This window comes from Compostibacillus humi, assembly GCF_014637175.1.
Lineage (GTDB): Bacteria > Bacillota > Bacilli > Bacillales > Amphibacillaceae > Oceanobacillus > Oceanobacillus humi.
The window spans coordinates 1-57,671 of sequence record NZ_BMEV01000006.1 but is presented as its reverse complement, the minus strand read 5'-3'; the positions used below and the strand labels follow the sequence as shown (position 1 = coordinate 57,671).

Below are 57,671 nucleotides of genomic sequence, written 5' to 3'. Positions count from 1 at the left end.
ACCAAACGAAAACCATGGAACGTATGAATTCTTCTACGAAAACATCTTAGAAGAACAAGATTTAGTAGGTGATATTAACCTGCAGCAAGAATATTCCACTTTAGTTACATTAGTTTCTGAGGATGTAAATGCGATCGGCTTCTTCGGATTTGGATACTACGACAGCAACAAAGATAAAGTAAAAGCAGTAGGAATCGACTTTGGCGAAGGCCCGGTTGAACCATCCTTAGATACGATTGGCGAAGAAGGACCATATGCAAACTATACTCGTCCGGTATTCACTTACTTGAACGTTAACAATGCAAAAGAAAAAGCTCAAGTTTATGACTATGCATTGTACATTGCTGAAAGTGCCAATGACTTTGCTGGGGAAACTGGATTTGCGCCAATCCCTGATGAAGAAGCTCAAGCACAAGTTGAAGCAATCGAAGCATTACAATAAGAAATTGGCTTAAACTGAGGGTCAATAAAGATGAGGGCAGCAGTGCTCTCATCTTATTGACTTCTTGCACCTGGAAGGAGAGCGCCAAGAAATGGCTTTAAAAAAGGAAATGCAGACGGGGAATCGTCTTCGTATAAACGAAATGATTGCTGAAAACAAAAATAAAAAATCGATGGCGAATATAATGGAAAAAATCATTCCAGCCATATTGTTTATTTTAGCATCCATCACCATTTTGACGACGCTGGGAATTTTATATACGCTGCTGACGGAAGCAATTGAATTCTTTAAAAGAGTTCCGATTTGGGAATTTTTTACAACGACCGAACTGAAGCCGTTAAGTCAAAACCCAAAGTTTGGAGTATTGCCATTAATAAACGGAACAATTATTTCCACCATTATTGCCATGCTGATTGCCGGCCCGATCGGCTTAATGTCGGCTATTTATTTAAGTGAGTATGCCTCTGACAAAGTAAGGAGAGTTTTAAAGCCGTTATTGGAAGTTCTTGCCGGAATCCCGACCATCGTGTACGGATTTTTCGCTTTTACCTTTGTGACGCCGCTTATTCGTTCTGTTTGGCCGGAAGTGGAAGCAACGAATATTTTGAGTCCGGGAATTGTCATGGGGGTTATGATTATTCCGATGATCGCTTCCCTTTCGGAAGATGCGATGAACTCCGTGCCGAATGCGATGCGGGAAGGATCGTTAGCGATGGGTGCAACAAAACTGGAGACGACTTTTAAAGTTGTCATTCCAGCCGCTTTTTCCGGGATTATTGCCTCCTTTGTTCTTGGAATCTCCCGGGCAATTGGCGAAACGATGATCGTTACTATCGCCAGCGGCAGCTCGAAAAATTTTACCTTTGACATTACCCAATCGATGCAAACGATGACCGCCTATATCGTGGAAGTTTCCGGTGGAGAGGCAGCTGCCGGTTCCACCATTTATTACAGCTTATATGCAGTGGCTTTGACCTTGTTTGTCTTTACATTGCTGATGAATCTGCTTGCCCGCTACGTCTCTCGCAAATTTAGGGAGGAATACTAATGTTATCAAAGCTTGACCAGCAACAATACACAAAAAGAATGAACAACCGAATTCGGAAAAATTCTGTCCTTCAATCCGTCTTTTTCCTGTCGGCACTATTTGGTTTATTTGTCCTCGCCATCTTAATTATACGTGTCGTAACCCAAGGATTTGGCTGGATTGACATGGATTTTCTCACCGGCAGATTATCGACAGATCCGGAACGGGCGGGAATTATGGGTGCAATACTAGGTACGTTATGGGTCATGATTGTCGTAATTCCGGTCACGATGATTGTCGGTGTCGGAACGGCTATATATCTGGAGTTGTATGCTAAAAAAGGGAAGTTTCAAGCCTCTATTCAAACGAATATATCCAATTTGGCAGGTGTCCCTTCCATCGTATACGGTTTGTTAGGTCTTACCGTTTTCGTCCGCTTAATGGATTTGGGGAATGTTGTTTTAGCCGGGGGACTCACCTTATCCCTTCTTGTATTGCCGATTTTGATCGTTGCGGCCCAGGAAGCGATTCGGGCGGTCCCGAGCCATTTGGCGGAAGCATCTTACGGAATGGGAGCAACAAAATGGCAGACGATTCAGCGGGTTATTTTGCCGGCGGCATTGCCAAGTATTTTAACCGGGTCGATTTTATCGCTATCCCGGGCCATTGGGGAAACAGCTCCGCTCACGGTGCTTGGAATCCCCGCATTGCTGATTCCTTTTCCAAATGGGTTCTTTGATACGTTTACAGCACTCCCAATGCAAATTTACTATTGGACGCTCGATTCATCCCTCGTTGCCGAATATGCCAACTTGGCAGCAGCAACGATTATCGTCTTGCTCGTGCTGCTTTTCGTATTGAATTCAGTAGCAATTTTCATTCGGAATAAATTCCAGCACCGTTATTAAGGCATGCTGGAAAACTTGAAGAGGAGTGGGAAAATGTCAGTTGTAATGATGGAAAACAAAATGACGGTGCAATTGAATCAAGAGAAGGAACAAAGCGCCGGTACAGCGATAGAGGAAAAAGATGTTGTCTTTAATACGAAGGAATTGAATTTATGGTATTCGGAAACCCACGCTTTAAAAAATATTAATCTATCCATTAATGAAAAGGAAGTTACGGCCATTATCGGGCCATCCGGATGCGGAAAATCTACCTATATAAAGACGTTAAACCGCATGGTGGAACTTGTTCCGGGAGTACGGACAACCGGGGAAATAACGTACAAAGGGAAAAATATTCTCGACCGGTCTTTCCGGGTGGAAGATTTGCGCACCCAAGTAGGGATGGTTTTCCAAAAGCCAAACCCGTTTCCGAAATCCATTTATGAAAACATCGTCTACGGTCCAAAAATTCATGGCATCCGCAATAAAAAAATATTGGATGAAATCGTCGAACAAAGTTTGAAAGGCGCCTATATATGGGATGAAGTGAAAGACCGTTTGCACGAAAATGCTTATGGCTTATCCGGCGGCCAGCAGCAGCGGCTCTGCATTGCCCGCTGTTTAGCCGTGCAGCCCGATGTTATTTTAATGGACGAACCAACTTCTGCACTGGATCCGAAATCGACGCTAAAAATAGAAGAACTGATTCAGCAATTGAAAAAAGATTACTCCATTATTATCGTAACTCACAATATGCAGCAGGCTGCCCGAATTTCGGATAAAACGGCTTTCTTCCTTAATGGGGAAGTCATCGAGTTTGGCGACACAAATACAATTTTCACCAACCCTTCGGACAGCCGGACGGAAGACTATATTTCCGGAAGATTTGGGTAAAATGGTAATCATGCTTATTTAGGGTATTCCAACATGTTGGGATACTTTTTTTATTGGAGAAAATGAATTTCCTTTTCACTAGCTTGCAACTAATGCTGCTGCGGAAAACAAAAAAATCCCCGTATGAGACGGGGGAGAAATTTTGCGATTATCAAACGGTTTTTGCTGTATTGTTTTTATCCGGAAACATCAGGCTAAAGACAATCCCGAAGAAGGCGGCAATAAAGAACGTTGTGAAACGGGAAGTAATAATGGAATCGAGGGGTGTGCTAATCCATAATACAGTAAAAACAAATCCAGACAAAATCGTTGCAATTACGCCAGCACCGGAATACCGTTTCCAGAAAAAGGTCATTAAAATGGCAGGGGATAACGTACAGCCGACACCAGCCCATGCCCAGCTGACGATAAGATAAACTAATGATTCGGAAGTAAGGGCAATGATCACCCCGAGGATGCCGGAAGCGAGAACGGTGATTCTGGAAACGAATAGCAGCTGTTTATCCGAAAGCTTCATCCCTAATGCTTTATGAATGATATCCTCACTGATGGAACTCGTTACAACAAGCAGCTGGGAGTTTGCTGTCGTAATAATGGCTGCCATAATCCCTGCAAGGAGGATGCCGGCAAACCAGGATGGCAAAAGGTCAATAATCATGACCGGCAAAATCGTTTCCACATCGGCAAAGGTCCCTTGGCTGTACATGGCAATGGCGGCAAGCCCAATGGAAAATGCCCCGGTATAAGCGAGAATCGTCCAGATAATGGCTACGATTGTAGCCTGTTTCGCCTCTTTTTCGTTTTTTAATGCCATAAACCGGGAGCTTAATTGAGGCTGTCCCCCTAAATAGCCAAAGAACCAGGAAAAATTATTAAAAAACAGTACACCGATGGCAAAACCAGCCGCACCGCCAAACCAGGAAGGGAAGGCATCGCCTGCCGCTACAAGAGATTGACTGACGGACAGGTCGTTGGCAGCAACATAGACAAAAGCGATAATGGGAAGAACGACAAGTGTAAGGAGCATCATCATACTTTGAATCATATCCGTCCAGACAACGGAAATAAATCCGCCAAAAAAGGCAATAGCAACAACGATAATGGCCGTAATGATGATTCCGAGCGTATGGTTCATCCCGAAAGACGTAACAAACATTTTTCCGGCCCCGGCAAATTGGGCTCCTACATAGAACATAAAGAAGCTGGCAATTAATATCGTCGCAATCCACCGGATGATATTTGCCTTTTCCTGGAAACGAACAGCCAAATAATCTGGCAATGTAAGTACTTTATATTTGTCCGTTTCCTGCATAAATCGTTTGGCGAGAAAAAGCCAAGCAAAAATAATTCCAATGGCAATCCCGACGGCTACCCATATTCCGGAAAGTCCGGTCATAAAAACGAAGCCGGTATAGCCAAGCAAGAGCCAGGCAGATTCTCCTGTTGCCCTCTCTGAGAAGGCAAGTGCCCAGCCGGGCAGTTTTTTCCCTCCTAAAATAAAATCGGCATGTTTTAATTCCCCGCGGCTTGTCATATATCCAATGGCGATAATGAGGACAAAGTATAATATAAATACCGTAATAATCGTCGCATCCATATATTTTTTCCCTCCTTAGCTTTGGATTAATAGGATAGATGCTCCTTTTCTCTCGTTCTACTAAAATATGTATGTCCAAACAAGAAAAACATGCGAACCGATTATGCAGCTTCATTAAATGTAAGGCTGCAAATCGATTCGAATGAGCATTTTCGTTGCAGCCGTAGCGTAATTTTTGGAAAAATAAAGAAAAAGGAGGAATGTGTCGTGAAAGTTATCGTTATCGGTGCCAATGGTCAGGTGGGAAAGCATATCGTCCGATTGTTAGAAGCGGATAGCAATTATTCGGTAACAGCAATGATCCGTAAAGAAGAGCAGAAAAAGGCGTATGAAGAAAATGGGGTGAAGGCGGTTCTCGGCAATTTGGAAGATGGCGTTGATGAATTAACAAAGGTTATCGAAGGGCATGATGCGGTCATCTTTACCGCCGGGTCCGGAAGCAAAACCGGTCCGGATAAAACATTGCTCGTCGACTTAGATGGAGCGGTAAAATCGATGGAAGCAGCGGAAAAGGCGGGAGCGAACCGGTTTATTATGGTAAGCGCCATCCAGGCCCATAACCGGGAAAGCTGGAAGAACAGTCCAATCAGACCGTATTTCACGGCAAAACATTATGCGGACCGGGAACTAATGAGGAGTAATTTAAACTATACGATTGTCCGGCCTGGAGGATTGACGAATGATCCGGGTACCGGGATGGTGGAAGCAAAGGAAAACTTGGAACGCTCGACGATTCCGCGGGAAGATGTGGCAAGAACAGTCGTTGCCGCACTAAAGGAGGAAAATACCTATCGCCGTTCTTTTGATCTAGTCTCGGGGAATACGCCAGTAGAAGCAGCATTAAAAAATTTATAACGAAAATTTGGGCTCTCGATATACGAGAGCCCTTTTTTAATAGCCGAATCCGCCTTTTAACTAGGTAGTGACCGCCTGTAGTTTGCAACATTCCATTTTCCGCGGAAATATTTATAAAAAAAACTATTGAATTATTATACAAAATAATGCATAATAATTCATTAATAACACATTGGAGAGGGGACCTGTACGATGAAAGAAAAAATTGTGTTGGCCTATTCAGGAGGATTGGATACTTCGGTCGCTATTAAGTGGCTGCAAGAGAAATATAATTATGATGTCATTGCTGTTGCGCTGGATGTCGGAGAAGGCAAAGATTTGGAATTTGTGAAAAAGAAGGCGATTGATGTCGGTGCATTGAAATCATATGTTGTTGATGCGAAGGAACTGTTTGCCGAGGAATACGTGCTGCCTGCGCTACAGGCCAATTTATTATATGAAGGGAAGTATCCGCTCATTTCTGCTTTATCCCGTCCGCTCATCACAAAAATTTTGACGGATATTGCGGAAGAAGAGGGAGCGGTGGCGGTCGCCCACGGCTGTACCGGCAAGGGGAATGACCAGGTCCGATTTGATGTATCCTTTACTGCATTAAATCCGGACTTGAAAGTAGTGGCACCGGTAAGAGAGTGGGCCATGTCGAGGGAAGAGGAAATCGCCTATGCGAAGGAACATGGAATTCCGATTCCGATTGATTTAGATAATCCTTTCAGCATCGACCAAAATTTATGGGGACGGAGCAATGAATGCGGTATTTTAGAAGATCCGTGGATTGAAGCGCCAAAGGAAGCGTATGAACTGACAGCAGACCCGGTGGATGCGCCGGATGAGCCGCAGTACGTAGAGATTGCCTTTCATAAAGGAAAACCCGTTTCCATTGACGGAAAAGCATTGCCTTTACATGAATTAATTTTAGAATTAAATAAAATTGCCGGCAAACACGGGGTGGGACGGATCGACCATGTGGAAAACCGCCTCGTCGGGATTAAATCCAGGGAAATTTATGAAGCTCCGGCAGCGATGACGTTAATTGGAGCTCATCAAGAGCTTGAAGCTCTTACATTGCCAAGAGAAGTGGCAGAATTTAAGCCGGCAGTTGAGCAGAAAATGGCCCAGGCGGTGTATTACGGCTTATGGTATTCGCCGCTGACGGAAGCTTTGCAGGCCTTTGTGGAAAAAACACAAGAGTACGTTAATGGTACAGTAAAAGTAAAACTGTATAAAGGGCATGCCCAAGTTGTCGGCAGAGAATCGGCCAATTCTTTATATGATTTTGACCTGGCAACGTATAACAAAGACGATGCCTTTGATCACGAAGCGGCTCTCGGCTTTATCAAACTTTGGGGACTTCCGACACAAGTGCATGCTTCGGTGAACAAAGCGAATAAAAAGAATAGTTCATTTGAAAAAGTAAAAATGGATGTAAAGGAAGCGGTGAAACCGTGAAATTATGGGGCGGACGGTTTACAAAACCGACAGACAAACTTGTAGATGAATATACGGCTTCGATTCATTTCGACCATAAATTAGCAGCATACGATATTCAGGGCAGCTTAGCCCATGTGGCCATGCTGAAAAAGTGCGGAATTATCCCGGCGGAAGATGCGGATCAAATTGCTGCAGGTTTACGCACGGTGGCGGAAAAAATCGCCAAAGGTGAGGCGGAACTGTCCGTGGAAAACGAAGATATACACATGAATGTGGAAAAACTGTTAATAGAAGAAATCGGCCCGGCAGGAGGAAAACTCCATACCGGCCGGAGCCGCAACGACCAGGTCGCCCTTGATATGCGTCTGTACTTGCGGGATGCTATTATCGAACTTTTCGGCTTGCTCGTACAGGTGCAAAAGGCATTAGTTCAGCAGGCAAAGGAAAATTTAAATACGGTCATGCCGGGATATACCCACCTCCAGCGGGCCCAGCCGGTTCTTTTTGCCCATCACTTGCTTGCCTATGTGTTTATGTTTCAGCGGGATGCGGAAAGACTGGCGGACAGCTACAAGCGGGTCAATCGGTCTCCCCTCGGCGCCGGGGCGCTGGCAGGGACAACCTTCCCGATTGACCGGGAATTTTCGGCGGAAACATTAGGTTTTGACGGGATAATGGAAAACAGTTTGGATGCGGTAAGCGACCGGGATTTTGTCGTCGAGTTTCTCGCCAATGCTTCCCTCATTTCCATGCATTTGTCCCGGCTTTGTGAAGAGTTGGTCCAATGGTCAAGTGCCGAGTTTGATTTTATTGAATTGGACGATGCGTACACTACAGGAAGCAGCATGATGCCGCAAAAGAAAAATCCGGACGTGGCTGAACTTGTCCGCGGCAAGACCGGGCGGGTATACGGCCATTTAATCGGAATGCTGACAACGCTGAAAGGTCTTCCCCTTGCCTATAACAAAGATATGCAGGAGGACAAGGAAGGCATGTTCGACACCGTCGAGACGTTACGGGGGGCATTGATGCTCTTTGCACCGATGATTGAAACAATGAAGGTGAAAAAGGAAAAGATGTATAATGCGGTCCGGAATGATTTTTCCAACGCGACGGATCTTGCCGACTATTTAGTGGAAAAGGGCATGGCTTTTCGTGAATCCCACGCTGTTGTCGGCCAGCTCGTACTCTATTGTATTAACAACAATAAATATTTGCTCGATCTATCGTTGGAAGAGTTTCAGTCTTTTTCCACGTTAATCGAAGCGGATATTTATGAAAAACTGACGCCGGAAGCAGTCGTCAATGCCCGGAACGTGGCGGGTGGAACGGCAAAAAATCGGGTGGAAGAACAGCTGGAAAAAACCGAAAAGCTTTTAGAAGGAAACGAAAATTGGCTGCAAGAGAAAGCGGCGTTATTGGAAAAATTTTAAACAAAACGGCTCCTTTCCATAAAAAAGGGCATAGCAGAATAATCTCTGCTAGCCCTATTTTTAATGCCGTTTGCTGAGCCAGAGCACTCCGGATTTTACGATACGCGGCAAAAAGCCGGTAACCGGAAACTGCAGCATATTGCCGAACCCGTCGGATTTCCCCAAGGACCCAAGGGTTCCCCTTAATCTAATTTCTTTCGGTTTAACTGGCTTTTTGCCGTGCAGCACTCGCAATAAAATGTCTGCGATTTGTTCTCCTTGCTGACCTGCCAATTGCCCGCTCGGAGAATGGACAGAAGCAACACAGTCCCCCAGCACATAAATATTTTCTTTATTTGGCACTTGATAGAAATCATTCGTAATAATTTTCTCGTGCTGATCCTTTGCAAAGGGCAGTTCCCGAACGAGGTAATTCGGCTGGACGCCTGCCGTCCAAATGGTGACATCGTTTAAGTAGCATACGCCGTTATTGCAAACGCCATCCTTCTCCACGTATTCCACATTGGAATGGTGGATGACATCGACGTCGTTTTCGACAAACCATTTTTCCACATGGGCTTGGATTTTCGGATCAAAAGCCTTTAGTACGGTAGGACCCCGGTCAAGCAGCCGGATGTTCAAGTCAGGCCGGCTTTCCCGAATCTCGGAAGCTACTTCAATGCCGCTTAATCCGGCACCGACAATGGATACTTTGCCATAGGCTTTCAAATCGCAAACTGCTTTTCCCGTTTTTCGCGCCTTTGAAAAGGTTTGAACGCTTTCGGTATATTCCTCTGCCCCAGGAATACCGTGGTAATTGTCTTCACAGCCAAGTCCGATGACTAAATAGTCAAAGGCAATCGGGTCTCCGTCTTCCACGTGGACAAGGTCATTCTCTGGATCAATTTTCGTAATCTCTTTAAATACGTATTTGACCCGGTCGTCTTTAGGAAATTCGACCCGGACGTCCGTCTCTGCCGCTGTCCCTGCTGCGATCGTGTAAAACTCTGTTTTTAGCGAGCGGAACGGATTCCGGTCTACAAGAATGATTTCCAGATCATCGGGTAATTGGTGCTGCAACAGTCCGGTTAACACTTTAATGTTGCCGTATCCCCCGCCTAAAAGGACTAGTTTTCTCATGAAACTTCTCCCCCCTCCCTTGTTGTAACCCAGATACTGCTACCCAACTAATAGATTAGCAAAGTTTCCCAATACTGTCACGGCGAGTTCAAAAAATTCTATTTTCTAGATTGTCCGGTTCATGCTATACTATCGTTGGAAAAGGGGGGACGAGTATGGAACAAATCAAACATGCCATTCAGGACGAATATGGCGATGATTATGCCTGGTGTTACGGCTGCGGAAGAAACAACGACAAAGGGCTGCACTTTCGCACCGGCTGGCTCGGGAATAAAACAATCACCGTGTTTACGCCGCGAGAGGAGCACATGGCCATTCCGGGGTATGTGTATGGCGGCATCATTGCTTCTTTGATCGATTGTCACGGTACCGGTTCTGCCGCGTTAGCCTTGCATCGGAAAAACGGATACGAGCCTGGGGACGGAAAAGAGCCGCCGCGTTTTGTAACCGCTTCCTTATCCGTCGATTTTGTCAAGCCGACCCGGAGCGGGGAAGCCCTAAAGGCGATCGGCACCGTGGAAGAAATCCATCCGAAGCGGTGGAGAGTCAAGACGGACGTATTTTGCGGAAAGGAAGTTTGTGCCAAAGGAACGGTGGAAGCGGTTGTGATGCCGGATACGTTCATGAAAAGGAAGAAGGACTAAATTCAGGGAGTGACAGGCAGCAGTGAAAAAATTGTTGGATGTAATTGGCGAACTTTTTTCCGATGAAATTTCCATCGCCGTGGCCGATACGAACAAATATATATATTATCGCCCGAGCAAGCGGATTGATTTGAAAATCCGGCCGGGAGACCCGATTAAGAAAGGTACGATTGCTTATAAGGCAATCCAGTCCGAGCAAAAAATATCCGAGTTTATTGACCGCAATGTTTTTGGGGTGCCTTATCACGGGATGGCGGTTCCTTTCTATGAAGGGAATCGGCTGAAAGGCTGTGTTCTCGCCATTTATCCTTCATATACCGAAGGAAAAAGCGTTGTAACGGTAAAAACGGGGGACGGCTGGAAACCGATTCCCTATCATGACGTAAGGTATATTGAGGCCCGGGACCGGAAAACCCATGTATATACCGCCGATTATATGGGAAGTCATGCCAACACGCTGCAGGAATTTGAGTACATATTGCCGAAAGACCGTTTTATCCGCTGCCACCGCTCGTTTATTGTCAATGTCCATTATATTAAAGAAATATATCCCGATACCCACTCTACTTTCCATTTACAGATGGATAACGGGGCGAGAATTCCGGTGAGCCAGTCCTACTCCAGCTATTTCCGCAAACTGTTAGGTTTTTAGTAGATAAAGGGCAGGGCGGAAATGGCATTAACCGGAAAATAAAAAGGACTCAGTCAAAAAAATGCTGCTTTATTCCTTCCTTTTAGAGATTTATTCCAATATTTTGTTTTTTAAACGGAATTTTCCGATAATTATCTCTATTAAGTTATAATGGAGAAAGATGAAACTCTAAAAGGGGGGAGCAGGATGGGAGATAAATTAGAACGTATTCAAGCTCCAGCGCTGCGTGACCGTGTCGTCACTGCAGAAGCAGCTGCATCTTGGATTAAAGACGGGATGACCCTCGGCTTAAGCGGGTTTACCCGGGCGGGGGATGCAAAGGCTGTACCAACCGCTCTCGTCAAAAGGGCAGAAAAGGGCGAGAAGTTGAAGGTAAATGTCTATACAGGCGCATCACTCGGGTCCAACATTGACAAAATGTTTGCGGAAGCAGGAATCGTTCATAAGCGGGTTCCGTTTCAGGCCGAGCCGGCGATGCGGAAGAAGATCAATGCGGGGGAACATCTTTTTGTCGATCAGCATCTTTCCCACACTTCGGAATTGCTCAGGGCAGGAGCGATTGATACGATCGATTACGCGATTTTGGAAGCGATTTCTATTACGGAAGACGGCATGCTGATACCGACCACGTCGGTTGGAAATTCCCTTGCTTTTGCCGAATTCGCCAAAAATATTATTATCGAAATAAATACGGCACAGCCGGTGGAGCTGGAAGGGGTACATGATCTGTACAGTCCGAAGCATCAGGGGGAACGGGATGTCATTCCGCTGACGGAACCATATCAGCGGATTGGGACGAAAGGAATTCCACTCGATATAGGCAAAGTAAAAGGAATCGTCTTTACCCATCAGCACGATTCTCCGTCGGCCATCGTTCCGCCGGATGAAGAAACGCAAATGATTGCAAATCATCTGCTGGACTTTTTCCGGTCCGAAATAAAAGCGGGCAGATTGACGGAAAACTTAATGCCGCTTCAATCGGGAATTGGTTCGGTTGCTAATGCGGTATTGCACGGAATGCTCGATTCGGAATTTGAAAATTTAGTCGTCTATTCCGAAGTGCTGCAGGATGCGGTTTTTGACCTGATTGACGCAGGGAAGGTAAATTTCGCTTCGGCATGTTCATTGACATTGTCTGAAGAGAAGATGAATGAAGTATTCGGGAATTTCGAGAAATATCGCGATAAATTGATTTTGCGTCCGCAGGAAATTTCCAATCATCCGGAAATCATCCGCCGCCTCGGGCTCATTGCCATGAATACGGCGCTGGAATTTGATATTTATGGTAATGTCAACTCTACCCATGTGAGCGGAACGAATATGATGAACGGGATTGGCGGCTCTGGGGATTTTGCCCGAAACTCCCGTTTAGCCATATTCGTTACAAAATCCGTTGCGAAGAATGGAGACATCTCCAGTGTCGTTCCATTCGTATCCCACGTCGACCATACGGAGCACGATGTGGACGTCGTCGTGACGGAACAGGGGTATGCGGATTTGCGCGGTCTTGCACCGCGGGAACGGGCACCGCTCATTATCGAAAATTGTGCCCATCCGATGTATCGGGAACAGCTTTGGGCATATTATAAGGAAGCACTGGAGCGTGGCGGGCAGACGCCCCATGTGCTCGAAAAAGCCTTTTCCTGGCATATTCACTACAAACAGCACGGCACGATGAGCCAGCTAACCACGGTGCCGGAAACTTGCAATTAAAAGGGGTATTTTTATAGCCGATTTTCCTTTGGGGGGAGGAAAATCGGCTTTCTGATTTCGGATCGCAATGGCATTTTCATCATTTATCGTCATGCCCGGTTTCAGCAGTTAAAGTTGACCGCAAGCAAAAATTGCGGGATAAATAGTAATGTAAGAGGGAATGATAACGAAATAAGGGAGTTTACAATGACAGACAAATTGCCATTTACGATATCCAGAGAAGAAAACTTTTTTCAGCGATTAAGTGAATATATCGGAGACGTGTTTTACGACATATTGCCGGAAAAAGGCTTCGAACTTCGGGATGAACAAATCTATATGGCCTTTCAGCTGGAAAAGGCATTTAAACAGCGGTCGGTTATGTTTGCGGAGGCCGGAGTCGGCACTGGAAAAACGATCGTCTATTTGTTATACGCCATTTGCTATGCCCGGTATAAAGGAAAACCGGCGATTATTTCCTGTGCAGATGAAACGTTGATTGAGCAATTGGTGAAAAAAGACGGAGATTTGGAAAAAATTGAGCGCGCCCTCGGAATTACCGTCGACGTCAGGCTGGCAAAAGCGAGGGAGCAGTATGTCTGTGTACGGAAACTCGATAAAATTATTGAGGAGACGGATGATCCAGACATCATTAAAGTGTATGACGAGCTTCCGTCCTTCGTCTTTGAATCCGGCAGTTCCATGCAAGCATTTCACCGGTATGGCGACCGGAAGGACTACCCGTGGGTAAACAACAAGAAATGGGATACAATTGCCTGGGACCCATTGCAGCAATGTTCCACCTGTGAATTCCGCCATCGCAGCGCCCAGACTCTCCAGCGGGAATATTACCGGTATGCGAAAGACCTGATTATCTGCTCCCACGATTTTTTCATGGAGCATATTTGGACGAAGGAATCAAGGAAGCGGGAAGGCCAGCTTCCGCTTTTGCCGGAAGCAAGTGCTGTCATTTTTGATGAAGGCCATTTATTGGAATTTGCTGCGCAAAAAGGGCTAACGTACCGTTACAATCTCGAAATGTTAAACAGCGTCCTTTCGGGTTTTTCCAGCCAGGACGTCCGGGAACAGTCGCTAATATTGGCAGATGAAATTTTGTTCGCCAATGAGCGCTTTTTTGCCATGCTGGAAAAGCATGCGGAAAAAGTCGAAGGTTCCCACCGGAAAGAAATTACCAGGACAAAGGAGTTAATGGACGCAGCCCGAACATTGGAAAAGTATGTCCAGCAGCTGCTGGAAGAACTGGTGTTTGACGGCGAAATGTACACGATGGACGAATATCAGCTGAAAGTGACGGAAGAGTATTTGGAGTTCTTTTCCTATGGCTTGTCTATTTTCCTGAAGGAAGAGGAAGGGATTTACTGGCTGGAAGAGGACGGCGAAAACACGAGCTTTGTCATGATGCCCCAATTAGTGGAAGACGTGCTTAGAGAAAAAGTGTTTTCCCTCGATATTCCTTTTATTTTTTCATCTGCCACCTTATCGGAAAACAAAGATTTCTCCTATTTGGCAGCAAGCCTTGGAATTGAAAAGTTTGATGCATTTTCCGTCGACTCCCCCTTTGATTACGATACCCAAATGGAACTGTTCGGCCATACGACCGGCAGCAAGCTGGAGAAGTGGGAAAAGACGGAAGAAGCGCTGCTCAATAACGGCGGCAGTTCGCTAGTGCTGTTTTCCTCGATGGAAGAAATGGAAGCATTTCGCCAATGGGCGTTAGAGAAGGACTGGCCATTTCCGGTGCTTTATGAAGGGGACCGGGAAATTAGCGGTCTGATTCGCACCTTCCAGCAGGATTCTTCCGCTGTTCTGTGCGCCTGTCATTTATGGGAAGGACTGGACGTTCCGGGAGAGGCGCTAACCCAAGTGATTATTGTTTCCTTGCCGTTCCCGCCGGATGATCCTGTGTTTAAAGCGAAACGGAAAAACGCAAACAATCCGGAACTGGAAATTGACGTTCCCTATATGCTGCTCCGGCTGCGCCAAGGAGTCGGCCGCCTTATTCGCACGAAGGGGGATAAAGGCGAAGTGCATCTCCTGTTTGCGGAAAAAGAACGGGAACGATATGGGGAAAAAATTGCAAATGTTCTTCCTAAAGCCATTAAATGGAAATAAGGTGAAGGATTTCTCCTTCACCTTATTTATTATCCTGATTCTCCTTGATTTCCTGCAAAAAGTAAGTGAGAATTTTTGCTGTTAACCCCCAAATCACTTTATCTTCGTACGGATAAAAAAGTTCATCAATGCTTCGTTTTCCCCACTGGTAATCCTTTCCGCCGTGAATCCAATGGTAAGGAAAGTCTTTTTCCGGAAGAACTTGCAAATGAACTTTATACATTTTCGGTTCGGTATTCAGGAGGTACTGTAAAGGGACGGTGAAAGTCTCGGCAACCTCGGCTTCATTCGGTTTAATTTTTTCCGGATGAACGATTCTGCCGATGTATGGGAAAATCATCCGCCCGCTGTCCGATACGATATAGTCAAAAGGAATCACATCGGCAATGGATGATGGAGGAATTCCCAGTTCTTCCGAGGTTTCCCGAATGGCGCAATCTTCCGGTCCGCCGTCTGTTTTTTCGATTCTTCCGCCCGGAAAACAAATATCCCCCGGCTGGCTATGGAGATGTAATGACCGCACTTGAAACAAAATATGAATTTCTCCATCTTTCTCCAATAATGGGATTAATACGGCCGACTTCCGGTAGTTTTCTGTCCCCATTATTTTCCGTTTCCGCGCTTGAAATGTGCGCAATAGTTTGGCAATATCCATTTCCTCCACCTCCAAATAGTTTGATTCCGAGAAAGTTCTTCAAATTACACTCTTTTCCTTTTCCGCTGGATAAGCCAGGCTTCCAGCCCGCCGGAACCTAGCAGTACTCCGGAGACGATGAACAAAAGCCCAAACAGGTGGGCAGGGAGAAAGGTTTCCTGTAAAAACAGAACGGCACCGACGAGGGAAAAGAACGTGTTTAAATTTAGAAAAATCGACGTCTCGCTCGGTCCAATTTTTCCGATAGAATAATTATATATTATATGGCCGAATCCGGTAGCGATGATAGCGGAAAACAGCAATATTCCCAACAGGGGAAGATTTATGTTTGCCAGCGAGCCAAATCCTCCCGGTTCCTTCCATAAACTTAGGGCAGCCAAAATGAATGCGCCGAAGGTGGTCATATATCCGGTGAGCAGCCGAGTATCCATCGATTGGGCTGCCTTCTTAATTAAAATAAAACTGAAAGCCTGTGACAGAATCGCGGACAGTACGAACAAATCACCGCGCCAGTTTCCTCCAACGCCGGAAGTGCCGGCCAGCACGGTAATGCTGACACCAATCAGTCCGATGATAAACCCGAATAGCCGAAAAAAGGATGGCCGCTGTTTTAATAGAATCATAGATAAAACGACTGTGATTAAAGGGCCTAATCCTAAAATCAGTCCCGCATTCGCAGCAGAAGTCCTTATTAATCCTTCCGCAATGAAAAAATGGTGACAGACGACATTAAAAATCGTACCGCCCAAAATATAGCCCCATTCCTTTTTTTTCGGCAGGCGGACGACACCGATCAGACTGAGGTATACAAATGCCGTAATTCCGGCAATCAGCACCCTTATGGAAGTGACGGCAATGGGCGTAAACTGCTCTACAAGGATTTTAATGGCAGAAACGTTAAAGCCCCAAATCATCATTAAAATGGTAAGGATGAGATATGTATGTTTATTAGCCAATGGCAACATCTCCAATTATTCGTTTCTTTGTTCGATGATTAGTGCATTCGTAAAGACGTCATCTTGCATCAAAGGCTGCTCTTTTTGCCGAAATAGCCCTATGGAAAAAGCCACCCTGTTTAATAGAGTGACTTTTTAAGTGACGTATCATGGATGTAATTCTATGAAAAACGGGGTGATTATCGTTATTCCATTAATTCGGCAAGGATTTCCAGGGAACGCAGCCGGTCTTCCAAATGGTAAATTTGTGAACCGACAATTAATTCGTCAGCCCCGGTCATTTCGATAATTTTTTCTAAACCTTGCCGTACCGTTTCTTTGCTGCCGACAATCGTTGTTAACGGATTAAGGGATTTTTTCACCTGTTCCCTTTCCATCGGTGTCCAAATGTTGTCCATCGAATCTGTCGGCGGCAGCAATTTGCTTTCGACGCCCCGGATTAAATTTAAAAATTGCTGGTACAGGGAGGTGGCAATTTTTTCTGCCTTTTCATCTGTATCGGCAGCGATGACATTCACGGCAACCATCGCATACGGCTTATCCAGTGCGGCAGACGGCTGGAATCCTTCCCGGTACAGCTGCAATGCCGGAAGCAAATACGCCGGCGCAAAATGGCTGGCAAAGGAAAAAGGCAATCCTTTTTGAGCGGCAAGTCTTGCACTATAGTCGCTGGAACCTAATAGCCAAATCGGAACTTCCAATCCTTGGCCGGGAATCGCTCGCACCCTTGATACTGGCTCCTTCGAGAAATAGTCTTGAAGTTCGTTCACCAGCATTGGGAAATCTTCCGGACCGACATGTAATGTTCGTCTTAAGGCAAAGGCGGTCGCCTGATCTGTCCCTGGAGCCCGCCCTAACCCTAAATCAATGCGGTTCGGAAAAAGTGTTTCCAAGGTGCCGAATTGTTCGGCAACAATGTAAGGGGCATGGTTAGGCAGCATAACCCCTCCTGCCCCGACCCGAATCGCTTTCGTATGGGCAGCAATATGACCGATAAGTATGGACGTGGCGGAACTGGCAACCCCGGGCATATTATGATGCTCGGCAAACCAATAACGATGGAATCCCCATTTTTCCGCCTGCTGGGCGAGCTGAACACTTTCCTTAAAGGATTCCCCTGCATCACTGCCTTCTTTTACCGGCGCCAAGTCTAAAATTGAAATCGGAATTTGCTGGAACTTGCGAACTTGATAGGAAGTCAACCTATTCTCTCCTTTAACAATAGAAATATTCACGTTTACCTTTATAAGTAATCATAAAGTTTTTTCCCTGCATCGTCCAATTTTTGATTTCTAGTTTCTTTTTCCAAGTTTGTTCGTTATAATGAATTATAGTACTATATATAGAACGATATGTTCTTTAAAATAGAAACAATCATAACATCTCATAAAAAAGAATAGCTATTAGGAAGTACAAGATTTTCATTGTGCAGGAAATGATGAGGATAAAGGGGAGAATAATATAGTGGAAGATTTTGCGGGAATCGTTCATTTTCACGAAGAGAGAATACCTGGCGATTACGGATACCGGCTAATGAAAGCATTGCAGCAGTCACCGCTGGAACAAGGCATGTTGTGGCAGCGGCACAATGCCTTTTTAGGCTACCAGAAACAATGGACGGCAAATGATGAGGAGGTTATGCCGATTGAAGATCGGGAAAACGGTCTTGTCATAACCGGAAAAATCCGTCTCGCCAACAGAAAAATGCTTTTGCGCAAACTGCGCATAACTGATTCCGTTCAAGATGGGGAAATACTTCTTCGTCTGTATGAGAAATTTGGTGTTGACGCTGCACGCTTAGCAGAAGGCAGTTTTTCCTTCGTCATTTATGATGAGAAAGAACAGAAAATTTTTGCCGTCCGGAACAAAGCAGAAAAAAACAGTCTCTACTTTTATCATGATTCCCGGCGTTTTGCCTGCAGTTCCCGGATTGAACCATTGTTTACATTGCCTTACATTGAAAAAAGAGCAAATAAGCATTATCAAGTGATTGCCAGCGCTGGTATGGATGAAACCCATTTTCTGACCCCTTACATGTATATTTATCAGCTTCCCCCATCCCACGTCTGTGTGATTTCCCGGCAGTCAATCACTATAAAGGAAATCGGGGTCCGCCTTCGCGAGGAAAGGAAAAGTATCATGTCGCTTTTGGGATAAAATCCCCAAAGGCGATTTTTTGTGCAATAATTGGCCTTTGTGATTTATATCACTAATTATTACACAATTACAAGTGAAATACTTCACAATATAAAGGTTAGTGAAAGCGCTTTCTATATATAACATTTCCACTATAAATAGAGTAAAAACCGTATTTTTGCTATTAATATTCCTTGTCACACTTTGTTCAGAAATTAACATGATTTAAGTGATAGAAATCACACTTGCTTACTTCTTCACAAAGTAAACTGTAAGTGAAGATAAGATAATACTAAAAAAATAAAAAACTATCTTATCTTTACCAAATTGCAGAAAAATATCTCTTTATATGAAACAGAAACGCAGCACTCATAATTTTCTTAAAAAATGATTAAGGAGTGAAGGCAGGATGAACAAAGTGTTGAAAATGGCGGTTGTTGGAGCGTTGAGTATTTCCGTATTGTTGGCTGGATGTGGAACGGCTGATCCTGAGGCAGAACAAAAAGAGGCAGAAGATAATGTTGTTGCTGCCGAAGAAAAGAAGGAACCAGAGGTGATTAAACCGCATCAAGGCTTAAATCAAGAACCGACACCGATCAAAATTGAACGAGTCGGAGAAAACGAAGTAAACGTAGAAATGACGGCACAAATTACGGACATTGAAATCGCGCCAGGGGAGTTTTATAAAGCGTGGACATTTAACGGCGAAGTGCCTGGACCGCTCGTAGTCGTTGAAGAAGGAGACGTCATTAATTTCACATTGAAAAACATGGACCCGGCCATTCCGCACAGTATGGACTTCCACGCGGTACACACAGCTCCATCGAAAGGCTTTGCAAACGTAGAACCGGATGAAACAGGTACATTTACTTATCCGGCAAATAATCCGGGAGTGTTCATGTATCACTGTGGTACAAACCCGACATTATCCCACATTGCGAACGGAATGCACGGCACGATTATCGTCAAACCGAAAGATGGCTATCCGACCGATGATCTCGTAGACAGAGAATATGTTCTGATTCAAAACGAATGGTATGACTACAATGATTTAGAAGATTTCACCTATGGCGAGCCGAACTACGTCGTATTCTCGACAAAAGCTTTAAAAGATGGCGACCGTAATACGAATGGCGATACGTTTACCTTAAAAGACGAACCATTGTTAGCTAAAGTCGGTGAAAGAGTCCGCATCTATGTCAATAACGTTGGACCGAACGAAGTAAGCTCCTTCCACGTCGTTGGTACCGTATTTGAAGATGTGTACATCGACGGAAACCCGTATAACCATATGAAGGGAATGCAGACAGTACAGCTTCCTGCCAGCGGCGGTGCAGTAGTAGAATTTGTTGTAACGGAAGTGGGAAGCTATCCATTCGTTACTCACCAATTTGAACACGCGCAAATGGGCGCATCGGGAATCCTTAAAGTTACGGAAACAGGAGAAGATGACGGCAAGGCTACGATGAGCCACTAATAAGGGACATGCTTGGAACGATGCTTTTGGGCTGGCAGTTTAAGAACTCCGGTTCAAAAGCATCATCCGCATATCGGGGAGTACGAACTTAGAGGTGAGTACATGAAATACAGAAAAATCTTTTTGCTGATGATCATCACCTTTTTTTTCGCCGGGGAAGCTGCAGCAAAAGAGATCACCGTTCAGGAAGGGATGAACCTTCAGAAAGTGCTGGACGAAGCGGAAAAAGGAGATACCGTCGTATTGGAAGCTGGGGTCTACGAAGGGAATTTTTCTATCGATAAAACGATTGCCCTGATTGGCGAGACGGGGGCAAAAGTGATAGGCCCGCCGGAAGGAAATGTCATTACGGTCAACGCCGATGATGTCGTCATCGAAAATTTGGAAATTGAAGGCGGCGGGACGCAAAATGCGGGGATTTATATCCGTTCCAACCGGAATAAAGTAACCGGAAACCGGATATACGATGTGTTCCATGGCGTGATGGTAAAAGACGGTTATGGCAATGAAATTACAAACAATATGATGTCCAGCTTTCGGGGAAATGTTCATAAAGGATTTGGCGTTTATTTAATCGAAGCGCCTTCTGCCATCGTCTCCGAAAACATTATGTACGACACGAATGACGGGGTCTATATTTCCTTTTCCGACCTTTGTGCCATTACGAACAATTATATTCGCAAAGCGCGATACGGAGTTCATACGATGGACTCGGAAGATATCGTCATCAGCCAAAACGATATTTCCGAAAGCCGGAACGGGCTGATGATCATGCAAAGCTACTACGTGCGAATAAAGGACAATTACTTGCATGACAACCGGACCGTAAACGGAGCGGGAATGTTCATCTTTGATACCTTTTACTCGACCATTTCACAAAATGTCATGGAAAGGAATAATAAAGGAATTTATTTGGAAAACGCTCAAAATAACAATATCGTCTCCAACATCATCAGGAAAAATGATACAGGTTTAGAAATGGCAGAAGCATCTATCAATAATTTAATTAGTTTAAATCAATTTATCGGCAATAATCAGCAAGTCATATCTGACAAGGAAAATGAAAACTCCTTTACGTGGGATGATTTCGGAAATTATTGGGATAACTTGCGCGCCATTGATTTGGACCAGGACAAAGTGAATGACTTTGCATACAAAAGCGGGGACGTATTTTATCACATGACGAAGAAGGAGCCCCATTTGCAAATTTTCACTGGAAGTCCGGCTATTCAGCTTTGGAATACAATCGAAAAATATGTTCCGATTCCTTCTGAACAGTTTATCGTTGATGAACATCCGTTAGTAAACCCGTCGAACATTGAAGTGGACTTTTTAAAGACCGGAAAAAAGGATGAATCAGCTTTTGCCGTCAATTGGAGCGGCATTTACGGATATGCAAGTTTCGTTCTCTTTGGAATATTTGCTATGGGCTTAGCGAGGAGGAAAAAAGATGAGGACTAAATTAGGGATTTTGCTTATGATTGTCATTGGACTTATTACCGGGTGTTCTTCTGATGTATCAATGGAACCGGTCGATATTGATGCAGGTACCGACAGCTGTGATATGTGCCATATGGGAATTGAAGATTTGGCATCAGCAAGCCAAGTGATTATGGAAGACGGAACACCGAAAAAATTTGATGATATTGGCTGTATGCTTCTCTATTATCAGGAACATAAAGACGACGTCGGTGTCGCTTACGTCCCAGATTGGGAAACAGGAGAATGGCTGAAGATGGAAGATGCGGTATTCGTACAGGAATCATCGATTGAAACACCAATGAGCTACGGCATTATTGCCTTTTCGTCGGAGGAGAAAGCCCAAGCCTTTCAGGAAGAAAGGGGAGGAGAACTTTATAACGGAACAGAAATTACCCAGCTGGACGTGAAAGCATTAAAAGCGGATGGGCATGGAGAACATAGTGCGGGAGACGAATCCCATGAATAAACTGAAAATCCTTGGCGGGATGGTCGTCCATGAAATAAAACTGCTGCTCCGCAGTAAATGGCTGCTCAATTTTACCCTTCTCTTCTTGGCGATGGCAGCACTGTTTTATTTCTACGGGCTGCAATCGGTGGAAAACGACCCGAAAGAAGTAGTTTATGGATTGGAATCGATGGGAACGGAAATCGATACCGGCACAGTAGACCCTTCCTACTTTGGCTTAGACGTAATCGAAGTGGAAGAAAATAAAGAGACGGCGGAGAGTGCCGGTTATTCCCGGGCGATTGCCATGCTGATGAATTTATCCCTTTGGCTTATCCCTGTCATTTGCTTAATTCTTGGCTCAAACTCGATTATTACCGATAAAGAGGGAGGCGGCTTATCCCTTTACCGGACGTATCATATGCCCTTTACGTACTACGTGCTCAGCAAATTTATCGCATTATGTGTTTCCTTGCTCGCCAGTCTAGGCGTCTCTTACGGTGTTTTTGGAATTATTGTTTCCCTTACCGGCCAAGGAGCCCAAGGTACGTATTTTCAAACCTTTTTATGGCTAAACGTCTTTCTCGTCATCGTATTTTCCGCCTTGTCCCTATTTATCGGCTCCATCAGCACAACAAGGATGCAAGGGCTGTCCTTTGCTTTAATCGCCTGGAGTTTTCTCGTCTTCGTCTACGAATTTATCGTGTTTTCCGTCGTCGATTTTGTTTCTTACGGTCAAAAATTAACGGGCATGCTGCTATTCATATTGATGAACCCGATTGAATCCCTCCGGGTATGGTCCATCGAAAAATTAAATGCTGAATATATTTTTGGTCCGGAATACCTCCTGATTCACGAATGGGGCCAAAGCGGCATGTTAACGAATTATTTGATCGTATCCATCATCGCGATGATAGTGATGGCATTATCCGTATCCACCGTTGTCATGAAAAAAAGAGGGTGAAAAACTTGATAAACGATAAAGTGCTGTCGATAACGAATTTGTCCAAGACGTATGGGAAAAAACAAGTGCTCGCCCCGGTAAATTTAACCGTTCATCGCGGTGAATGTGTTGTGCTATGCGGGGGGAACGGTGCCGGAAAAAGCACGCTAATAAAATTAATTACCGGGATTGAAAAGCCGACTGCCGGAGCATTTCAATTCCGTGTGCAAGGGAGGAAAACTTTCGGATTTATGCCCGACGATATGAAGTTCCCGAAAGACTTAACCCCCCTGGAAGTTCTAAATTATTACCGTCAATTTTTGAATGTTTCAGAAGAGCGGATGCACCACCTTCTCCAGCGGGTCGGTTTATGGGATTTTCGCCGGCAAAAAGTTGGCTCCTTTTCCAAAGGGATGTCCCAGCGGGTAAATCTTGCTCAAGCTTTGCTGGCTGACGTGGATGTATATATTTTTGATGAACCGACGAACGGGCTCGACCCTTATTGGGTCATTGAATTTAAGCGAATCATTCACGACTTGAAACGGGAAGGAAAAACGGTCATTTTAAGCAGCCATATTATGCGGGATGTGGCAGAAATATCCGACCGGGTTGTCATCCTGTTTGAAGGAGTAATGAAGGAAAACGGAACACTGCAGGAAATTTATGCAAGGCATCGTTGTGATAATTTGGAGGAAGTGTTTTTGCGGCTGCAATCCAATTCGACGGAACCGGAACTAGAAGCAGAAGTAGGATAAAGAAAACGGTCTGGCTATATGCCGGGCCGTTTTTTCATCGTTTTTCCCCTGGAAAATGTTGTAAAACTCCTATGATAGACGTATATTAGGTAGCAAGAAGGCGGATAGGGGGTATATTATTGAGGAATTCGATCAAACTTGCCATCATTATCATCATCGCACTGGTCATCGCAGTTTCCTTTTCATCCTGTCAAGCAGCGAAGCGGGTAAAGGGGTCAGAACAATTTTCCGGAACGATTTCAGCGGTTGAAGTTTCCAGTGATGTGGCGGAAATTACTATTCTTCCCTCGGATTCGGGCAAGGCAGCGGTAGAGTGGGACGGCAAAATAAGCAGAAACAGAGATTTCAACGTGGAAGAGAAGGACGGCACATTATCGGTGCTGCTTACGGAAAAAAAGAGGATGTTCAGTTGGCTTCCTTTCTCCTTTTTCTTTCAAACGGATAAGGGAATGGACATTCGCATTTTCCTCCCTGAAGAGAATCTGGATGAAGTAACCGTCCATAATGAGGTCGGGGACATCGAAATAACGGGGGTGAAGATGAAGGATTTGCAAGTTGATACAGATGTTGCTGAAGTAATTATCGATGGAGCGGCAGCCGATACGATCGAGGCGAAGTCGGATGTAGGAGATGTGACAGTGAAAAACTCGAGCGGCAAATTGTCGGTAACGACGGACGTCGGAGAGGTTAATGTGGAACTTGAGGAAATTGAGCATGATCATTTTTTCCAGACGAATGTTGGAGATGTAACATTAACGTTAAGCGCGGTTCCTGATAATGTTACCTTTCAGGCTACAACCGATGTCGGTTCGGTACATATGTTTGGCAAGAAAGGAAGCTATGCTGTAAAACAGGCAGATTATTTAGTGGAAATTATTACCGATGTGGGAGATATAACGGTCAGCGCAAAATAACCCCCATGGCGAAAACTCTCCCATATGAAGGGGCTGTCCGAAAAGTAGTATTTAATCCCGAAATCTAAAAAAAGCAAACCCAAAGAATGCTGTAAAATCAACATTCTTTGGGTTTTAATTTTGGCGGATTTTCAACTAAAATGGACTTTTTAGACAGCCCCTTCGTTTTTTATAGGTACAGCAAAAAAATAATATAATTCTAAAAAACTACTGTTTAAAGTGGAAATAGTATGATATAATCACGATTAAATACTTTAGCACTGTTACGCTTTTATCTTTTAATACGATAAAGAACGGAGGAAAAGAAATGAAAAAATTATGGTTACTCGTTGTGATGATGGCCTTCGCAATGCTTGTCGCATGCGGCTCGGGCGATGACGGAGGGGATGATGCATCATCGGATACAGCGGATTCAGCAGAAAGCACAGAAGAAGGAAATGGAGAAACTGATGGGGAGACCTTTGTTATTGGTGCAACTCAGATTGTTGAGCATCCTTCTTTAGACCGGGCTTATGAAGGTTTCCAAAAAGCTTTGGAAGATGCAGGGCTAAACGTGGAATACAATTTTGAAAGTGCCCAAAATGACCAAAATAACGTGAAAACGATTTCTGACAAATTTGTTGCCGATGGGGTAGATCTTATTTTTGCCAATTCGACACCTAGCGCGTTAGGTGCGCTGCAGGCAACAAGCGATATTCCGATTCTGTTCACTTCCGTTACCGACGCGGTGGATGCCGGGTTAGTTCCGTCGATGGAAGAAGCAGGAGAAAACATTACGGGAGTTGTTGACTTGCATCCGGATGCGATTCAGGAGACGGTCAACTTTATCGATACGTACTTCCCTGATTCTACCGTAGGCATGGTATATAACGCTGGAGAACAAAACTCCGTTGCCCAAGTCGATGCGGTAAAAGAAGCAGCTGAAGGAACGAGTTTAACGATTGCAGAACGGACGGTAGCCAACTCTGCAGAAGTGCAGCAGGCGGCAACGACCCTCGTTGGCGAGGCGGACGTCTTCTATATTATTACCGATAATACGGTTGTCTCCGCTTTGGAAAGTGTCGTAGGCGTAGCCAATGACCAAAGCATTCCGTTAATTGTCGGAGAGCCGGATTCCTTGCAAAAGGGCGGCTTTGCCACCTTTGGCATAGACTACTATACAATCGGATACCGTACGGGTGAAATGGCAGTACAAATTTTAACCGGGGAAAAAGCCCCTAGCGAAATTCCGCCAGAATTCCCGCCGGAAATCCAGCTGTTCATCAATAAAGATGCTGCAGAAAAACAAGGGGTCGAGTGGAACAGTGATTGGGACGACATGGCTCAATTCGTTGAGGCAGAATAATAGAGTATAAGATGAGCCAGTGTCATACTGGCTCTTTTTCCCCTTACACTTCGAGGAGATTTTTGCGAGAGGAAGGAAATTATGTTTATTTCATTGTTTGGTGCAGTCGAATCAGGGTTTATATATGCCATCATGGCTTTAGGAGTATATTTAACCTTCCGAGTCTTGGATTTTCCCGATTTAACGGTGGAAGGAAGTTTTGTTACGGGAGCGTCCGTTGCGGCATTCTCCATCGTGCAGGGCATCCCGCCGATTGTTGCCACAGTTCTGGCGCTTTTTGCCGGATTTATCGCTGGATGTATAACCGGCTTACTGCATACGAAGGGAAAGATCAACTCCCTCTTGTCAGGGATATTAATGATGACTGCCCTGTATTCCATTAATTTGCGGATTATGGATCAGCCGACGCTATCGTTGCTTAATGAAACGACAATTTTTGACCAATTAAAAGCAGCCTGGGCAAATACGGGAATAGACGCTGCATTGAACGGACTGCTCGGAGCTGTCGGCTTGGAAAAATTTCCAGCTACCTGGTCGATTTTAATTGTTATGGTAATTGTGGCCTTTATTATTAAATTTTTAACAGATTATTATTTGAAGACCGAGGTGGGATTGGCGACCCGGGCAATCGGGGACAATAAAAAAATGATCCGCAGCCTTTCTGCCAATACGGACAACTTAATTATCGTCGGTGTTGGCATTTCCAACTCCTTTGTTGCTTTAGCCGGTGCACTGATTGCCCAGCTTGGCGGCTTTTCCGATGTAAATATGGGGCTTGGTCTTATCGTTATCGGACTTGCTTCGATTATTATCGGGGAAGCGTTATTTGGAACGAAAACAGTTGTGCGGGCAACTTTGGCCGTAATTCTCGGTGCAGTTATTTACCGGATTATCGTTACGTTAGCATTGCGGGTTGACTTTTTGGAGACAGGGGACATGAAATTAATTACGGCTGTCATCGTTGTTATCGCCCTTGTAACTCCGAAAATTGTTCAAGGAAGAAGAGAAAAAATGCGGCGGGCACAAAAACGTCAGCAGTTAAAGGCAGGTGGAGAGGGCCGTGCTTAAGCTAAAGCATATATCGGTTACCTTTAACGAAGGAACCCCTGATGAGAAGAAGGCATTGAAAGACATTCACTTGGAACTGGAAAAAGGGGATTTCGTTACTGTCATCGGCAGTAATGGAGCAGGAAAATCGACGTTAATGAACGTCATCTCCGGGGCTTTGTATCCGGATGTAGGAGACGTGTTGATTAACGGCAAGCAAGTAGTGGATCTTCCGGAATATAAGCGTTCCAAATATATCGGCCGGGTATTCCAAGATCCGATGGCAGGCACCGCTCCTTCCATGACCATCGAAGAGAATTTAGCGATGGCCTACTCGCGCAATAAGAAAAGAAGGCTGACTCCTGGAGTGACAAAACAGCGCCGGGAATGGTTTCGGGAACAGTTAAAAACATTGAATCTCGGCTTGGAAGACCGGCTGAATGCAAAAGTCGGACTGCTGTCCGGAGGGGAAAGGCAAGCTCTGTCCCTCTTAATGTCCACCTTTACGACACCGGACATTTTATTGCTCGATGAACATACAGCAGCCCTCGACCCGTCCCGGGCGGAGTTAATTACGAATTTAACGAAAAAGGTCGTAGAAGAATCGGAGTTAACGACGCTAATGGTTACCCATAATATGCAGCAGGCCCTCGATTTAGGGAACCGGCTAATTATGATGGATAAAGGGCAAATTATTTTTGAAGCCCATGGGGAAGATAAACAAAAGTTAACGATTCAAGATTTAATGAATGAATTCCAGCGGATTCGGGGAACCCAATTTGGAGATGACCGGGCCGTATTAATGTAACGAAAAGCTTGAGGTGCAGTACGTGCACTTCAAGCTTATTTTATTGAAACCGCATTGATACCTTCGTCGTATAATCAAAAGGACGGCATTTATAACGCAAATGAAGGGAATGAAATGGTTGAAACAGCGGGTAACATTAATTGACAGCTTGAGAGGCTTTAGTTTGTTTGGGATTCTGATTGCTAATTTGCTCATATTCCAATATGGCATGTTCGGCAAAGAAAATATGGAATTTTTCGATGTGTCTCCTCTTGACCGCTGGGCATATATTGGAACAAAAATTTTCGTGGAATCCAGTTTTCTTCCGATATTTATGTTTCTATTCGGCTATTCACTTATTTTGTTAAAGGAAAAACTGGAGAATCGGGATAAAAAGGTGAAGAGACATCTTGTAAGAAGATTTCTCCTGTTAGTTCTATTTGGACTGCTCCACTCATTTTTCGTCTGGGAAGGGGACATTCTATTAGCCTATGGATTATTCGGTTTCATCATGCTTCTTTTCCTCAATCGGAAAAAGAAGACGGTGCTTTATTGGGGGATATTCTTCTTCGTTGCGACATCATTGTTATCATTCGGGCAGATCGAGGAAACGGAAGAAGAGCTGATGCATCAGCATGCATACGTTGAAAAAGAGATGGAAGCATATTCGAAAGGGTCATACATTGAAGTGTTCCAATTCCGCATGAGTGACGAAGATCCTTATGGCTACGACGGATGGGTGTATCTGTTTATCATTATTCTTGCTCCATTCATCACGATTCCGATGTTTTTATTTGGGGTTTATGCAGCAAAAAGCAAATGGTTTACAAGGCCGGATGAAGAAAAAGGACTGTATAGGAGGTTTGCTTTCCTGTTTCTTCCTTTGGGAGTGCTGCTAAAAAGCATGCTTTTTCTTTTTCCGGATCATTTTCTGTCCTCCGGCAGCTACACCTTTGGCGCCACCTTTTTAGCTATCGGCTATATCTTTGCCTTTGCGTTGCTTCATACAACGGTGAAGCATAACGTGTTCACCGCCTTGGAAATGGCTGGCCGCTTGTCTCTGACGAATTATTTGCTGCAAAGCGTCATTTGTACGACGATTTTTTACGGCTACGGTCTCGGATTGTACGGTAAACTTGGCGTCCTCAACGGAATTGTGCTCGGAATCGGCATTTTTGCTTTACAGGCGGCGATCAGCTATTTTTACTTGAAACGCTGGAAAATGGGACCTTTTGAGAAAGTTATTCGCATCGGGACATATTTAACTTGGAAAGGGGCGCCTAAAGCAAAAATCGCGCCTGCTGAAAAAGGGCAAATTAGCAATCCGCAAACAGGACCGAATGAAGCGGTTTAAGAGATAGTTCGGATTTGCTGCATCATCAAAACAAAAAAGTTCCGATTTTGCGACAATCGGAACTTTCCTTCTTTATACGACGCCTTGAGCAAGCATGGCATCCGCCACTTTGCAGAATCCGGCAATATTTGCACCGACTTCCAAATTGCCTGGCTCCCCATATGCTTCCGCCGCTTGCACACAGCTTTGATAGATGGATTTCATAATTTCCTGCAATTTTCCGTCCACTTCATGAATATCCCAATAGATGCGCATGCTGTTTTGAGCCATCTCCAAGGCGGAGACTGCGACACCGCCGGCATTTACAGCCTTTGCCGGACCGTACAGCACATCGCTTTCGAGGAATTGCTGAATCGCTTCAGGAGTGGATGGCATGTTTGCCCCTTCCGCAACCACTTTTACCCCGTTGGCAATTAAGGTCTTGGCTGCAGCCGCGTCCAATTCGTTCTGGGTTGCACAAGGAAGAGCGATGTCACAAGGAATGGACCAAATGCCAGTACAGCCTTCCGTAAATACCGCCTCGGGATGCTTGTTCACATAATCACTTATCCGGCCATATTCTACTTCTTTTATTTGTTTTACCGTATCGATATCAATGCCGTTTTCGTCATAAATGTAGCCGGAGGAATCGCTGCAGGCGATTACCTTCGCACCGAGCTGGACAGCTTTTTCCATCGCGTAAATGGAAACATTTCCAGAACCGGAAACGATAACCTTTTGTCCGCGTAAAGAAAGCCCTTTGTCTTTCAGCATTTCCTGAACAAAATAAATCGTTCCGTAGCCTGTTGCTTCCTTTCTGCCGATACTGCCGCCGTAGCCGACTCCTTTCCCGGTCAATACGCCGGCTTCATATGCCCCGCGAATGCGTTTATATTGGCCGAACATGTACCCGACTTCCCTGGCGCCGACACCAATATCCCCGGCTGGAACGTCCACGTCCGGGCCGATATGTCTGGCCAGCTCTGTCATGAAGCTTTGGCAAAAACGCATAATTTCATTGTCTGACTTCCCTTTTGGATCGAAGTCCGACCCGCCTTTTCCGCCGCCGATTGGCTGGCCGGTTAAGGCATTTTTGAAAATTTGTTCAAAGGCGAGAAACTTCATAATGCTTAAATTGACCGATGGATGGAAACGAATTCCGCCTTTATATGGGCCCAGGGCACTGTTAAATTGAACCCGGTATCCGCGATTTACTTGCACTCTTCCCTGATCGTCCACCCAAGGAACGCGGAAAATGATGATTCTTTCTGGTTCTGTAAGCTGTTCTAAAATGCCTTTTTCCATATAGTGAGGGTTTTTTTCGAATACAGGTGAGAGAGATTGGAGCATTAAGGAAATGGCTTGATGGAATTCCGTTTCGTTTGGATTTCGTTCAACGATTTGGTTATAAAGGTGATTCAAATAATCTGCAACGTATTCATTCGTTTTTTCCGTTGTCATCATTTGTCGCCCTGACCTCCTTATTTCGAATTTTTTTGCTTCTTCACATATAGTTTTATTTTACATAAGTCAATCCATCTAAACAATATAAAAAACAGATAAAATCAATCGCATTTTGAGATATAATAAAAGAAAGGAGCTGATGCGGGTGGAACTTAGGCAAATTAAATACTTTATCGAAGTGGCAAAGTTTGAGCACGTGACGAAGGCGGCGAACAGCTTGCATGTTGCCCAATCAGCGGTAAGCAGGCAAATTTTCAAACTGGAAGAGGAGCTTGGCGTAGATCTTTTTATCCGGGAAGGGAGAAATGTCCGACTGACGCCGATCGGGAAAATCTTTTTAAAGGAAATGGAACAGGCGATGCAAGTGCTGGACAATGCACTGCAAATATTGGAGGAATATACCGACCCGGAACTGGGAACGGTCCACGTCGGCTTCGTCAGCACGGTAGCTACCTATATTTTGCCGACGGCTATTTCCGTATTCCGGGAGAAATATCCGGATGTAAAGTTTAAATTAAGCCAGCGTGCCTATTACGATTTGAAAAAGGCGTTGATTCAAGGGGAAATCAATATGGCGATGATTGCCCCTGTTCCAGCGTCGGACGAAAAAATAAACGGCACCGTCTTATTCCGGGAAACATTGGCTGCCCTTGTCCCGGTAAACCATCCATTAGCCGGGGAGTCTTCCATTACGTTAAGCCAATTAAAAGATGACCCTTTTATTTTGTTTCCGGAAAACTTCATCCTTCGGGAAATTACAGTGAAAGCGTGCAGACAAGTCGGGTTTGAGCCCCGGGTTGCCTTTGAAGGAGAAGACATTGATGCCATAAAAGGGCTCGTTTCTGCCGGTTTGGGAGTATCCCTCGTTCCGGAAATTACCGTCATGGACTTTTTGCCGCGAAATACTGTACGCATTCCCGTTCTCGAACCGGAAGTGACCCGTTCTGTAGGCGTTATCATTCCAAAGGACCGGGAGCTTTTACCTACGGAAAAATTATTTTATGAATTTTTGCAGGAGTTTTTCAGCCGCCTGGAAAAATTTCAAAATTAATCGTATATATTCCCGATTTTATGGTACTCTTATGGTAGATATTTTGGACGATGAACGGAGGAAGGAAATGACAGGGCGTTTCAAGGCGGAACTTTTTTCTTGGCTGAAGACTTTGGGCCTGGCTTTTATTATTGTTATCCTTTGCAGACAGTTTGTTTTTTCACCGACGATGGTGCACGGGGAGTCGATGCTGCCGACATTTGAAAACAAGGATCGGGTTTTCGTGACGAAAATATCAAAAATTGATCGGTTTGATATTATCGTTTTTGATGCACCGGATGACGATACGTATTATGTGAAAAGAGTCATCGGCCTTCCCGGAGACCACGTTGAAGTGAAAAATAATATTCTTTATATTAACGGCAAGCGATACAAGGAGCCTTATTTGCAAGGAGAAGATGGACATGGAATGTTCACCGGCGATTTTACGCTGGAGGAAGTGACTGGGGAATCGAAAGTTCCGCCTGGTTCCTTCTTCGTGCTCGGCGACAATCGGCCGTTTAGCAAAGACAGCAGAATATTTGGATTTGTTTCCAAAGATACGATTTTCGGCGAAGTAAAATTCCGCTATCCCTTTTAAAAAAAGCCTGAGACATCAGTTCTCAGGCTTTTTTAACAGCATGGAAGCAGCATGAAGAGCGGTCTGATCATGGATAATCTGTCCGGGTTTATTGGCTGTTCCGATAACGTACCCGCCAAAGGTCATGTCGAAAAATTGGCATATATACTGAAATTGCTGAACTAAGGGAAGTCCCTTTATAGCAGGATGATCCCCGCCGACAGCAATGAGGTAGGCGGTTTTCTTTTTTAGCTCCTCGCGGAAATGAGGGAATTTCGGGTCTCGCATTATTTGCGACCAGCGGTCAATAAACGTTTTCATCGGCCCAGACATGCTGTACCAGTAAATCGGTGTGGAAAAAAGGAGAATGTCGTGCTGCAGCATGATGTGCGCAAGTTTACCCATATCATCGTCTGCAGGTGTAAACCCGCCTTCTTCATGACGCTGATCGATAATCGGTGTAATTCGATAATCTCTTAAGTAAATATGTGTTCCTTCATTTTTAGGAACAGCTTGGTACGTCAGATATTCTGTATTGCCGTTTTTTCTTGTCGACCCATGGATAACAACGACGTTCATTCAAATAACCTCCCAATGGTGAAACATAGAATACGCACCTGCAATATAGGTGCTTATTCGTTATGCCCGGATCCATTTCCAAATTTCCCCAGGGGTTGCATTTTTTCCGTACATTAAAATACCGACTTTGAAAATCTTTCCGGCGAGTTTCATAAATATCCAAATGCTTACTGCCAGAATTGCCAGTCCAATGGCAATTTCTATCCATGGCCATTCTTCAAGAATAGTCAGACGCAAGAGCAATACACCAGGTGTGGTGAAAGGAATATACGTTCCGACTTGCGCCCATAATCCGCTCGGGTCATTTACGACAGGTCCGATAAACAGGAACGGCAAGAACGGCAGCATCATGACAAACCCTTGGAAATTCCCGGCGGTGGTCATGTCAGACATCGTTGCGCCAATCCCAACGAAAATGGCCGAGAATAACAGGTAGCCCATACAAGCAATGAGAATGTAAAACAATAGCTCCGGCGCCAATAAATATTTAGCCGCATCCTGCAATTCAAACCTCCAAATCGCAACCGGCAAAATAATCACTAAGGAAATGACCGTTTGGATAATGCCGAGGACAAAGTAGCCGATAATTTTCCCTTGCATTAAATCTGCCGGCGTAAGGGAAGATAGGAGAATTTCGGCAATTTTATCCTTTTTCTCCTGGGAGGCGCTCTGGAAAATAGCCATTCCGGTAAATACGATGGACAGCATGATAAAGCCGGCAAATGCTCCCGGTACGACTCGTTCTAACCGGCTTTCCTCACTTTTTGCCTCATCTTCTGCAGCTTGCTGCTCAAACAAAATTGGAGCGGAGACGATAGCCATTTCCTCTGCCGTCAGTCCTTGTTCGGCAAGCTGTACGGATTTGATCGGTGTTTCCAATATTTGCAGCTGTTCCAGGAAGTATGGCGGCATTTCTTCACTCATATAAACAGGGAAAATGCCTTCGTTCAATCCTTGGGCAGTCAGGAACAAGTAGGCGGTGTTCTCCGTTTCCTCCAGTTCGGAACGGACAGCATCTTGAGATAGATCTGTTTCTTCCACTTCCCAGTCGAATCCGGCCATAGATATTGTTTCTTCCACGGCAGGAAGCAGTCCGATTTCATCGTTAACGTAAAGTTCCACGGTTTGTTCTTTGTCCGATGAATCGTCAAATAAACTTCCAATGACGAAGAAGCCGATAATCAGAAGCGGAGTCAGAAACAGCCCGATGAGAAACGTTTTGTTTTTCATGTTCCGTTTAATTTCCCACTTGGCAACTTTCATCGTGTTACGCATTCAGCTCACCTTCTTTCATCAAATTTTTGTTTGTGGCGATATCTATAAAGATTTCATGCAAAGAAATCCGGTTTAATTTTAATTCTTCGATGACCAAGTCATCCGGCAGCTGCTTTATCCAGCTGAGCGGTTCCACGTCTTTTTCTAAATAGAGGACGGAAGCATCGCCCTGCTGCTCGATGCGCCGGACCTGATCGATCCGCTCCAGACGGGCAGCGTCATTTTTGCCGTGGATTGTACATTTAAAATTGGCATATTTCCGTTTCACTTCGTCTAAGGAACCGTAAATGACTTTTTGGCCTTGCTGCATCATAAAGAGACGGTCACACATTTCCTCCACTAAATTCATCTGGTGGGAGGAAAGCAAAATGGCGGTGCCGTTATTCGCCAAGTTGCGGATTTCTTCTTTAAACATTTCCTGGCTCACCGGGTCAAGGCCGGAAAAAGGCTCATCTAAAATGAGAAACTCGGGCTCGTGCAGAATGGAGGCGATGAATTGCACTTTTTGCCCCATTCCTTTTGATAATTCCTCGATGGATACTTTGTCCTTTCCTTCCAAATCAAACTTTTTCAAATACATAAGGGCCCGTTCACGTGCTTTATCCAGCGGGTAATCTTTTAAGTCCGCCAAATAAAGCAAAATATCCATGACGTTCACATTTTTATACAATCCCCGCTCTTCCGGCAAAAAGCCGATTTTATTCCGAGGAATCCCTTTTCCGTTATAATGGTGGAATGTAATCGTTCCTTTATCCGGATACATAATTCCCATAATATTGCGGATGGTCGTTGACTTTCCAGCGCCGTTTGGCCCGAGAATCGCCATTATTTCCCCTTTTCGCACTTCAAAGGAAATGTTTTTCAGCACTTTTTTATCTTTGAAAGACTTTTCAAGCCCTTCAACCGTAAGCATTACATCCATTATTATCATCTCCTTTAAATTGCCATTATGGACATCTTACCAGCAGGAAATCCTACATACAATACGAGACAAATGAAAAAAGGTTTCTAAAAAAATGAAAATCAATCATTATTTTAAGTTTAAAAGCTGAATGGCTGACTCTTTATGGAAAAACCGGCGGTTATAGCGAATAATCTTTCATCGCTCAATGCCATTACAGTATATAACGATGTCAACTTTCCCATCCGCCTTTTATAAGAACAGCACGAAAGAGAGCGGAAAAAGTGTCTGCTTATTCTGTTCAAAAAAAACGACAAAAAATTATTTCGAAATTGTGAACTAATGCACAAAGTTGTTTTCAAACATCCCCATCGTGTGTATGATGTAATTGTAGTTAATCAAACAACTACTTGTGAAATATTGAACAATATAAAAAGGAGTGTTTTTCATGTTTATGAATACGATTCGCAATCATTCTGTAGTTGCTGGTATTTTGGCTGTTTTGCGTATATATATAGGGTACACTTGGTTCACGAGCGGAATATCTAAGCTGGGAACCGGATTTGATGCCAGCGGCTTTATTGCTGCTGCAGCGGCAAATACAGAGGCAGTACAGCCATGGTGGAGAGCATTTTTGCAAGTGGTCGCCCTTCCAAATGCGGAACTCTTCAGCTTCCTAGTTGTCTGGGGAGAGGTATTAGTAGGACTTGCCCTTATTTTAGGCCTGTTCACAAACTTCGCCGCACTGATGGGAATTACGATGAATTTCTCCTTCCTGTTCAGCGGCACAGTAAGTATTAATGCGCAAATGGCCGTCATTACGATCTTTTTAATCGTTGCCGGAGCCAATGCAGGCAAATTTGGCTTAGACCGCTGGGTCATGCCGTTTATCAAAAATCAGCTCAGCAAGAAACAGAAAGGGAAAAAGAAGGTAGCAGTCGCTTAATGCAACGCCGGCCGAGTGGCCGGCGTTTTTTATTGCCAATAATAATGGGCAGAAGGCAGCTTTTCCAATCATACTTCATTTATCTATTTTCAGAATCATAACAATGTTCCCTTCTAATTCGTGACGGTTTTATGTATAATTAATTCGAGACACGAAGAAAGGGATGGAACGATTTGGAAAAATATTCAGCAGGGGAAAGCGCAAATCAGGAAAAAATTATTACCCGAAATTTTGTATTAGTCTGGCTGGCTAATTTTTTTATTTTTATCGGTTTTCAAATGACGCTGCCGACCATTCCTCTATTTGTGAAGGAACTGGGCGGGAGTGATTCATTAATTGGAATTGTTGTCGGAGTTTTTACCTTTTCGGCACTGATTGTCCGTCCCTATGCCGGTCATGCATTGGAGTCAAAAGGAAGGGGCTTTGTCTATTTATTCGGACTCTTTCTTTTTGTCGTTTCCATCGGCGGTCTTAGTATTATTACGAGCATTTTTCTCCTTATGCTTCTCCGCATTATTCAAGGATTGGGCTGGGGATTTTCCACTACTGCCGGCGGGACAATAGCAACAGATATTATTCCGCCAAAACGCCGTGGAGAAGGGTTAGGATATTTCGGTTTGTCCGGCAATATCGCCTTAGCTTTCGGTCCTTCCCTTGGACTCCTTTTAGTCGGCACCCTTTCTTTCCCCAAATTATTTCTCGTATGTGCCCTGTTAGGGCTGGCCTCCTTTATCCTTGCGTCCCGGATTCAGTACAAAAAGGTGGAACAAGCACAAGAAAAAACAAAAGCTATTTCCTTTGACGTGTTTGAGAAAACGGCGGTAAAACCGTCTGTCCTGTTATTTTTCATTACTATATCGTTTGGCGGGATTGCCACCTTTCTTCCGATTTATGCGGAGGAAAAAGGGGTACCTGGAATCCAGCTATATTTTTTCACCTTCGCCATCGCCTTAATGGTGTCCCGGACCTTTGCCGGCAGAATATATGACCGGTACGGACATAAATATATCTTTGTCCCTGGTGCCGGCCTTGTCGGCATCGCCATGATTCTTTTAGGATGGCTGCCTAATATGTTCACGTTGCTTTTTGCTGCTGTCTGTTACGGGCTTGGGTTTGGTGCTTTGCAGCCGGCATTGCAAGCGTGGGCGGTGGAAAAGGCACCGAAAAACAGAAAAGGAATGGCCAATGCTACCTTTTTCTCCTCCTTTGATTTAGGGGTGGGAATCGGAGCGATTTTGTTTGGACAGATTGCCGTCTTTGGCTATGCATGGATATACTACACCGCTGCTCTCTTTGTTTTTATTTCGATTTTGCTTTATCTTCGTCTGGTTATTCCGTCGAAAAGGAAGCGGGGATTCCAGGGCAACCTTTAATCAACGTTTTTCCTTTATGAAAAGCCAGGCAAATTTGATACAATAAAGGTATATTACGTAAAGGAAACGGGGTTCAATAATGGAAATCATAATACTTATTTTGCTTTTTGCCATCTTTTTATGGCAAAGCTATCTTATCTTGTATAAAGGAAAGTATTTTTTCATATCTTCCTTGAGAGCGCGGACGGAGGAAGAAATTGAAGAGCTGGAAAAGAGCGGCTATATTCGGGCGATGGGATTGCTGTATTTCCGTGCCGCTTTGCTTCTGCTTGTCGGGCTGATTATTGTGTTTACAGGTGCTCCTTACGCCTTTGAAATAACATTGCTTATTTTCATTCTCGTTCTTACTGGAGGACATATTTATATCCAAAAATATGAACAAGAGAAAAAACGAAAACGGGCGTACTGGACGAATACCATTGCCGCACTGTTAACGATTGCCATTCTCGTTTTCGTCTTTAGTATTGGCTTTCGCGCCAATGACTTAATCATTGCAGAAAACCAGATAGAGATTACTGGACCATATGGTGTCGAGGTTGCAGTGGAAAACATTGAAGAAGTTGCCCTGCTTGATAAACTGCCTAAAGTGGAAAGAAGGACAAATGGCTTTGCTGCAGGGAACCGGCGCGTTGGAAATTTCCGGCTAGCTGATTTCGGTAAAGGGAAATTATTCATCCATGGGGACACTGCCCCGTACTTGCTCATTCAGCTGGATGAAGGATTTATCATTATAAATCATAAAGATTCCTCCAAGACAGAAAACTGGTATCAATCATTAGACGCAATTGTTCATGAATAAAGGAAGAGCAGACTGTTCATGGATTATTTCAGGAACGGTCTCTTTTCTTTCGTATAAAGAAAACTGTTCTTACCGATGCTAGGAAACAGGGAAACTATCACCGGTATAGAAACTAAATGGAGAAAAAAAGGCAGGTTTTTTTGGTTTGAAAAATGTAAAAGAGTTTCATATAAGGAAAATCATTCCTTCTCACATCTATCAGCGGGGAAGGGAATATTTTCTTAAAGGAAAAGTGAATCATCTGCTTTTTGACCGGAACTATCGGGTTTGGACTGCTACAGTACAAGGTTCGGATGAATATTTTGTCGAAGCAGATATCCGCAAGCTGGATCAGGGGGAAATCGATTGTTTCTGTGATTGCCCCGCCTTTGAAACGTACGGATACTGCAAACATATTGCTGCAGTCCTATTGGCAATTATGGAGAAAGAGAAACAGGAATGGGGCCATTCCTCATCTCCATTCCAGCAGACGAACCATTTTATGGAGGCGATACGAAGCGCCGTCCTGCAAGTTCCAGATCTGAAAAAAGAGCATCGGCAAAAACAGCGGATGCACGTTGACTACTATTGCAAATGGACGTATGAAGACAAGCTGATCCTTGAATTGAAGACTGGGGTTCACCACCGCTACGTCGTCAAAAATGCCTATGATTTTGTCGATAATGTGTTGCGGGGGAGGGAATACGTTTTTACGGGCAAATTTTCCTATCATCCTGATTACCATTATTTTTCCCAAGCAGATGTAGAGATTTTTAGATTCATTGATCGGATGAAGAAAAATGAGGAGATGTATGAACCGGATTCCTATTACCGGAAATCGTCCGCAGAAAGCCGTTATATCGTCATCTCGCCACTAGTGGCAAAAGAGCTGTTGGAACAGCTTGTCGCAAGAAACTGTTCTTTCGAAGTCGGCAATTCCTTCTATCAAGAGGTGACGGTTGTAAAAGGAACATTGCCTTTTCAGTTTTCATTTACGAAAGAGGAAGATCGGCTGCTTATGCGGATGGACGACGCCCCTCGCGCCCTGTTATTGGAACCGTATGACATCGTGTTTATCGACGGCATTTTTTATTTTCCGGCGGAAGAACAAGTGCCTCTCGTAAAAACATTGTTCCGCTTCGGGACGGCAAATTTGGAGCTGGAAGTGGGCAATAACCAGGCGGACTACTTTGTCTCGGAAGTGCTCCCCCAGCTGGAACGAGTCGGCAAGGTGGATATATCCGAACAGGTGAAAGAGGCTATTGTACAGTTCCCCCTCAGGGCAAAACTATATTTGGATTATCAGGAAGGCTATATTGTCGGCCAGCTGGAGTACCATTACGGGGATTACCGAATCGACCCCTTTGCAGGGAATGGGGAAAATCGGGAAATTATAATCCGGGAAGTGGAAAAAGAACAGGAAATTATGGAAATGATTGAACATGCCAACTTCCATTACAACGGGAAGGAATTGTTCGTTGCCGTCGATGAAGAAGAAATGTATGAGTTTCTCTATCGGCTTTTGCCCCTCCTCGAAGAAAAGGCAGAACTATATTTGACGGCCAATTTAAAACGGTGGATGTTAGATGCGCCGCCCCTTCCCCGGACGAGGGTGGAAATGGACCAGTCTGCTAATTTATTGGAAGTAAGCTTTCAAATGGACGGGGTGGACGAAGCGGAAATTCCCCGTATTTTGGAAGCAGTCGTCGAAAAGAAACGGTACTACCGCATGCGGGACGGCTCTTTTCTTTCTTTGGAAGGGGACGAGATGGATTCCGTCCGGCAATTTCTCGATGAACTGCAAATTAAAAAGGAAGATTTGCTGGATGAGAAGCTTTATTTGCCGGCGTATCGCGGCACCCAAGTAGATGAACTGATCGGAACGCCAAAGCAATACGATGAAACGTTTCAAACCCTTCTTGACCGGCTGCAGTCGCCGGAAAAGCAAGTGTTCGAACTGCCCCAGGGCCTGCAGGCGAATTTGCGGGAATATCAGAAGACCGGTTATCAATGGTTTAAAACCCTTAGCCATTACTATCTTGGCGGCATTCTCGCCGACGATATGGGGCTCGGCAAAACGGTGCAAGCAATCGCCTATATGGCATCAGAGAAAAGAGAGCGCGGTCCCCATTTAGTTGTCGCGCCATCTTCCGTTGTCTATAACTGGAAAAAGGAGTTTTCCCGCTTTGCTCCGGATTTGGAGACGGTCATTATGACAGGATACCCGGAAGAGCGGCATAAACGGTTAGAATCGATGAGGGATGCGGACGTGTGGATTACGTCCTACGCTACGTTGAGGCAAGATATCAGCTTGTATAAACAGAATCGCTTTCAAACGCTGATTTTGGACGAAGCCCAGTTTATCAAAAACTATCAGACGAAAACATCGAAGGCAGTGCGCTCCATCGATGCCGCCCATAAGTTTGCCTTAAGCGGCACCCCGATTGAAAACTCTATTTTTGAGTTATGGTCGATTTTCCAAGTGGTATTGCCGGGGCTTTTGCCGAATCAAAAGACGTTTAAACAATTATCCAATGAACAAATTGCAAGAATGACGAGACCGTTCATTTTGCGCCGGCTGAAAAAGGACGTTCTGACCGAACTGCCGGAAAAAATCGAGTCCGTATCCATTTCCGAATTGACGAAGGAACAAAAGGAACTCTATCTCGGATATTTAAGCAAGCTGCAGCAGGAAACCGCCTATTCACTCGAGAGGGAAGGTTTCCAGCAAAGCCGGATGAAGATTTTAGCCGGCCTTACCCGGCTGCGGCAAATTTGCTGCCATCCGTCATTATTTATGGAAAATTACAGCGGAGCATCAGGAAAACTGGAACAGCTGATGGAGACGATAAAAAACGCCTTGGAGCACGGAAGGCGGATGCTCATTTTCTCCCAGTTCACCTCGATGCACGAGCTGATTATGAAGCGGCTTGATGCGGAAGGACTTGCATACTTTTATATTAGCGGACAGACCCCTTCCGAAGAACGGCTCGCAATGAGCGAGCGGTTTAACGAGGGAGAGAAAGACATTTTTCTAATTTCCTTAAAGGCTGGGGGCACCGGGTTAAATCTTACCGGGGCAGATACGGTTATTTTGTATGATTTATGGTGGAATCCGGCGGTGGAGGACCAGGCAACGGGCAGAGCATACCGTTTTGGCCAAAAAAATGTTGTCCACGTTATCCGAATGATTGCTGAAGGAACGATTGAAGAGAAAATTTACGAATTGCAGCAGAAAAAACGGGAATTGGCGGAGCAGGTTATCCAGCCGGGAGAAACGATGCTCACCAGCTTAAGCGAAGAAGAAATCCGGACCATTTTAAGCATATCGTCTTAAATAGAGAAGATTCATGCTCGATGCTCTTTCGTTGGCGTCCAAAATAGCAGGCAGTGTTAAAATGGGAAATCGTGCTGAGAGTTTTATAAAATTTGTCCTTTTTGTTCCATGGACAGCTTCTAATGACCGATAGAGCGGGAAAATTATTTTCAAAGGGCTTATAGCGGGCTTCTAATGTCCGTTTGTATGGGAAAAACACTTAAAAATGTTTATAGAGCCTGTCTAATGACCATTTGAACTGGAAAATTGCTTTAAAAGTGCTTATAGAGGTGTTCTAATGACCATTAGAATGGAAAAAAAGCATTAAAAGTGGTTATAGGGCCCCTCTAAAGCCCTTTTGAACTGGAAAAACGCTTTAAAAATGCTTATAGAGGTCTTCTAATACCCATTTGAGATGGAAAATTGCTATTAAAGTGCTCATAGGCGGCTTCTAATGACCATTAGATTGGAAAAAATGCATTAAAAGTGTTTATAGAGGCCGTCTTATGACAGATATTGCTGAAAATAGGACTTCAATTGGTTCATAGATAACGGCAATAAGAATAGCGGCTCTGTATCTAAAACATAAATAAAAGGGGTTTATTCTTCGTTCGTACTCTTCGAAGAATAGCCCCCTTTTTGTGACAAATGAGGATTAATTTTTCCCTTCAAATAAATGACAGGCAACCCAATGGTCTTTTTTATGTTCGATGAAATCAGGTTTTACTTGGGAACAGATTTCCATCGCCATTGGGCATCTCGTGCGGAATGGACAGCCGCTCGGCGGGTTGATTGGACTTGGCACGTCACCTTCCAAAATAATACGTTCACGAGAGCGTTCCACCTGCGGATCTGGAATCGGGATGGCGCTAAGCAATGCCTTCGTATACGGATGCAATGGATCTTCGTATAATTCTTCGCTTGTTGCAATCTCCACCATATTTCCTAAATACATGACGCCTACCCGGTCACTTATATGTTTTACCATGGATAAGTCATGGGCGATAAAGAGGTAGGTTAATCCTCTTTCGTGTTGCAGTTCCTGCAACAAGTTAACTACTTGCGCCTGAATAGAAACGTCCAGGGCAGAAATCGGCTCGTCAGCAACGATGAAATCCGGATTGACGGCAAGTGCCCGGGCAATTCCTATTCTCTGGCGCTGCCCGCCGCTAAATTCGTGGGGATAACGGTTGCCGTGGTCAGCATTTAAACCTACCGTTTCCAGCAATTCAAGAACCCGTTCTTCCCGCTCCTCTTTTGTTTTGGCAAGGCCATGAATATCAATACCTTCAGCAATAATATCCTTCACCGTCATTCTCGGGTTAAGGGACGCGTACGGGTCCTGGAATATCATTTGCATTCTCCGGGTCAGTTCTTTTAATTCCTTTTTCGACTTTTTCTCATGGACACTAGCCCCTTTAAAGACGACTTCCCCGCCAGTAGCCTGATACAGTCCCATAATGGTTCGTCCAGCAGTAGATTTCCCGCAGCCGGATTCCCCGACGAGTCCAAAGGTTTCGCCTTTAAAAATATCAAAGGTGAGCCCGTCTACCGCTTTCAATATGTTTTTACGATCAATTTTAAAATACCTTTTTAAGTCTTTAATTTCGATCAGTTTCTCTTTCGTCTTAACCATTGACCTTTGAACCTCCTACATTGACAAATTCTGGTGGTTCTACTTTCGGTGCCCCTTCATGCAATAGCCAGCAAGCGGTTTTTTGCGTATCCGAAAGCTCATAATGCTCCGGCATATGCTCTCCGCACACTTTCATTGCAAATGGGCAGCGAGCAGCAAACGGACATCCCTTTGGAGGGTCAGCCAAATCCGGCGGTGAACCCGGGATTGCTTTTAATTTCTCGTCATGCTGATCCAGCTTTGGCATGGAGCCGAGCAGTCCCCACGTATACGGATGTTTCGGATTATAGAAAATCTCTTCTACGGACCCGGTTTCAACGATTTTCCCGCCATACATGACGGCAACCCGGTGGGCGGAATTGGCAACGACGCCAAGGTCATGGGTAATCAGGATAATCGCTGTGCCCGTTTCTTCCTGCAATTGTTTCATCAAGTCTAATATTTGCGCCTGAATCGTTACGTCCAGCGCGGTCGTCGGTTCGTCCGCAATCAATATCTTTGGATTACATGCCAAAGCAATCGCAATCATCGCCCGCTGGCGCATCCCACCGGAAAACTCATGCGGGTACTGGTTAATCCGTTTTTCCGGATTTGGTATTCCTACTTGTTTTAATAACTCGATTCCGCGGGCATGGGCATCTTTTTTCGACATATTTTGGTGCTTAATGAGCCCTTCTGCAATTTGCTTGCCGATGGTCATCGTCGGGTTAAGAGAGGTCATTGGATCTTGGAAAATCATCCCGATTTCTTTTCCGCGAATGCTTTCCATTTGTTTTTCTGATTTATCAATGAGCTCTTCACCATCAAAGATGATGGAACCTCCGACGAATTTCCCTGGCGGCATTGGAACAAGACGCATAACGGACTGGGCGGTGACGCTTTTTCCAGAACCGGATTCGCCGACAATGGCAAGGGTTTCTTTTTCATGCAAATCGAAGGATACGTCACGGACAGCTTTTACTTCCGCTTTATACGTTTCAAAGGATACAGAAAGGTTTTTCACACTTAGGATTTTTTTCATTTTTCTTCTTTCCCCCTTATTTACGTTCTTTTGGATCGAGTGCGTCTCTTAGTCCGTCACCGATTACGTTAAATGCTAGCATCGTTAAACAAATGAAGAACGCTGGAAAGAATAATTGATACGGATAATGCTTCAATGCGCTAAGCGCTTCACTCGTCATAACACCCCAGCTTGAGTGTGGCGCTGGAACACCGAGCCCGAGGAAACTTAAGAATGCTTCCGTAAAGATGGCGTTTGGTACTGTTAATGTTAATGTAACAAGGATCGGTCCGAGTGTGTTTGGAATGAGATGCTTGAATAACAGCCGCATATTGCTTGCGCCGAGAGAGCGGGAGGCGAGCACGTATTCTTCCGAACGAAGCTGCAGCACTTGGCCGCGGACAATCCTTGCCATGTTAATCCATCCGGTGATGACCATGGCGATAATCATCGTCCAAATTCCCTGACCCATCACAACCATGAGCAAAATAACGACTAAGAGATACGGAAGTCCGTACAAAATATCCGCAATCCGCATCATATACTCGTCCACTTTACCGCCAAAGTAACCGGCGATGGCTCCCCAGATTACCCCGATAATCAGGTCTAAAAATGCAGCCATTAATCCGATAAATAAGGATATTTTGGCGCCGTCCCACGTTCTTGCAAAAATATCACGGCCTAAATTATCGGTTCCAAACCAATGTTCAGAGCTGGGCTCCAGGTTCGTAGACATCAAGTCGGTATCCCGGTAGTTATGTCCGGAAATCGACTCCCCGAAAATCGCCATAAATCCTAAAAGCAATAGTATGACGATTCCCGCTATGGCAAGTTTATTTTTGCGGAATCTTCTCCAAGCATCCTTCCAATAGGAAGTACTTTCTCCGGCGATTTTTTCCGATTCTGTCTGGTCGATATGTAGTGGCTGAAAATCTTCATTCGATAGCTGCAATTTTTCCATTATTTCTCACCGCCTTTTGCATCCAACTTAATTCTCGGATCAACGATTCCGTATATGATATCGACGAGCAACACGCAGAATAGGAGAATTACACTAAAAAACACAGTAGTTCCCATAATGACGGTATAGTCCCGGTTTGTAATGCTCGTTACGAATTCACTGCCAAGCCCTGGTATACCGAAAATTTTCTCGATAACGAAGCTTCCGGTTAAAATTGACGCAACCAATGGGCCCATATAAGAAATAACCGGGAGCAGCGCGTTTCTTAACCCGTGTTTATACGTAACGATTCGCTGGCTCATCCCTTTTGATTTTGCCGTTTTAATGTAATCCGAGTTTAATACATCCAGCATGCTGGAACGCATTAACCGGGCGATAAAGGCAAGAGGGGTTGTCGCCAATGCTAATGCAGGCAGTATCGTATCTGCAAAAGACTCCATTCTGGCAACGGAGAACATATTTAGCTTAATGGCAAAAATATATTGTAAGATTGTCGCCATAATAAAGCTTGGTACGGAAATGCCCAAAACGGCAATAACCATTGCAGCATAGTCGCCGAATTTATTATGTTTCAGCGCAGCGAAAACGCCGAATAATATTCCAAAGCCGGTAGCGATAAATAGCGCCTCAAGCCCCAATACAAGGGAATACGGGAACCCTCTCAAAATAATATCCATGACATCTTGTCCGACATATTTAAACGATGGGCCAAAATCAAACGTTAAAGCGTTTACAAGATAGTCGAGGTATTGTTCATGAATCGGATCGTTTAACCCATATGCTTCTTCCATTTGCTTTTCCAAGGCAGGAGTCATTTTCCGCTCCGAGGCAAATGGACTTCCTGGAGCAATTTGCATTAAAAAGAATGTGACTGTAATGATTAAGAAAAGCGACAAAAAGATATAGGCAATTCTTTTTAATAAATACTTTGCCAATTTACACACCTCCAATAATGTGAAGCTACATTCAGGGGAGGGGGCGTCCTTCCCGCATGAAATTTTCCTGATTGGGTTGTGCCGGTCTTGCATCCCCGCATTATCTTCATTACCGCTTTGGGGATAGGCAAAACTAGTCACCCTGCTGTTGTTTGTATGAACCCCTTCAAAAACGTAAAAAAAGAGGTGAAACAAGCCACCCCTGCAATTCCTCGTTAAGGAAAAATAATAAACTTTAGTCTATCTAACTAGAAATACTGATGTCTGTATTTCTGGGAAGGTGTTCACTGTTTCGTTATGGGTAAAACATATTTGTGTCTATTTTTCTCTGAAACTAGGAAAAGATATTCAAGCAATGAACCAAAATAAGGAAACATAAAGAAATGTTTCCTTATTTTGGATTCACTTCAGCTTGCTATCTATCTATTACTTTTCAATGTATCCCCACTTGTACTGAACGTCACCAAGTCCGGATACTTCAATGTTTTTCACGTAGTCTTTAGCAGTCCATACGTTTGTATAGAAGTAAATTGGTGCAATTGGCATCGCATCCATAAAGATTGCCTCTGCTTCTCTTAAGATTTCTTTACGTGCTTCTGGGTCAGTTTCTGTTCTGGATTGTACCAACAATTCTTGATACTCAGCATCTTCCCAGTTGGTGTAGTTGTTTCCGCCAACAGACTCAAAGATTTCGAGGAAGTTGATGGCGTCGTTAAAGTCTGCTAGCCAGCCCATCCGTCCAACTTGGAAGTTGCCTGCACCCATTGTATCCAGGTATACGTTCCATTCTTCGTTATTAAGCTCTACTTCTACACCAAGGTTTTGGTTCCACATGTCTTGAACAGCTTGTGCGATAACTGCATGTGCTTCACTAGTGTTATAAGATAGCTGGATTGTTGGCAAGGAATCTAATCCAAGTTCTTCCAATCCTTTTTCTAAGTATTCTTTCGCTTTTTCTACATCATTATCTGCAAAGTATCCTTCGTTATTTTCTTCCCAAATTGAAGGCGGTACTAACGCCATTGCAGGCTGTTGTTCACCTTTTGTAATGTTTTCAATAATACCTTGACGGTTAATAGCTAAAGCAAATGCTTTACGGATATTTTCATTATTAAATGGCTCTGCTTCTGTGTTAAATGCATAGTAGTATACACCAGCAAGAGGAGAAATATTAAGTTTTCCTTCATCTTTCAAGGAAGGAATTGCTGCTAATGGAACAGAGTCAGTTGGTGATCCAACCCAATCGAGTTCACCAGCGTTAAACATTTCCAAAGCAGTATTTTCATCATCAACCATAAACATGTTGATTGTTTCTAGTTTTACAGTATCTGCATCCCAGTAATCAGGGTTTTTCGTAAGTACGACTTTATTTTTATGCTCCCAAGTATCCAGCAAGAATGGTCCGTTTGTTACGTAATCCTCGCCGGCTTCAAGTGCCCATTCTGGATTAGCTTCAGCAACGTTTTTGTTCACAGGATAATAAGTGTAGAATGCTGTTAAATCTAAGAAGTATGGTGTTGGCTGTTCCAAAGTAACTTCTAAAGTTTTGTCGTCAAGCGCTTTCACTCCGACGTCATCTAAAGAACCGCCATTTTCCTTCGCATCTTGGGCTCCTTTAATGACATAGAGCTGGTATGCGTAGTCTGTATCTGCATTTTCAGGGTCTAATACCCATTTCCATGCATATTCAAAGTCGTGGGCAGTAACTGGGTCTCCGTTAGACCAAACAGCATCATCACGAATCGTAAACGTATATGTCAGCAAGTCGTCTGAAATTTCAGGCTCACTTGCCGCCATTGCTGGCTCTGCAACACCTTCCTGGTTAATGCGCATTAACCCTTCGAATACTTGGTTAAGCACAGCTCCTGAAGTTGTATCTGTAGCCAGACCAGGGTGCAGTGAAGGTGGTTCGGTACGAATGTTAACGTTCAATACTTGCTCTGCGTCCCCAGACTCTTCAGCGCCTTCGTCTGAACCGGACTCGCTGCTAGTATCTCCTTCACTTTGTTCCGTTCCTGAGTCGTCGCTGTCTGCATCGTCACTACCGCCGCTACATGCAGCTAGAATTAAGCTGAGCGACAAAACAAGAACAAGCAGTAAAAACCACTTCTTTTGTCTCATCTGTGTAGACCCTCCTATTATTGTTCTTTTTTAATTCAAGATATCGCAATCTTGAATCTGTTTCCTATTATACAACCTATTTAGAAAATTTTCATTAATTTTTTTTGGAAAATTAATTGGATTAGTGTTATTTCATTTATTCCAATAAGTAATCGCCGCCTATTTTTTCAAATATACCAAAGTTTGGGAACAAAATATTTTAATAGATTTTTCAGCCTAGTAAAATTCTACTAATGAAATTTAGTTAAATGGCAAGAGCAAGTTAAGAAGCGAACCAAAGGATATAAAAAATGCCTTCTTGTAATCAGACTCAAAAACTCCATCTAATGACAAGAAGGCTATTTGGTTTTGCCTTACTGGTTCAACGTAAATAATTTCCTTGGCCGGCCTTTTTGATAAGGTCTTTCTTCTCCGGAAACTTTAATGACATTGCCGGATAGTAACTTGTTAACCGTCCGTTCTGCACTTCGTTTTGTCACGTTATAGAATTTGGCGATATCATTGGAAGAGAACGGTTCGTTGTTTCGGGAACGGATAAAATCGATAAAATTATAGGACAGTTCATTATTCAGCCGGGCTTTATGAATGAGATCCTGATAGAGTTTCGATGCGTCAAATTCCTTCTTCACTCCGATTGGACCTATCTTTTCCTGGCGTTCATTGATGATAAAGCAATGTCCGCTGCCGGATTCTTTGCATGCTGCCAAAGCTAGCTTGGCATGAACTTCCGACTGTTTTGCCGTTAATCCTAATCCGTAGCCGATATTTACAGGACATTCCAATGTTGCTTTAATTTCCCGGAGGAGCGGATAATCACGGTAATGATTTGTCAGATGTTTAATGACCGCTTTCGTGCCAAATAAAACATATTGATTCGATGCTGTCGGGAAAAAGGCAGCATCAGTTTTTTTGCAAAATTCTGTTAATATTTCTGACAATTTTTCCATTTTGCTTTCCAGTTCCTCGTTTTTCTTTCCGGTTTGCTCCAGTTCAATATAACCTGTAACGACTTGTGCGCCCGTACTTTGGCTTAATTTAATCTTCGTTTTCAATTCGTCAATCGTCTGCATAAGGTTAATCGCCGGGATGGTCATAGCGATTACCGGAATGTTTTGTGCCTTTAATTCCTTTTCCACCGATGGAGCGGAGGTTAGCACATAATCTATTTTTCCTTCCTGCCATAGCTTAAGATGATGTGAAAGGATGGATTCCAAGCTGACCTCAAGTTCTAATCCATAGTCATAAATAAAAAATTGGTTTTTTGGCAAGTTTACGTCTTGCAATACTCTTTGAACGATCTGTTCATCGTGATAGTCAACGGAAATTCGCTTAACATCCTGTTTTCCCTTTAGATGGTAGAGAGATGTAAGGAATACCTGGTCGTCATAGGGCACTTGAACAGCTGGCAGCTTCTTTTTTTCTATTTTCTTTTTGACAAATTGATAGGAAATTTTTTCGGTGAACAAATAGAAATCACACATGAAAGCCTTTTCAAATAATTCGACAGTTTCAGATTCATTTTCATAAACAAAGGGAACGATCTCCGTATCCCGTTCAGTGTGCAGCAAATTTTCTATTTTTGAAACCGTTTCTTGACGTCCAAACACTGCAACTTTCACACTCATTTCTATATTACAGCTCCTTTCCCGATACCAATAGTAGATAGCCGTAGCCCTAAATAATTAATACTATCATATTGAATTTTCATAATATTGTCAAGAAAAGCCGGGGAAAGGGTATCAAGAGAATTTATAGGTTGAGCATATACATTAAAAATGTTAGTAGAAATATAAGCATTAAGGCAATGGCCTGGAAACGGACAACGGAATAGAAGGATTCGTTAACTTTTTTCGAGGGAAGGGGCCGTTCTTTCCATTCCTCCATGTAATCCGTGTTTTTCGACATCATACTGATAAACCTCCGGAAGCTAAAGGTTACCCCGTCATAAAATCCTCCTTTTTTCGTATAGAGAAAGAGGGCAACGATGAGATAGCCAAAAGTGATATAAAAGAGAACATTAATGTAGTCTGTCCACGTATTTTCCGTACCGTTCATAAAAAAAACGGCGAAGGACAAAATAAGATTTATCATTAAAATATAGAAGTTCTTTTTCTTCATCATATCCACCATTCATTATTTTTTTCTATCAATATTTTCTGTTTTAATGGCCAAAAATAATTATTGTACACCTTTGATGTCGCTAAATGATTTCGCTGTTTAATCTTCGGCTGTTCGTCATTATACCACTGGAGAAGAAAGCTGTCATCCCGCGAGAATGTCGGTGGAACCCGCATTATTCCGATAATTCCCTAAATAGAAAATTGAATTATTTTTAAACTACTTAAAACATTTCCTTTACATTTTTTGCGAAAGAGGCTTATAATTATAACCATACAATTTTTGTATAAAAATACATTTTCTGAAATTTTCAGAAAAATGACACCAAGGAGGAAGCGACATGAAGCTCAAAAAATGGGCGCTGCTTTTAGCGTTTGGCTTATTGCTAGGCCTATTAGCTGCCTGTGGCGGCGGAGATTCTGAAGACGCTGCAACTGAAGGCGAAGGCACAGAACAATCTGCAGACAGTGCAGATGGAGAAAATGTACTTCATTTTATAAACGGAGACACCATTCCATCCATGGATCCGTCCATGGCAACTGACGAATTTGGTTTCCAATTTATCGGAGCAACAATGGAAGGTCTTTACCGATTAGATGAAAATGCACAGCCTGTTGAAGGAATTGCAACAGGACACAAAGTAAGCGAAGACGGATTAACTTGGACGTTTACATTGCGTGAAGACGCACAATGGTCTAATGGCGATCCGGTAACCGCACATGACTTCGTCTATGCATGGCAAAGAGCGGTAGACCCGAACACTGGATCCGAATACGGTCCATACATGATGAGCGGCGTCATTAAAAACGCGGAAGCTGTTAACGAAGGTGAAGTGCCTGTAGAAGAATTAGGTGTTACAGCTGAAGATGACTATACATTAGTAGTTGAACTGGAACAGCCAGTTCCATACTTCGAATCTTTAACAACATTTAGCACGTTCATGCCATTAAACGAAAAATTCGTTGAAGAGCAAGGCGATAAATTCGCTACAAGTACTGATACATTACTGTTTAACGGACCATACACGCTGGAAAACTGGACAAGCACTGCCCAAGAATGGGATCTTGTGAAAAACGAAAACTACTGGGATGCTGACACGGTACAAGTTGACCGTATTAACCACGTAGTCGTTAAAGACCCAGCTACGTCTGTAAGACTTTATGAAGAAGGTTCTGTAGACCGTGCTACAATTTCTTCTGACTTAGTAGACCAATATTCTACCCATGAAGATTACCAAGTAGTACCAGAAACTGCAGTATTCTACATTAAGATGAACCAAACAAGAAATGAAGCGTTAGCTAACGTAAATATCCGCAAGGCGATCAGCATGGGCTTCAACAAAGATGCTCTCGTTAATGAAATCTTGAACAACGGTTCCATCGTTGCGAACGGTCTAATTCCTAAAGATTTCGTGAACTTGCCTGACTCTGAGGAAGACTTCCGTGAAGTAAACGGCGACCTCGTTACTTTCGATCTTGAAAAAGCTCAAGAGTACTGGGAAAAAGGATTGGCAGAATTAGGCATCGATTCACTAGAACTTGAATTGCTTGGCGGCGATAGCGAAACATCGAAAGTGATGAACGAATACGTTGCTAACCAATTATCAACGAACCTGCCTGGTTTAACGGTTAATTTGAAAAACGTTCCATTTGAACAACGTCTTGATTTAGATACAAACATGGACTATGATCTGCAAATTTCCGGATGGGGTCCAGACTATCTTGACCCATTCACATTCTTAAGCCTATGGATTACCGATGGCGGAAACAACAAGATGGGCTACTCTAACGAAGAGTATGATGCATTGTTGCAAGAAGCACAATCTGAATTGGCAACAGATAATGCCGCCCGTTACGAAAACTTCTTAGAAGCAGAAAAAATCCTATTTGAAGATGCTGCCATTGCACCTATTTACCAAAGTGCAGAAGCCCAATTAGTATCTCCGAAAGTACAAGGTGTACACGTAAACCCATTTGGAGCTACTTATGAATATAAATGGGCTAGTGTTGGATCAGCTGAATAAGGATAAATAACAACAATAAACAAGAGGGCATGGGCAAGTCGTGCTCTCTTGTTCCATTTTTGTGAACAAATCTTATAATATAGAACATTTTTTATTTTTCATCGTTTATTCAGGGAGGTGCGAGAATGGTTCGTTATGTTTTGCGGCGTGTCGTTTACATGTTAATTACATTATTTATTATTGCGACACTGTCCTTCTTTTTAATGAAAATGCTGCCCGGCAGTCCGCTTAATGCCGAGGATAAATTATCAGAAGAACAAAAGCAAATTGTTTTAGAAAAATACGGCCTGAATGATCCGGTGCCGGTACAATACGTGAATTACTTAGCAGGATTAGTCAAAGGTGATTTAGGTATATCCTTCGCCTTCAGCAACACACCTGTTACGGATATTTTAATGGATAGAATAGGACCATCTGCTCAATTGGGAGCCCAAGCGTTAGTTGTGGGGACGATACTGGGAGTTCTTTTAGGTCTGATTGCTGCCGTTTTCCATAACGGTTTTCTTGATTATACCTCAACAATTATCGCTGTAATAGGTACCTCCATCCCCAACTTCGTATTCGCAGGTATTTTACAATACTTTTTTGCGTCAGAATTACAATGGTTCCCGGTTGCCTTATGGGGGGATTTTAAACATACCGTATTGCCGACGATGGCGCTGATGATCTTCCCGATGGCGACGGCTGCCCGTTTCGTACGGACGGAAATGGTAGAAGTGATGGGTTCCAATTATATTAAGACGGCAAGGGCAAAAGGGATTGGAGAAGTGGGGATTGTCTTCAAACATGGTTTGCGTAACGCCTTAATCCCCTTAATTACAGTGATTGGACCGATGGCTGTCAGTTTAATGACCGGCTCCATGGTAATTGAGCAAATCTTTGCCATCCCAGGAATCGGGGAACAATTTGTCAATTCGGTTATTATGAATGACTACCCGACGATTATGGGCACGACCCTGCTTTTTGCGGCACTATTCGTTGCCATTATTTTAATCATTGACCTCCTATATGGACTCATTGATCCAAGGATTCGGATTGGAGGGAACAACAGCTGATATGGAAAAAATGAAACATTCATCAACAGAAAGTGCACCAAAGGAACTGTTCGTCCTTGCTCAGCAAAAAGAGGATACGAGCGAAAAAATATCCGGACCGAGCCGTACTTTTTTTCAGGATGCGCGAAGGACTTTTTTCAAAAATAAATTTGCAGTACTAAGTGTTATTCTTCTAATCATTATCATTATTATGAGTTTCGTTGGCCCGACAATGAACGATCACGGCATTGATGACCAAGACTTGGCACGGGCAAAGATGCCTGCACGGGTACCGGTATTGGAGAATTTGCCAATCCCCGGATTTGAAGGCGTACTGCGGGATGAATTCAAGGGAAGCAACGTGGAAGAAGCAACAAATAATGCCTACTCCCGTTACGATAACCAAAAAGATTTTATTGATATTGAAGTGCTCAGTGAAGGAGACGGAAGCAAAAATTCCGCGGAAGTCCGGGCGACTTACCGGGTATATGAAGCAAAAGGCATGGAAGATGAATATTTCTGGCTAGGAACGGATTCCCTTGGCCGTGACCAATGGACAAGGCTGTGGGAAGGTACAAAAGTTTCCTTATTAATTGCCTTTATCGCTGCCCTTATCAGTCTTGTCATCGGTGTGGCCTATGGAGGGATTGCCGGATACTACGGCGGCAAAGTCGATGACGTGCTGATGCGGATTTTGGAAGTATTAGTCGGTATTCCGAGCCTCGTCGTTATTTTGCTGATGATGCTCGTATTAGATCCAGGCATTACGTCAATTGTCATTGCGTTAACGATTACCGGATGGACAGGAATGGCCCGTATTGTCCGCGGGGAAGTAATGAAGCTGAAAAACCAGGAGTTTGTCCTGGCGGCACGTACGTTAGGGCAATCGAACAAGAGAATTATTATTAAACATTTATTGCCGAATATTAGCGGAATCATCATTATTAATACGATGTTTACTATTCCGGATGCGATATTCTTCGAAGCATTCCTAAGCTTTATCGGTCTAGGAATTACGCCTCCGCAGGCATCGTTAGGTACGTTAATTAATACCGGGTTTGACAATATAATGCTTTACCCTTATATGCTTTGGTTCCCGGCAATTATGATTTCGGTCATTATGATTGCATTTAACCTCATTGGAGACGGATTGCGGGACGCATTTGATCCGAAAATGCATAAATAGGAAGGCAGGTGGAAAACGTGAGTAAATTACTGGAAGTAAAAGACCTTAGAGTATCATTTCATACGTATAACGGGGAAGTACAAGCTGTCCGGGGCGTAAATTTCCATGTCAATAAAGGAGAAACCCTTGCCATCGTCGGGGAATCCGGGTCAGGGAAATCGGTGACGACGAGTGCAATTATGGGGCTGTTGCCGAAACCGCAGGCGGAGATTAAGTCGGGGCAAATTCTGTTTGAAGGGGAAGATCTGGTTAAAAAGTCAAATAAGGAAATGCAAAAAATTCGCGGAGCAGATATTTCCATGGTGTTCCAGGATCCGATGACTTCCTTAAACCCGACGATGAAAGTCGGAAACCAGATTATGGAAGGATTAATCAAACACCAGGGGCTGAGCCGTACGGAAGCGCGGAAAAAAGCAGTCGAATTGCTCGACCAGGTAGGAATTCCCCATCCGGAAGTACGGATTAATCAATATCCGCACCAATTTTCCGGTGGGATGCGCCAGCGGGTCGTCATCGCCATTGCCCTTGCCTGCAACCCGAAGTTGCTAATTGCCGATGAACCGACGACAGCACTTGATGTGACGATTCAGGCCCAAATATTGGAACTGATGAAAGATATTCAAAAGCAGACGGAAAGTGCCATAATTTTTATTACCCACGATCTTGGTGTGGTGGCAAACGTTGCCGACCGGGTGGCGGTGATGTATGCCGGAAAAATTGTCGAAATGGGCACGGTCGATGATATTTTCTACGACCCGCGGCATCCATATACATGGGGGCTGCTCGGATCCATGCCGACGTTAGACAGTGAAGAAGAAGAACTGTATGCTATTCCAGGCAGTCCGCCGGATATGTTAAATCCGCCAAAAGGGGATGCGTTTGCGCCAAGAAACAAATTTGCCCTGGAAATCGATTTGGTAAAGGAACCGCCGATGTTTCAAATTTCCGATACCCATTATGCGGCAACATGGCTGCTTCATGAACATGCCCCGAAAATTGAGCCTCCAGCATCTGTGAAGAAACGGATGGAAGGATTTGCAAAAACGGGAGGTAAAGCATAATGGAACGAGAAAAAATACTGGAAGTAAAAAATTTAAAGAAATATTTTCCAGCTGGCCGAAAAAAAATAATTAAAGCGGTCGATGATGTTTCCTTCGACATTTACCGGGGAGAAACGTTCGGTTTAGTAGGGGAATCGGGAAGCGGAAAATCAACGACAGGTAGAACGATTATCCGTCTCTACGAAGCTACTGGCGGACAAGTACTATTTAATAATGAAGACGTCCATGGGAAAAAATCGAAGGAAGAATTGCTGAAATTTAACCGGAAAATGCAAATGATATTCCAAGACCCTTCTTCGTCCTTAAACCCGCGGATGAATGTTATGGATATAATTGCCGAAGGTTTGGATGTCCACGGCTTGGTCAAAAATGAACAGGAGCGAAGAGAAAGGGTAGAGGAGCTCTTAGAAGTTGTCGGTTTAAACCGGGAACACGCTACCCGTTTTCCGCACGAATTTAGCGGCGGGCAGCGCCAAAGAATCGGTATTGCCCGGGCGCTTGCCGTAGAACCGGAATTTATTATTGCCGACGAGCCGATTTCCGCCCTGGACGTATCCATTCAGGCGCAAGTAGTCAACTTGCTGAAGAAACTGCAGAAAGAACGGGGCTTAACCTATTTATTTATTGCCCATGATTTGTCCATGGTGAAATATATTAGTGACCGGATTGGTGTCATGTATTTGGGGAATCTCGTTGAGCTTGCAGACAGTGATGAACTGTATAACAATCCAGTCCATCCTTATACGAAATCCCTTCTTTCTGCCATTCCGCTCCCAGACCCGGAATATGAAAGAAACCGGAAACGGATTGTCTATGATCCTTCGATCCATGATATGAGCGAGGAACCGGAATTCCGGGAAATTCGTCCGAATCATTGGGTCCGCTGCACGCGGAAAGAATTTGAGCAGTATAAAAAGGAACTGGAAGAAAGAGAATAATGCGGACAAAACAAGGATGCCCATGCAGGCATCCTTGTTTATGCTGCTCAATATTACTGTTTCACCAAATCCTTTACTTGTTCCCTTAGTGCCCGTTTTAAAAATTTTCCGACGGAAGTTTTCGGTATTTCTTTCATGAAAATAACATCTTCCGGCAGCCAAAACTTCGGAAACTGCGGACGGAGAAAGTCGAGCAATTCCTCTTTCAGCTTGGCTCCATCATAACCCTCTTTTAATACGACACAAGCAACCGGCCGTTCTTGCCATTTTTCGTCTGGAACCGCCACGACACAGGCTTCAAATACTGCATCATGGGCCATGAGAGCGTTTTCCAAATCAACGGAAGAAATCCATTCGCCGCCGCTTTTAATTAAATCTTTCGTCCGATCGATAATTTTAATTGTGCCTTCTTCATCGACGGTTACTACATCCCCGGTATGGAACCATCCGTCGACGAAACTGTCACGGCTCCGTTCATCGTTATAATATTCATCCGCAATCCAATTGCCTCTGAGCAGCAGTTCGCCCATTTCTTTATCGTTCCAAGCCACTTCTTTTCCGTCATTTCCGATCACTTTCATCTCCAAACCGGGAACGAGAATACCTTGCCTTGTCCGCTCCACTAATTTTTCCTCCTCCGGCAAATCTTGCTGATAGCTCTTTAACCGGGAGAACGTGGCCAGCGGCGTCGTTTCCGTTGCTCCATAAGCGTGATAGAAAGGAATGTTCAGCTTTTCCTCAAAAGCTTTGATTAAACCGAGGGGTGCAGCCGAACCGCCGCATAATACAGCCCGCAAGCTGGAAGTATCGTAATTCCCCTTTTCCAAAACTTGATAGAGGGCAAGCCAAATCGTAGGAACACCGGCAGTAATCGTCACCTTATATTTTTCGATAAAGGATGCGAGTCTTTCCGGAGTGAACCGCGGCCCCGGGAACACTTGGGTCGTGCCAAACCAGGTGCAGGCGAAAGGAGTTCCCCAGGCATTGGCATGAAATTGGGGCACTACCGGCATGGACACGTCGGATTCAGAAATGGCCGCCGTATCTGCCAAACCTAAAGCATAGCTGTGGAGAACAATGGCACGGTGGGAATAGACGACCCCTTTTGGTTTCCCTGTTGTTGCCGACGTATAGCACATGCCCGCCGGGTCATGCTCGTTGCGGATGGAGGCAAAAGGATAGTTTTCGTCCCCGGTTTCAAGAAGTTTTTCATAGGAATATAGAGCTCAACTTTCGCAGTCGAAAAACACTAGTAAACACTTGATATGACTGAAAGAATTCACAACATTATATCTAAAAATGAACAAAAAAACATCCCTTTTTGGTAAAATATAGTCA

Annotated in this window: 49 protein-coding genes and 1 pseudogene (1 of these 50 running past the window's edge); 33 read left to right on the top strand and 17 right to left on the bottom strand. The window is 44.1% G+C overall.

Features of this window, described 5'->3' with window-relative positions; all coding sequences use genetic code 11:
• The 4 genes from IEV18_RS02670 to pstB form a co-directional block, all read left to right on the top strand.
• A protein-coding gene (locus IEV18_RS02670) for a PstS family phosphate ABC transporter substrate-binding protein (protein ID WP_188390829.1) crosses the window boundary here: on the top strand, positions 1 to 442 show its end. Its footprint begins 533 nt before the window's first position; only the last 442 of its 975 coding nucleotides appear in the window; its start codon lies beyond the left edge, outside the window; the stop codon is at positions 440 to 442.
• Positions 443 to 533: 91 nt separating this feature from the next.
• Complete coding sequence (pstC, locus tag IEV18_RS02665; RefSeq protein WP_188390828.1) at positions 534 to 1,490, top strand: phosphate ABC transporter permease subunit PstC; 957 nt, start codon at positions 534 to 536, stop codon at positions 1,488 to 1,490.
• Positions 1,490 to 2,377 (top strand): phosphate ABC transporter permease PstA, encoded by an 888-nt coding sequence (gene pstA, locus IEV18_RS02660; RefSeq protein ID WP_188390827.1) that lies wholly within the window; start codon positions 1,490 to 1,492, stop codon positions 2,375 to 2,377. Before pstC ends, pstA begins: the two co-directional genes overlap by 1 nt.
• Positions 2,378 to 2,437: 60 nt before the next feature.
• Complete coding sequence (pstB, locus tag IEV18_RS02655) at positions 2,438 to 3,250, top strand: phosphate ABC transporter ATP-binding protein PstB (RefSeq protein WP_373281877.1); 813 nt, start codon at positions 2,438 to 2,440, stop codon at positions 3,248 to 3,250.
• Between the two features lie 151 nt (positions 3,251 to 3,401).
• Here pstB and IEV18_RS02650 read toward each other — a convergent pair whose 3' ends face one another.
• Positions 3,402 to 4,847, bottom strand: a complete 1,446-nt coding sequence (locus IEV18_RS02650) for a sodium/proline symporter (RefSeq protein ID WP_188390826.1) — start codon at positions 4,845 to 4,847, stop codon at positions 3,402 to 3,404.
• A 207-nt stretch (positions 4,848 to 5,054) separates the two neighbouring features.
• Here IEV18_RS02650 and IEV18_RS02645 point away from each other — a divergent pair, with 207 nt between their 5' ends.
• From IEV18_RS02645 to argH, 3 genes are all read left to right on the top strand, one after another.
• A complete protein-coding gene (locus IEV18_RS02645) occupies positions 5,055 to 5,702 on the top strand; it encodes an SDR family oxidoreductase (RefSeq protein ID WP_188390825.1) in 648 nt (215 codons plus the stop codon).
• A gap of 192 nt (positions 5,703 to 5,894) precedes the next feature.
• Complete coding sequence (locus IEV18_RS02640; RefSeq protein WP_188390824.1) at positions 5,895 to 7,148, top strand: argininosuccinate synthase; 1,254 nt, start codon at positions 5,895 to 5,897, stop codon at positions 7,146 to 7,148.
• The gene (gene argH, locus IEV18_RS02635; RefSeq protein WP_188390823.1) at positions 7,145 to 8,563 is read left to right on the top strand and encodes an argininosuccinate lyase; all 1,419 of its coding nucleotides are present in this window, start codon (positions 7,145 to 7,147) and stop codon (positions 8,561 to 8,563) included. The genes IEV18_RS02640 and argH overlap by 4 nt, the downstream gene beginning before the upstream one ends.
• Positions 8,564 to 8,623: 60 nt before the next feature.
• On the opposite strand, the gene IEV18_RS02630 is transcribed toward argH, so the two are convergent.
• Positions 8,624 to 9,682 carry an NAD(P)/FAD-dependent oxidoreductase gene (locus tag IEV18_RS02630; protein WP_188390822.1) on the bottom strand — a complete coding sequence of 353 codons (1,059 nt, stop codon included), beginning with the start codon at positions 9,680 to 9,682 and terminating at the stop codon, positions 8,624 to 8,626.
• 155 nt (positions 9,683 to 9,837) lie between these two features.
• Between IEV18_RS02630 and IEV18_RS02625 the strand changes: the two genes are divergently transcribed.
• The 4 genes from IEV18_RS02625 to IEV18_RS02610 all read left to right on the top strand — a co-directional run bounded on the left by IEV18_RS02625 (position 9,838) and on the right by IEV18_RS02610 (position 14,803).
• Positions 9,838 to 10,326, top strand: a complete 489-nt coding sequence (locus IEV18_RS02625; RefSeq protein WP_188390821.1) for a PaaI family thioesterase — start codon at positions 9,838 to 9,840, stop codon at positions 10,324 to 10,326.
• A gap of 22 nt (positions 10,327 to 10,348) precedes the next feature.
• Complete coding sequence (locus tag IEV18_RS02620; protein ID WP_188390820.1) at positions 10,349 to 10,978, top strand: LytTR family DNA-binding domain-containing protein; 630 nt, start codon at positions 10,349 to 10,351, stop codon at positions 10,976 to 10,978.
• A gap of 186 nt (positions 10,979 to 11,164) precedes the next feature.
• Positions 11,165 to 12,691: a succinyl-CoA:acetate CoA-transferase ScpC gene (gene scpC, locus IEV18_RS02615; protein ID WP_188390819.1), complete on the top strand. Its 1,527-nt coding sequence runs from the start codon at positions 11,165 to 11,167 to the stop codon at positions 12,689 to 12,691.
• A gap of 186 nt (positions 12,692 to 12,877) precedes the next feature.
• The gene (locus IEV18_RS02610) at positions 12,878 to 14,803 is read left to right on the top strand and encodes an ATP-dependent DNA helicase (RefSeq protein ID WP_188390818.1); all 1,926 of its coding nucleotides are present in this window, start codon (positions 12,878 to 12,880) and stop codon (positions 14,801 to 14,803) included.
• 22 nt (positions 14,804 to 14,825) lie between these two features.
• Here IEV18_RS02610 and IEV18_RS02605 read toward each other — a convergent pair whose 3' ends face one another.
• The 3 genes from IEV18_RS02605 to IEV18_RS02595 all read right to left on the bottom strand — a co-directional run bounded on the left by IEV18_RS02605 (position 14,826) and on the right by IEV18_RS02595 (position 17,616).
• The gene (locus IEV18_RS02605) at positions 14,826 to 15,458 is read right to left on the bottom strand and encodes an NUDIX hydrolase (RefSeq protein WP_188390817.1); all 633 of its coding nucleotides are present in this window, start codon (positions 15,456 to 15,458) and stop codon (positions 14,826 to 14,828) included.
• A 44-nt stretch (positions 15,459 to 15,502) separates the two neighbouring features.
• Complete coding sequence (locus IEV18_RS02600) at positions 15,503 to 16,414, bottom strand: DMT family transporter (RefSeq protein ID WP_229733524.1); 912 nt, start codon at positions 16,412 to 16,414, stop codon at positions 15,503 to 15,505.
• Between the two features lie 185 nt (positions 16,415 to 16,599).
• Positions 16,600 to 17,616 carry an LLM class flavin-dependent oxidoreductase gene (locus tag IEV18_RS02595; RefSeq protein WP_188390816.1) on the bottom strand — a complete coding sequence of 339 codons (1,017 nt, stop codon included), beginning with the start codon at positions 17,614 to 17,616 and terminating at the stop codon, positions 16,600 to 16,602.
• A 262-nt stretch (positions 17,617 to 17,878) separates the two neighbouring features.
• On the opposite strand from IEV18_RS02595, the gene IEV18_RS02590 reads away from it, so the two are divergent.
• The 11 genes from IEV18_RS02590 (at position 17,879) to IEV18_RS02540 (ending at position 29,099) form a co-directional block, all read left to right on the top strand.
• Positions 17,879 to 18,571 carry a class II glutamine amidotransferase domain-containing protein gene (locus IEV18_RS02590; RefSeq protein ID WP_188390815.1) on the top strand — a complete coding sequence of 231 codons (693 nt, stop codon included), beginning with the start codon at positions 17,879 to 17,881 and terminating at the stop codon, positions 18,569 to 18,571.
• A 388-nt stretch (positions 18,572 to 18,959) separates the two neighbouring features.
• Positions 18,960 to 20,027, top strand: a complete 1,068-nt coding sequence (locus tag IEV18_RS02585; protein WP_188390814.1) for a multicopper oxidase domain-containing protein — start codon at positions 18,960 to 18,962, stop codon at positions 20,025 to 20,027.
• Between the two features lie 102 nt (positions 20,028 to 20,129).
• Entirely contained in the window at positions 20,130 to 21,488 is a 1,359-nt protein-coding gene (locus IEV18_RS02580) for a right-handed parallel beta-helix repeat-containing protein (protein WP_188390813.1), read from the top strand.
• Positions 21,478 to 21,975: a nitrous oxide reductase accessory protein NosL gene (locus tag IEV18_RS02575; RefSeq protein WP_188390812.1), complete on the top strand. Its 498-nt coding sequence runs from the start codon at positions 21,478 to 21,480 to the stop codon at positions 21,973 to 21,975. The genes IEV18_RS02580 and IEV18_RS02575 overlap by 11 nt, the downstream gene beginning before the upstream one ends.
• Positions 21,968 to 22,918 carry an ABC transporter permease subunit gene (locus IEV18_RS02570; protein ID WP_188390811.1) on the top strand — a complete coding sequence of 317 codons (951 nt, stop codon included), beginning with the start codon at positions 21,968 to 21,970 and terminating at the stop codon, positions 22,916 to 22,918. Before IEV18_RS02575 ends, IEV18_RS02570 begins: the two co-directional genes overlap by 8 nt.
• 5 nt (positions 22,919 to 22,923) lie before the next feature.
• Positions 22,924 to 23,652, top strand: a complete 729-nt coding sequence (locus tag IEV18_RS02565; RefSeq protein WP_229733523.1) for an ABC transporter ATP-binding protein — start codon at positions 22,924 to 22,926, stop codon at positions 23,650 to 23,652.
• A 119-nt stretch (positions 23,653 to 23,771) separates the two neighbouring features.
• Positions 23,772 to 24,566, top strand: coding sequence for a DUF4097 family beta strand repeat-containing protein (locus IEV18_RS02560; RefSeq protein WP_188390809.1), 795 nt, complete (start codon positions 23,772 to 23,774; stop codon positions 24,564 to 24,566).
• 307 nt (positions 24,567 to 24,873) lie between these two features.
• Positions 24,874 to 25,911, top strand: a complete 1,038-nt coding sequence (locus tag IEV18_RS02555) for an ABC transporter substrate-binding protein (protein ID WP_188390808.1) — start codon at positions 24,874 to 24,876, stop codon at positions 25,909 to 25,911.
• A gap of 81 nt (positions 25,912 to 25,992) precedes the next feature.
• Complete coding sequence (locus IEV18_RS02550) at positions 25,993 to 26,979, top strand: ABC transporter permease (protein ID WP_188390807.1); 987 nt, start codon at positions 25,993 to 25,995, stop codon at positions 26,977 to 26,979.
• Positions 26,972 to 27,766, top strand: coding sequence for an ABC transporter ATP-binding protein (locus IEV18_RS02545; protein WP_188390806.1), 795 nt, complete (start codon positions 26,972 to 26,974; stop codon positions 27,764 to 27,766). The genes IEV18_RS02550 and IEV18_RS02545 overlap by 8 nt, the downstream gene beginning before the upstream one ends.
• 118 nt (positions 27,767 to 27,884) lie before the next feature.
• Positions 27,885 to 29,099: a DUF418 domain-containing protein gene (locus IEV18_RS02540; protein ID WP_229733522.1), complete on the top strand. Its 1,215-nt coding sequence runs from the start codon at positions 27,885 to 27,887 to the stop codon at positions 29,097 to 29,099.
• 72 nt (positions 29,100 to 29,171) lie between these two features.
• Here the strand turns inward: IEV18_RS02540 and gdhA are convergent, their stop codons facing one another.
• Positions 29,172 to 30,542: an NADP-specific glutamate dehydrogenase gene (gene gdhA / locus IEV18_RS02535; RefSeq protein ID WP_373281873.1), complete on the bottom strand. Its 1,371-nt coding sequence runs from the start codon at positions 30,540 to 30,542 to the stop codon at positions 29,172 to 29,174.
• Between the two features lie 145 nt (positions 30,543 to 30,687).
• On the opposite strand from gdhA, the gene gltC reads away from it, so the two are divergent.
• Positions 30,688 to 31,593: a glutamate biosynthesis transcriptional regulator GltC gene (gene gltC / locus IEV18_RS02530; RefSeq protein WP_188390804.1), complete on the top strand. Its 906-nt coding sequence runs from the start codon at positions 30,688 to 30,690 to the stop codon at positions 31,591 to 31,593.
• 67 nt (positions 31,594 to 31,660) lie between these two features.
• A complete protein-coding gene (lepB, locus tag IEV18_RS02525) occupies positions 31,661 to 32,173 on the top strand; it encodes a signal peptidase I (RefSeq protein ID WP_188390803.1) in 513 nt (170 codons plus the stop codon).
• A 15-nt stretch (positions 32,174 to 32,188) separates the two neighbouring features.
• On the opposite strand, the gene IEV18_RS02520 is transcribed toward lepB, so the two are convergent.
• The 3 genes from IEV18_RS02520 to IEV18_RS02510 are packed head-to-tail and all read right to left on the bottom strand — an operon-like array spanning position 32,189 to position 34,928.
• Positions 32,189 to 32,731 (bottom strand): flavodoxin family protein, encoded by a 543-nt coding sequence (locus IEV18_RS02520; protein ID WP_188390802.1) that lies wholly within the window; start codon positions 32,729 to 32,731, stop codon positions 32,189 to 32,191.
• Positions 32,732 to 32,791: 60 nt separating this feature from the next.
• Positions 32,792 to 34,006 (bottom strand): ABC transporter permease, encoded by a 1,215-nt coding sequence (locus tag IEV18_RS02515; RefSeq protein WP_188390801.1) that lies wholly within the window; start codon positions 34,004 to 34,006, stop codon positions 32,792 to 32,794.
• On the bottom strand, positions 33,999 to 34,928 hold the full coding sequence (locus IEV18_RS02510) for an ABC transporter ATP-binding protein (protein WP_188390800.1): 930 nt from the start codon (positions 34,926 to 34,928) through the stop codon (positions 33,999 to 34,001). The genes IEV18_RS02515 and IEV18_RS02510 overlap by 8 nt, the downstream gene beginning before the upstream one ends.
• A gap of 427 nt (positions 34,929 to 35,355) precedes the next feature.
• Here IEV18_RS02510 and IEV18_RS02505 point away from each other — a divergent pair, with 427 nt between their 5' ends.
• From IEV18_RS02505 to IEV18_RS02490, 4 genes are all read left to right on the top strand, one after another.
• Positions 35,356 to 35,853 (top strand): DoxX family protein, encoded by a 498-nt coding sequence (locus IEV18_RS02505; protein ID WP_188390799.1) that lies wholly within the window; start codon positions 35,356 to 35,358, stop codon positions 35,851 to 35,853.
• Between the two features lie 173 nt (positions 35,854 to 36,026).
• Positions 36,027 to 37,226 (top strand): MFS transporter, encoded by a 1,200-nt coding sequence (locus IEV18_RS02500; protein ID WP_188390798.1) that lies wholly within the window; start codon positions 36,027 to 36,029, stop codon positions 37,224 to 37,226.
• Between the two features lie 79 nt (positions 37,227 to 37,305).
• Positions 37,306 to 38,025: a DUF3784 domain-containing protein gene (locus IEV18_RS02495; RefSeq protein ID WP_188390797.1), complete on the top strand. Its 720-nt coding sequence runs from the start codon at positions 37,306 to 37,308 to the stop codon at positions 38,023 to 38,025.
• Positions 38,026 to 38,170: 145 nt separating this feature from the next.
• On the top strand, positions 38,171 to 41,341 hold the full coding sequence (locus IEV18_RS02490; protein ID WP_188390796.1) for a DEAD/DEAH box helicase: 3,171 nt from the start codon (positions 38,171 to 38,173) through the stop codon (positions 41,339 to 41,341).
• A gap of 634 nt (positions 41,342 to 41,975) precedes the next feature.
• On the opposite strand, the gene IEV18_RS02485 is transcribed toward IEV18_RS02490, so the two are convergent.
• From IEV18_RS02485 to IEV18_RS02455, 7 genes are all read right to left on the bottom strand, one after another.
• Positions 41,976 to 42,956, bottom strand: a complete 981-nt coding sequence (locus IEV18_RS02485) for an ABC transporter ATP-binding protein (RefSeq protein ID WP_188390795.1) — start codon at positions 42,954 to 42,956, stop codon at positions 41,976 to 41,978.
• Positions 42,949 to 43,977, bottom strand: coding sequence for an ABC transporter ATP-binding protein (locus tag IEV18_RS02480; protein ID WP_188390794.1), 1,029 nt, complete (start codon positions 43,975 to 43,977; stop codon positions 42,949 to 42,951). Before IEV18_RS02480 ends, IEV18_RS02485 begins: the two co-directional genes overlap by 8 nt.
• A gap of 16 nt (positions 43,978 to 43,993) precedes the next feature.
• Entirely contained in the window at positions 43,994 to 44,917 is a 924-nt protein-coding gene (locus tag IEV18_RS02475; protein WP_188390793.1) for an ABC transporter permease, read from the bottom strand.
• Positions 44,917 to 45,852, bottom strand: coding sequence for an ABC transporter permease (locus IEV18_RS02470; protein WP_188390792.1), 936 nt, complete (start codon positions 45,850 to 45,852; stop codon positions 44,917 to 44,919). Before IEV18_RS02470 ends, IEV18_RS02475 begins: the two co-directional genes overlap by 1 nt.
• A 426-nt stretch (positions 45,853 to 46,278) precedes the next feature.
• Positions 46,279 to 47,973 carry a peptide ABC transporter substrate-binding protein gene (locus IEV18_RS02465; RefSeq protein WP_188390791.1) on the bottom strand — a complete coding sequence of 565 codons (1,695 nt, stop codon included), beginning with the start codon at positions 47,971 to 47,973 and terminating at the stop codon, positions 46,279 to 46,281.
• A gap of 353 nt (positions 47,974 to 48,326) precedes the next feature.
• Positions 48,327 to 49,598, bottom strand: coding sequence for a hypothetical protein (locus IEV18_RS02460; protein ID WP_188390790.1), 1,272 nt, complete (start codon positions 49,596 to 49,598; stop codon positions 48,327 to 48,329).
• Positions 49,599 to 49,722: 124 nt separating this feature from the next.
• Positions 49,723 to 50,091: a DUF3899 domain-containing protein gene (locus IEV18_RS02455; protein WP_188390789.1), complete on the bottom strand. Its 369-nt coding sequence runs from the start codon at positions 50,089 to 50,091 to the stop codon at positions 49,723 to 49,725.
• 340 nt (positions 50,092 to 50,431) lie between these two features.
• Here IEV18_RS02455 and IEV18_RS02450 point away from each other — a divergent pair, with 340 nt between their 5' ends.
• The 5 genes from IEV18_RS02450 (at position 50,432) to oppF (ending at position 56,333) form a co-directional block, all read left to right on the top strand.
• Entirely contained in the window at positions 50,432 to 52,114 is a 1,683-nt protein-coding gene (locus IEV18_RS02450; RefSeq protein ID WP_188390788.1) for a peptide ABC transporter substrate-binding protein, read from the top strand.
• 125 nt (positions 52,115 to 52,239) lie between these two features.
• Entirely contained in the window at positions 52,240 to 53,169 is a 930-nt protein-coding gene (gene opp3b, locus IEV18_RS02445) for an oligopeptide ABC transporter permease (RefSeq protein ID WP_188390787.1), read from the top strand.
• A 10-nt stretch (positions 53,170 to 53,179) separates the two neighbouring features.
• Positions 53,180 to 54,334, top strand: a complete 1,155-nt coding sequence (gene opp3C / locus IEV18_RS02440) for an oligopeptide ABC transporter permease (RefSeq protein ID WP_188390856.1) — start codon at positions 53,180 to 53,182, stop codon at positions 54,332 to 54,334.
• 17 nt (positions 54,335 to 54,351) lie between these two features.
• The gene (locus tag IEV18_RS02435) at positions 54,352 to 55,395 is read left to right on the top strand and encodes an ABC transporter ATP-binding protein (RefSeq protein WP_188390786.1); all 1,044 of its coding nucleotides are present in this window, start codon (positions 54,352 to 54,354) and stop codon (positions 55,393 to 55,395) included.
• Positions 55,395 to 56,333, top strand: a complete 939-nt coding sequence (oppF, locus tag IEV18_RS02430) for an ABC transporter ATP-binding protein (protein ID WP_188390785.1) — start codon at positions 55,395 to 55,397, stop codon at positions 56,331 to 56,333. The genes IEV18_RS02435 and oppF overlap by 1 nt, the downstream gene beginning before the upstream one ends.
• Positions 56,334 to 56,386: 53 nt before the next feature.
• On the opposite strand, the pseudogene IEV18_RS02425 reads toward oppF, so the two are convergent.
• A pseudogene (locus IEV18_RS02425) lies at positions 56,387 to 57,556 on the bottom strand (AMP-binding protein); the annotation flags it as partial.
• Positions 57,557 to 57,671: the final 115 nt, after the last annotated feature.

Coding starts and splice junctions, on each gene's coding strand:
- IEV18_RS02455 (WP_188390789.1), bottom strand. CDS start 50,091: ATGAAGAAAAAGAACTTCTATATTTTAATGATAAATCTTATTTTGTCC.
- IEV18_RS02580 (WP_188390813.1), top strand. CDS start 20,130: ATGAAATACAGAAAAATCTTTTTGCTGATGATCATCACCTTTTTTTTC.
- oppF (WP_188390785.1), top strand. CDS start 55,395: ATGGAACGAGAAAAAATACTGGAAGTAAAAAATTTAAAGAAATATTTT.
- opp3C (WP_188390856.1), top strand. CDS start 53,180: ATGAAACATTCATCAACAGAAAGTGCACCAAAGGAACTGTTCGTCCTT.
- gdhA (WP_373281873.1), bottom strand. CDS start 30,542: ATGATGACAACGGAAAAAACGAATGAATACGTTGCAGATTATTTGAAT.
- IEV18_RS02575 (WP_188390812.1), top strand. CDS start 21,478: ATGAGGACTAAATTAGGGATTTTGCTTATGATTGTCATTGGACTTATT.
- IEV18_RS02475 (WP_188390793.1), bottom strand. CDS start 44,917: ATGGAAAAATTGCAGCTATCGAATGAAGATTTTCAGCCACTACATATC.
- IEV18_RS02650 (WP_188390826.1), bottom strand. CDS start 4,847: ATGGATGCGACGATTATTACGGTATTTATATTATACTTTGTCCTCATT.
- IEV18_RS02465 (WP_188390791.1), bottom strand. CDS start 47,973: ATGAGACAAAAGAAGTGGTTTTTACTGCTTGTTCTTGTTTTGTCGCTC.
- IEV18_RS02570 (WP_188390811.1), top strand. CDS start 21,968: ATGAATAAACTGAAAATCCTTGGCGGGATGGTCGTCCATGAAATAAAA.
- IEV18_RS02605 (WP_188390817.1), bottom strand. CDS start 15,458: ATGGATATTGCCAAACTATTGCGCACATTTCAAGCGCGGAAACGGAAA.
- IEV18_RS02555 (WP_188390808.1), top strand. CDS start 24,874: ATGAAAAAATTATGGTTACTCGTTGTGATGATGGCCTTCGCAATGCTT.
- IEV18_RS02495 (WP_188390797.1), top strand. CDS start 37,306: ATGGAAATCATAATACTTATTTTGCTTTTTGCCATCTTTTTATGGCAA.
- IEV18_RS02480 (WP_188390794.1), bottom strand. CDS start 43,977: ATGAAAAAAATCCTAAGTGTGAAAAACCTTTCTGTATCCTTTGAAACG.
- IEV18_RS02450 (WP_188390788.1), top strand. CDS start 50,432: ATGAAGCTCAAAAAATGGGCGCTGCTTTTAGCGTTTGGCTTATTGCTA.
- IEV18_RS02550 (WP_188390807.1), top strand. CDS start 25,993: ATGTTTATTTCATTGTTTGGTGCAGTCGAATCAGGGTTTATATATGCC.
- opp3b (WP_188390787.1), top strand. CDS start 52,240: ATGGTTCGTTATGTTTTGCGGCGTGTCGTTTACATGTTAATTACATTA.
- IEV18_RS02640 (WP_188390824.1), top strand. CDS start 5,895: ATGAAAGAAAAAATTGTGTTGGCCTATTCAGGAGGATTGGATACTTCG.
- scpC (WP_188390819.1), top strand. CDS start 11,165: ATGGGAGATAAATTAGAACGTATTCAAGCTCCAGCGCTGCGTGACCGT.
- IEV18_RS02520 (WP_188390802.1), bottom strand. CDS start 32,731: ATGAACGTCGTTGTTATCCATGGGTCGACAAGAAAAAACGGCAATACA.
- IEV18_RS02510 (WP_188390800.1), bottom strand. CDS start 34,928: ATGGATGTAATGCTTACGGTTGAAGGGCTTGAAAAGTCTTTCAAAGAT.
- IEV18_RS02630 (WP_188390822.1), bottom strand. CDS start 9,682: ATGAGAAAACTAGTCCTTTTAGGCGGGGGATACGGCAACATTAAAGTG.
- IEV18_RS02505 (WP_188390799.1), top strand. CDS start 35,356: ATGTTTATGAATACGATTCGCAATCATTCTGTAGTTGCTGGTATTTTG.
- pstC (WP_188390828.1), top strand. CDS start 534: ATGGCTTTAAAAAAGGAAATGCAGACGGGGAATCGTCTTCGTATAAAC.
- IEV18_RS02515 (WP_188390801.1), bottom strand. CDS start 34,006: ATGCGTAACACGATGAAAGTTGCCAAGTGGGAAATTAAACGGAACATG.
- pstA (WP_188390827.1), top strand. CDS start 1,490: ATGTTATCAAAGCTTGACCAGCAACAATACACAAAAAGAATGAACAAC.
- IEV18_RS02610 (WP_188390818.1), top strand. CDS start 12,878: ATGACAGACAAATTGCCATTTACGATATCCAGAGAAGAAAACTTTTTT.
- lepB (WP_188390803.1), top strand. CDS start 31,661: ATGACAGGGCGTTTCAAGGCGGAACTTTTTTCTTGGCTGAAGACTTTG.
- IEV18_RS02625 (WP_188390821.1), top strand. CDS start 9,838: ATGGAACAAATCAAACATGCCATTCAGGACGAATATGGCGATGATTAT.
- pstB (WP_373281877.1), top strand. CDS start 2,438: ATGACGGTGCAATTGAATCAAGAGAAGGAACAAAGCGCCGGTACAGCG.
- IEV18_RS02460 (WP_188390790.1), bottom strand. CDS start 49,598: ATGAGTGTGAAAGTTGCAGTGTTTGGACGTCAAGAAACGGTTTCAAAA.
- IEV18_RS02485 (WP_188390795.1), bottom strand. CDS start 42,956: ATGGTTAAGACGAAAGAGAAACTGATCGAAATTAAAGACTTAAAAAGG.
- IEV18_RS02585 (WP_188390814.1), top strand. CDS start 18,960: ATGAACAAAGTGTTGAAAATGGCGGTTGTTGGAGCGTTGAGTATTTCC.